This is a genomic window from Sedimentitalea xiamensis (assembly GCF_030164465.1).
GTDB classification, from domain to species: Bacteria; Pseudomonadota; Alphaproteobacteria; order Rhodobacterales; family Rhodobacteraceae; genus Sedimentitalea; species Sedimentitalea xiamensis.
In genome coordinates this window covers 113,697-171,367 of the sequence record NZ_JASNJE010000004.1, presented here as the reverse complement: position 1 = coordinate 171,367, position 57,671 = coordinate 113,697, and the positions used below count along the sequence as shown (strand labels likewise).

At 63.5% G+C, this 57,671-nt stretch carries 50 protein-coding genes and 1 tRNA gene (2 of these 51 cut by a window edge); 24 read left to right on the top strand and 27 right to left on the bottom strand.

All coding sequences use genetic code 11. The annotated features are described in order from the left end of the window. The 3 genes from QO034_RS05155 to cysS form a co-directional block, all read right to left on the bottom strand. Positions 1 to 46, bottom strand: partial view of a squalene/phytoene synthase family protein gene (locus tag QO034_RS05155; RefSeq protein ID WP_284484435.1) — the beginning only. 725 nt of this gene lie to the left of the window's left edge; only the first 46 of its 771 coding nucleotides appear in the window; the start codon lies at positions 44 to 46; its stop codon lies off the left edge, out of view. Further along, positions 30 to 1,646 (bottom strand): citramalate synthase, encoded by a 1,617-nt coding sequence (gene cimA / locus QO034_RS05150; protein ID WP_284484434.1) that lies wholly within the window; start codon positions 1,644 to 1,646, stop codon positions 30 to 32. Before cimA ends, QO034_RS05155 begins: the two co-directional genes overlap by 17 nt. A 148-nt stretch (positions 1,647 to 1,794) precedes the next feature. Then, a complete protein-coding gene (gene cysS, locus QO034_RS05145; RefSeq protein ID WP_284484433.1) occupies positions 1,795 to 3,201 on the bottom strand; it encodes a cysteine--tRNA ligase in 1,407 nt (468 codons plus the stop codon). 264 nt (positions 3,202 to 3,465) lie between these two features. Here cysS and QO034_RS05140 point away from each other — a divergent pair, with 264 nt between their 5' ends. Further along, complete coding sequence (locus QO034_RS05140) at positions 3,466 to 4,635, top strand: pyridoxal phosphate-dependent aminotransferase (protein WP_284484432.1); 1,170 nt, start codon at positions 3,466 to 3,468, stop codon at positions 4,633 to 4,635. Between the two features lie 268 nt (positions 4,636 to 4,903). On the opposite strand, the gene QO034_RS05135 is transcribed toward QO034_RS05140, so the two are convergent. Next, positions 4,904 to 5,422: an outer membrane protein gene (locus QO034_RS05135; protein ID WP_284484431.1), complete on the bottom strand. Its 519-nt coding sequence runs from the start codon at positions 5,420 to 5,422 to the stop codon at positions 4,904 to 4,906. A 428-nt stretch (positions 5,423 to 5,850) separates the two neighbouring features. Between QO034_RS05135 and QO034_RS05130 the strand changes: the two genes are divergently transcribed. Continuing rightward, positions 5,851 to 7,401, top strand: coding sequence for a trimethylamine methyltransferase family protein (locus QO034_RS05130; RefSeq protein ID WP_284484430.1), 1,551 nt, complete (start codon positions 5,851 to 5,853; stop codon positions 7,399 to 7,401). 45 nt (positions 7,402 to 7,446) lie between these two features. Here the strand turns inward: QO034_RS05130 and QO034_RS05125 are convergent, their stop codons facing one another. From QO034_RS05125 to QO034_RS05115, 3 genes are all read right to left on the bottom strand, one after another. Continuing rightward, positions 7,447 to 7,686 (bottom strand): EF-hand domain-containing protein, encoded by a 240-nt coding sequence (locus tag QO034_RS05125; RefSeq protein ID WP_284484429.1) that lies wholly within the window; start codon positions 7,684 to 7,686, stop codon positions 7,447 to 7,449. A gap of 609 nt (positions 7,687 to 8,295) precedes the next feature. Further along, complete coding sequence (locus QO034_RS05120; RefSeq protein WP_284484428.1) at positions 8,296 to 8,847, bottom strand: ImmA/IrrE family metallo-endopeptidase; 552 nt, start codon at positions 8,845 to 8,847, stop codon at positions 8,296 to 8,298. Further along, positions 8,847 to 12,524 carry a vitamin B12-dependent ribonucleotide reductase gene (locus QO034_RS05115; RefSeq protein ID WP_284484427.1) on the bottom strand — a complete coding sequence of 1,226 codons (3,678 nt, stop codon included), beginning with the start codon at positions 12,522 to 12,524 and terminating at the stop codon, positions 8,847 to 8,849. The genes QO034_RS05120 and QO034_RS05115 overlap by 1 nt, the downstream gene beginning before the upstream one ends. A gap of 550 nt (positions 12,525 to 13,074) precedes the next feature. Between QO034_RS05115 and QO034_RS05110 the strand changes: the two genes are divergently transcribed. Further along, a complete protein-coding gene (locus tag QO034_RS05110) occupies positions 13,075 to 13,518 on the top strand; it encodes a hypothetical protein (protein WP_284484426.1) in 444 nt (147 codons plus the stop codon). Positions 13,519 to 13,540: 22 nt separating this feature from the next. On the opposite strand, the gene QO034_RS05105 is transcribed toward QO034_RS05110, so the two are convergent. From QO034_RS05105 to pdxH, 4 genes are all read right to left on the bottom strand, one after another. Beyond that, a tRNA-Pro gene (locus QO034_RS05105) sits at positions 13,541 to 13,617 on the bottom strand. Positions 13,618 to 13,660: 43 nt separating this feature from the next. Continuing rightward, positions 13,661 to 14,122 (bottom strand): DUF192 domain-containing protein, encoded by a 462-nt coding sequence (locus QO034_RS05100; protein ID WP_284484425.1) that lies wholly within the window; start codon positions 14,120 to 14,122, stop codon positions 13,661 to 13,663. A gap of 4 nt (positions 14,123 to 14,126) precedes the next feature. Beyond that, entirely contained in the window at positions 14,127 to 14,663 is a 537-nt protein-coding gene (locus QO034_RS05095) for a cold-shock protein (protein ID WP_284484495.1), read from the bottom strand. A 121-nt stretch (positions 14,664 to 14,784) separates the two neighbouring features. Beyond that, positions 14,785 to 15,390, bottom strand: coding sequence for a pyridoxamine 5'-phosphate oxidase (gene pdxH / locus QO034_RS05090; protein ID WP_284484424.1), 606 nt, complete (start codon positions 15,388 to 15,390; stop codon positions 14,785 to 14,787). 144 nt (positions 15,391 to 15,534) lie between these two features. Between pdxH and fabI the strand changes: the two genes are divergently transcribed. The 6 genes from fabI (at position 15,535) to trpE (ending at position 22,163) form a co-directional block, all read left to right on the top strand. Next, positions 15,535 to 16,341, top strand: coding sequence for an enoyl-ACP reductase FabI (gene fabI / locus QO034_RS05085; RefSeq protein ID WP_284484423.1), 807 nt, complete (start codon positions 15,535 to 15,537; stop codon positions 16,339 to 16,341). A 7-nt stretch (positions 16,342 to 16,348) separates the two neighbouring features. Beyond that, the gene (locus QO034_RS05080) at positions 16,349 to 16,954 is read left to right on the top strand and encodes a LysE family translocator (protein WP_284484422.1); all 606 of its coding nucleotides are present in this window, start codon (positions 16,349 to 16,351) and stop codon (positions 16,952 to 16,954) included. Positions 16,955 to 16,971: 17 nt separating this feature from the next. Continuing rightward, on the top strand, positions 16,972 to 17,475 hold the full coding sequence (gpt, locus tag QO034_RS05075) for a xanthine phosphoribosyltransferase (RefSeq protein WP_284484421.1): 504 nt from the start codon (positions 16,972 to 16,974) through the stop codon (positions 17,473 to 17,475). Positions 17,476 to 17,553: 78 nt separating this feature from the next. Then, positions 17,554 to 18,723, top strand: a complete 1,170-nt coding sequence (locus QO034_RS05070) for an aminotransferase (RefSeq protein WP_284484420.1) — start codon at positions 17,554 to 17,556, stop codon at positions 18,721 to 18,723. Between the two features lie 71 nt (positions 18,724 to 18,794). Continuing rightward, complete coding sequence (locus tag QO034_RS05065) at positions 18,795 to 20,639, top strand: peptidyl-prolyl cis-trans isomerase (protein ID WP_284484419.1); 1,845 nt, start codon at positions 18,795 to 18,797, stop codon at positions 20,637 to 20,639. Positions 20,640 to 20,651: 12 nt separating this feature from the next. Then, a complete protein-coding gene (trpE, locus tag QO034_RS05060; protein WP_284484418.1) occupies positions 20,652 to 22,163 on the top strand; it encodes an anthranilate synthase component I in 1,512 nt (503 codons plus the stop codon). Here the strand turns inward: trpE and QO034_RS05055 are convergent. Then, the gene (locus tag QO034_RS05055; protein ID WP_284484417.1) at positions 22,160 to 22,777 is read right to left on the bottom strand and encodes an NYN domain-containing protein; all 618 of its coding nucleotides are present in this window, start codon (positions 22,775 to 22,777) and stop codon (positions 22,160 to 22,162) included. The genes trpE and QO034_RS05055 overlap by 4 nt on opposite strands. A gap of 102 nt (positions 22,778 to 22,879) precedes the next feature. Then, the gene (locus QO034_RS05050; RefSeq protein ID WP_284484416.1) at positions 22,880 to 24,373 is read right to left on the bottom strand and encodes a divergent polysaccharide deacetylase family protein; all 1,494 of its coding nucleotides are present in this window, start codon (positions 24,371 to 24,373) and stop codon (positions 22,880 to 22,882) included. 177 nt (positions 24,374 to 24,550) lie between these two features. On the opposite strand from QO034_RS05050, the gene QO034_RS05045 reads away from it, so the two are divergent. The 6 genes from QO034_RS05045 to lexA all read left to right on the top strand — a co-directional run bounded on the left by QO034_RS05045 (position 24,551) and on the right by lexA (position 29,381). Further along, positions 24,551 to 25,132 carry an anthranilate synthase component II gene (locus tag QO034_RS05045; protein ID WP_284484415.1) on the top strand — a complete coding sequence of 194 codons (582 nt, stop codon included), beginning with the start codon at positions 24,551 to 24,553 and terminating at the stop codon, positions 25,130 to 25,132. Beyond that, positions 25,129 to 26,148: an anthranilate phosphoribosyltransferase gene (trpD, locus tag QO034_RS05040; RefSeq protein ID WP_284484414.1), complete on the top strand. Its 1,020-nt coding sequence runs from the start codon at positions 25,129 to 25,131 to the stop codon at positions 26,146 to 26,148. The genes QO034_RS05045 and trpD overlap by 4 nt, the downstream gene beginning before the upstream one ends. Continuing rightward, positions 26,145 to 26,960 (top strand): indole-3-glycerol phosphate synthase TrpC, encoded by an 816-nt coding sequence (gene trpC / locus QO034_RS05035; RefSeq protein WP_284484413.1) that lies wholly within the window; start codon positions 26,145 to 26,147, stop codon positions 26,958 to 26,960. Before trpD ends, trpC begins: the two co-directional genes overlap by 4 nt. Next, the gene (gene moaC, locus QO034_RS05030) at positions 26,960 to 27,433 is read left to right on the top strand and encodes a cyclic pyranopterin monophosphate synthase MoaC (protein ID WP_284484412.1); all 474 of its coding nucleotides are present in this window, start codon (positions 26,960 to 26,962) and stop codon (positions 27,431 to 27,433) included. The genes trpC and moaC overlap by 1 nt, the downstream gene beginning before the upstream one ends. Then, complete coding sequence (locus QO034_RS05025) at positions 27,430 to 28,602, top strand: molybdopterin molybdotransferase MoeA (protein WP_284484411.1); 1,173 nt, start codon at positions 27,430 to 27,432, stop codon at positions 28,600 to 28,602. Before moaC ends, QO034_RS05025 begins: the two co-directional genes overlap by 4 nt. 80 nt (positions 28,603 to 28,682) lie before the next feature. Then, positions 28,683 to 29,381, top strand: coding sequence for a transcriptional repressor LexA (gene lexA, locus QO034_RS05020; RefSeq protein WP_284484410.1), 699 nt, complete (start codon positions 28,683 to 28,685; stop codon positions 29,379 to 29,381). On the opposite strand, the gene QO034_RS05015 is transcribed toward lexA, so the two are convergent. After that, a complete protein-coding gene (locus QO034_RS05015; RefSeq protein WP_284484409.1) occupies positions 29,375 to 31,441 on the bottom strand; it encodes a ComEC/Rec2 family competence protein in 2,067 nt (688 codons plus the stop codon). The genes lexA and QO034_RS05015 overlap by 7 nt on opposite strands. Positions 31,442 to 31,521: 80 nt before the next feature. Here QO034_RS05015 and gltX point away from each other — a divergent pair, with 80 nt between their 5' ends. Together gltX and gltA are read left to right on the top strand one after the other, a co-directional pair. Continuing rightward, positions 31,522 to 32,949: a glutamate--tRNA ligase gene (gene gltX, locus QO034_RS05010; protein WP_284484408.1), complete on the top strand. Its 1,428-nt coding sequence runs from the start codon at positions 31,522 to 31,524 to the stop codon at positions 32,947 to 32,949. Positions 32,950 to 33,040: 91 nt separating this feature from the next. Beyond that, on the top strand, positions 33,041 to 34,336 hold the full coding sequence (gltA, locus tag QO034_RS05005; RefSeq protein ID WP_284484407.1) for a citrate synthase: 1,296 nt from the start codon (positions 33,041 to 33,043) through the stop codon (positions 34,334 to 34,336). Between the two features lie 107 nt (positions 34,337 to 34,443). On the opposite strand, the gene QO034_RS05000 is transcribed toward gltA, so the two are convergent. The 10 genes from QO034_RS05000 to QO034_RS04955 form a co-directional block, all read right to left on the bottom strand. Beyond that, positions 34,444 to 35,220 carry an enoyl-CoA hydratase-related protein gene (locus QO034_RS05000; protein ID WP_284484406.1) on the bottom strand — a complete coding sequence of 259 codons (777 nt, stop codon included), beginning with the start codon at positions 35,218 to 35,220 and terminating at the stop codon, positions 34,444 to 34,446. A 68-nt stretch (positions 35,221 to 35,288) separates the two neighbouring features. Further along, a complete protein-coding gene (locus tag QO034_RS04995; protein ID WP_407696724.1) occupies positions 35,289 to 35,765 on the bottom strand; it encodes a cytochrome c-type biogenesis protein in 477 nt (158 codons plus the stop codon). Continuing rightward, positions 35,762 to 37,729 carry a heme lyase CcmF/NrfE family subunit gene (locus QO034_RS04990; RefSeq protein WP_284484405.1) on the bottom strand — a complete coding sequence of 656 codons (1,968 nt, stop codon included), beginning with the start codon at positions 37,727 to 37,729 and terminating at the stop codon, positions 35,762 to 35,764. The genes QO034_RS04995 and QO034_RS04990 overlap by 4 nt, the downstream gene beginning before the upstream one ends. Positions 37,730 to 37,805: 76 nt before the next feature. Beyond that, complete coding sequence (locus tag QO034_RS04985) at positions 37,806 to 38,384, bottom strand: holin family protein (protein ID WP_284484404.1); 579 nt, start codon at positions 38,382 to 38,384, stop codon at positions 37,806 to 37,808. Beyond that, positions 38,375 to 38,986: a holin-associated N-acetylmuramidase gene (locus QO034_RS04980; protein ID WP_284484403.1), complete on the bottom strand. Its 612-nt coding sequence runs from the start codon at positions 38,984 to 38,986 to the stop codon at positions 38,375 to 38,377. The genes QO034_RS04985 and QO034_RS04980 overlap by 10 nt, the downstream gene beginning before the upstream one ends. Positions 38,987 to 39,111: 125 nt before the next feature. Beyond that, positions 39,112 to 39,558 (bottom strand): cytochrome c maturation protein CcmE, encoded by a 447-nt coding sequence (ccmE, locus tag QO034_RS04975; RefSeq protein WP_284484402.1) that lies wholly within the window; start codon positions 39,556 to 39,558, stop codon positions 39,112 to 39,114. 8 nt (positions 39,559 to 39,566) lie between these two features. Beyond that, complete coding sequence (gene argC / locus QO034_RS04970) at positions 39,567 to 40,595, bottom strand: N-acetyl-gamma-glutamyl-phosphate reductase (RefSeq protein ID WP_284484401.1); 1,029 nt, start codon at positions 40,593 to 40,595, stop codon at positions 39,567 to 39,569. A 92-nt stretch (positions 40,596 to 40,687) separates the two neighbouring features. Next, positions 40,688 to 41,497: a glutamate racemase gene (locus QO034_RS04965; RefSeq protein ID WP_284484400.1), complete on the bottom strand. Its 810-nt coding sequence runs from the start codon at positions 41,495 to 41,497 to the stop codon at positions 40,688 to 40,690. 9 nt (positions 41,498 to 41,506) lie between these two features. Beyond that, positions 41,507 to 42,385, bottom strand: coding sequence for a lysophospholipid acyltransferase family protein (locus QO034_RS04960; protein WP_284484399.1), 879 nt, complete (start codon positions 42,383 to 42,385; stop codon positions 41,507 to 41,509). 76 nt (positions 42,386 to 42,461) lie between these two features. Then, positions 42,462 to 45,884, bottom strand: a complete 3,423-nt coding sequence (locus QO034_RS04955; protein WP_284484398.1) for an indolepyruvate ferredoxin oxidoreductase family protein — start codon at positions 45,882 to 45,884, stop codon at positions 42,462 to 42,464. A 169-nt stretch (positions 45,885 to 46,053) separates the two neighbouring features. On the opposite strand from QO034_RS04955, the gene QO034_RS04950 reads away from it, so the two are divergent. From QO034_RS04950 to grxD, 6 genes are all read left to right on the top strand, one after another. Further along, positions 46,054 to 46,950 carry a LysR family transcriptional regulator gene (locus QO034_RS04950; RefSeq protein ID WP_284484397.1) on the top strand — a complete coding sequence of 299 codons (897 nt, stop codon included), beginning with the start codon at positions 46,054 to 46,056 and terminating at the stop codon, positions 46,948 to 46,950. Positions 46,951 to 47,251: 301 nt separating this feature from the next. Continuing rightward, on the top strand, positions 47,252 to 49,525 hold the full coding sequence (locus tag QO034_RS04945) for a mechanosensitive ion channel family protein (protein WP_284484396.1): 2,274 nt from the start codon (positions 47,252 to 47,254) through the stop codon (positions 49,523 to 49,525). 61 nt (positions 49,526 to 49,586) lie between these two features. Continuing rightward, on the top strand, positions 49,587 to 50,732 hold the full coding sequence (locus tag QO034_RS04940) for a BamA/TamA family outer membrane protein (protein ID WP_284484395.1): 1,146 nt from the start codon (positions 49,587 to 49,589) through the stop codon (positions 50,730 to 50,732). Between the two features lie 210 nt (positions 50,733 to 50,942). Further along, positions 50,943 to 53,102 carry a phosphoribosylformylglycinamidine synthase subunit PurL gene (gene purL / locus QO034_RS04935; protein WP_284484394.1) on the top strand — a complete coding sequence of 720 codons (2,160 nt, stop codon included), beginning with the start codon at positions 50,943 to 50,945 and terminating at the stop codon, positions 53,100 to 53,102. Positions 53,103 to 53,227: 125 nt separating this feature from the next. After that, positions 53,228 to 53,470 (top strand): BolA family transcriptional regulator, encoded by a 243-nt coding sequence (locus QO034_RS04930; RefSeq protein ID WP_284484393.1) that lies wholly within the window; start codon positions 53,228 to 53,230, stop codon positions 53,468 to 53,470. A gap of 24 nt (positions 53,471 to 53,494) precedes the next feature. Next, complete coding sequence (grxD, locus tag QO034_RS04925; protein WP_284484392.1) at positions 53,495 to 53,857, top strand: Grx4 family monothiol glutaredoxin; 363 nt, start codon at positions 53,495 to 53,497, stop codon at positions 53,855 to 53,857. A gap of 220 nt (positions 53,858 to 54,077) precedes the next feature. Here grxD and QO034_RS04920 read toward each other — a convergent pair whose 3' ends face one another. Beyond that, positions 54,078 to 54,473, bottom strand: a complete 396-nt coding sequence (locus tag QO034_RS04920) for a cell division protein ZapA (protein ID WP_284484391.1) — start codon at positions 54,471 to 54,473, stop codon at positions 54,078 to 54,080. Beyond that, entirely contained in the window at positions 54,473 to 55,009 is a 537-nt protein-coding gene (locus QO034_RS04915) for a hypothetical protein (RefSeq protein WP_284484390.1), read from the bottom strand. Before QO034_RS04915 ends, QO034_RS04920 begins: the two co-directional genes overlap by 1 nt. Positions 55,010 to 55,290: 281 nt before the next feature. On the opposite strand from QO034_RS04915, the gene tkt reads away from it, so the two are divergent. Further along, positions 55,291 to 57,309 carry a transketolase gene (tkt, locus tag QO034_RS04910; protein ID WP_284484389.1) on the top strand — a complete coding sequence of 673 codons (2,019 nt, stop codon included), beginning with the start codon at positions 55,291 to 55,293 and terminating at the stop codon, positions 57,307 to 57,309. A 185-nt stretch (positions 57,310 to 57,494) separates the two neighbouring features. On the opposite strand, the gene QO034_RS04905 is transcribed toward tkt, so the two are convergent. Continuing rightward, positions 57,495 to 57,671, bottom strand: the end of a protein-coding gene (locus QO034_RS04905; RefSeq protein WP_284484388.1) for an acyl-CoA thioesterase. It continues 624 nt past the right edge of the window; 177 of the gene's 801 nt are visible here — the last part of the coding sequence; its start codon lies off the right edge, out of view; its stop codon occupies positions 57,495 to 57,497.

Sequence of the window (57,671 nt, the reverse complement as noted above, 5' to 3'; positions counted from 1 at the left end):
TTTCCACCAGCGCCGCGCAGGCGGTCAGATCAGGGCTGAACGTCACGGATCAGCTTCCAGCGGATCGCATCGAGCAGCGCTTCGAAACTGGCGTCCACGATGTTGGCGCTGACGCCCACGGTGGACCAGCGCCGCCCCTTGCCGTCCTCGCTGTCGATGATGACGCGGGTCACGGCCTCGGTGCCGCCCTGGGTGATCCGCACCTTGAAATCGACCAGGTGCATGTCGTCGATCACCGCGGAATACTGACCCAGGTCCTTGGCCAGCGCCTTGGCCAGCGCGTTCACCGGGCCGCGGTCGCTGCCGCTCTCGTCCAGCGATTCACTGACCGACAGGCGCTTTTCACCGTCCACCTTCACGACGACCACGGCTTCGGACAGGCTGACCATGCGGTCATACTTGTTCTTGCGCCGCTCGACCGTCACCTTGTAGCGCTTGACCTCGAAAAAGTCCGGCAACTGCCCCAGCGCCTCGCGGGCGAGCAGTTCGAAACTGGCCTGCGCGGTGTCGTAGCTGTAGCCTTCGTCCTCGCGCGCCTTGATCCGTTGGAGGATCAGGCCAAGCGCCGGATCCTTCGGCGCCACGGTCAGACCGGCATCCGCCAGCCGCTTGCGCAGGTTCGACTGTCCCGCCTGGTTGGACATCGGGATGATCCGCGCATTGCCGACCCGTTCCGGTTCGACATGTTCGTAGGTCGACGGGTTCTTCACGATGGCGCTGGCATGCAGCCCGGCCTTGTGGGCGAAGGCCGATGCCCCGACATAGGGCGCCTGCCGCATCGGCACCCGGTTCAGGATATCGTCCAGCATCCGGCTGATCCGGGTCAGCCCGGCGAGCGCCTCGGGCGTGATCCCGGTGTCGAAGCGGCTGGCATAGGGTTCCTTCAGCAGCAGCGTCGGGATCAGCGAGGTCAGGTTGGCATTTCCGCAGCGTTCGCCCAGCCCGTTCAGCGTGCCCTGCACCTGCCGCGCGCCGGCATCCACGGCGGCCAGCGTGTTGGCCACCGCGTTCTCGGTATCGTTATGGGTATGGATGCCCAGACGGTCGCCCGGAATGCCGGCCGCGATCACCTCCGCCACCACGCGCCCCACGTCGGAGGGCAGCGCGCCGCCATTGGTGTCGCAGAGCACGATCCAGCGCGCGCCCGCCTCCAGCGCCGCGCGGCAGGCCGCGAGCGCATAGTCCGGGTTGTCGCGGTAGCCGTCAAAGAAGTGCTCGGCGTCAAAAAGCGCCTCGCGCCCCTGCCCGACGATATGCGCGATCGACGCGCCGATATTGGCAAGGTTCTCTTCCAGCGTGATGCCGAGCGCCTCGGTCACGTGATAGTCATGCGCCTTGCCGACGAGGCAGACGGTCTGAGTGCCCGCGTTCATCACCGCCGCCAGAACGTCGTCGTTGTCGGCAGAGCGGCCGGCCCGCTTGGTCATGCCAAAGGCGGTCAGACGGGCGCGGGTTCGCGGCGCGGCCTCGAAAAACGCGCTGTCGGTCGGATTCGCGCCCGGCCAGCCGCCTTCGATGTAGTCGACGCCGAGCACATCGAGCGCGGTGGCGATCTTCACCTTCTCGGCGGTGGAGAACTGCACCCCCTGCGTCTGCTGCCCGTCGCGCAGGGTGGTGTCGTAGAGATAGAGGCGGGTGCGGGTCATCGGGCGGTCGCCTCGCGCGATAAGGGCAGCCCCCGGCCGCGGGTGGGGGTGAAGCCCCCGCCCGGGGGGGCGGTCGGGGGCTGCCCGTGGTTCCCACGGGCGTTGGTGCATTCTATCAGCACGGCTCGCCAAAAGTGAGACGTTACTGTCATTGCAAAGCCTCCAACTCTTCGATCGAGACTTTCTTGTTGAATTTTGCCTGCGCCGCCTGCTGGCCGCCTTCTTTGGTAACCTTCAACTCCACACCCAATTCAGAAGCCGCCGTCTTTAGTCGGTCGGCAGCAGCGAAATCCTTCGCGACTCGAAGCGCCATCCAACGCCGAGCAAGGTCAATTGCCGCGCGATGCTCCTCGTCTGAAAAAGGTCCCCAACCCAGCGAGCTAATACTTGGTGCAAAGTTGAAATGTCCCAACAGCTTCATCGACGCGAATAGCATTCGCGGATCCCCTGAACCCGATTTTATTTCCGAAACCATTTCATGAATCTCGGCAATGGCCTGCGGGGTATTCAAATCGTCGGCCAGTGCGTCCATAACCCCAACAGATGGCTCCGTCGCAACGGTTTCCGATACCAGTGACCAAATTTCCATCAACGTGGCTTTTGCCTGCTCTGCCTTCTCCGCCGTCCAATCCATCGGCTTGCGGTAATGCGTCGACAGGAACACGAAGCGGATCACCTCGCCCGGTATGCCCTGATCCAGCAGGTCGCGCACGGTGAAGAAGTTGCCCAAGGATTTGGACATCTTCCGCCCCTCGACCTGAAGCATCTCGTTATGCATCCAGACCCGCGCGAAATCGCCTTCGGGATGGGCGCAGCAGCTCTGGGCGATCTCGTTCTCGTGGTGCGGGAACATCAGGTCGTTGCCGCCGCCGTGGATGTCGAAGCTCTCGCCCAGCAATTCGTAGGCCATGGCCGAGCATTCGATATGCCAGCCTGGACGCCCGCGCCCCCAGGGGCTCTCCCAGCCCGGCAGGTCGGGCGTGGAGGGCTTCCACAGCACGAAATCCATCGGGTTCTTCTTGTAGGGCGCGACCTCGACGCGGGCGCCGGCGATCATGTCATCGACCGACCGGCCCGACAGCGCTCCGTAGTGTTCGCGCCATGAATCCACCGCGAACAGCACATGCCCTTCGGCCGCATAGGCGTGACCCCTGGCGATCAGATCTTCGATCATCGCCACCATCTGCGGAATATACTGCGTGGCGCGCGGCATATGCGTGGGTTCCAGCGCCCCGAGCGCGGCCATGTCGTCGAGGAACCATTGCGTGGTTTCCGCCGTGATCTCGCCGATCGTCCGCCCGCTTTCGGCGGCGCGGGCGTTGATCTTGTCATCCACATCGGTGAAGTTGCGCACATAGGTGACGTGACCCTCCCCGTAGACATGCCGCAGCAGCCGGAACAGCACGTCGAACACCACCACCGGCCGCGCGTTGCCCAGATGCGCCCGGTCATAGACCGTGGGGCCGCAGACATACATCCGCACGTTGCCGGGATCGATCGGCGTGAACACCTCTTTCTTGCGGGTCTTGGTGTTGTGCAGCTTGATCGTCGTCATGTCGAAATCCTCACGCAGGCAGCGCGGGCTTAGCAACTTGTTTCAGGGATGAAAACGTCAGAAACCGGCCCGCTGGAAAGTTCAGCAGGGAATGCAGCCGATAATGATGCAGATGCGGTCCATGGCAGGTGCGATACCACAGCCCGACGGACCCGCCAAGCCCTGAACGGCGCGGCTCAACGACCGGCGTGAGCCGCCGCGCAACCGATTGACATTCCGGCCCGCGTCTGACCCTTTCGCGGCGTTTCAATCCCGGAGATCCCCATGCACCTGTCCAATCGCATCACCCATCTGACCGGCGGTTCCGACGGGTGGGATCTGTTCAACAAGGCCCGCAGGATGATTGCCGAGGGCGTTCAGGTCACGGAACTGACCATCGGCGAACATGATATCCGCACCCATCCCGCGATTCTTGCGGCGATGAACCAATCCGCGCGCGGGGGCCATACAGGCTATGCTTCGGTTCCCGGAACCGCGGTCTTGCGCAGGACCGTCGCGGAGAGGGTGCAGGCGCGGACCGGCGTGCCGACCACGATGGAAAACGTGATGATCACGCCGGGCGGCCAGGCGGCCCTGTTCGCGGCCCATTCCGCAGTCTGCGATGAAGGCGACGTGGCGCTGTATCTCGATCCCTACTACGCGACCTACCCCGGAACCCTGCGCGGCGTCGGCGCTGTCCCGCGCGTGGTGCGGACGCGGCCCGAGGACGGGTTTCAACCGCAGGCCGCCGATCTCGACACGGCGGCCACCGGGGCCACCTCGCTGCTGGTCAATTCGCCGAACAATCCGACCGGCGTGATCTACAACCGCGACACGCTGGGCGGCATTGCCGATGTCTGCACGCGCCATGATCTCTGGCTGATCTCGGATGAAGTCTATGACACCCAGGTCTGGGAGGGCGAACATGTGTCTCCGCGCGCCCTGCCCGGCATGGCGGAACGCACGCTGGTCGTCGGTTCAATGTCGAAGTCCCACGCGATGACCGGATCGCGCTGCGGCTGGATCGTCGGGCCGGCGGACGCCATTTCGCACCTGATCGACCTGGCCACCCATACCACCTACGGTGTTCCCGGCTTCATCCAGGACGCGGCGGTCTTTGCCCTGAACCAGGGGGCGCCGCTGGAAGCGGAGATCGCCGAGCCGTTCCGCCGCCGCCGCGCCCTCGCCCAGACGATCCTGGCCGGTCAGAACGCAGTCGTTCCGGTTCCGTCGCAAGGTGCAATGTATCTGATGCTGGATATCCGCGCCACCGGCATGACCGGCGAGGAATTCGCCGACGCCCTGCTTGAAACCCATCGTATCGCGGTAATGCCGGGCGAAAGTTTCGGCACCGCGGCGAGCGGCCACGTCCGGGTCGCAATGACCATCGAAGACGGCGCCTTCGCCGATGCGCTGACGACCCTGTGCGGCTTTGCCGCCGGCCGCGCCGGATGACCGCCTGTCCGGTCGCCGTCAGCCGTCAGCCGGATCGCCGGAATGTCAAGGGATTGCAGTGCGCCTGCGGGAACACCGCGGGATTCAGGCGGCCACGCGACTTTCACCGGCGCGACGGCTCGGGCGGCTGGATACTTTCACGATCTCATGCTTCCGAAACGCTTGCGCCCGCAGTGATCTGCGGGCGCAATGCCGGATTTTTCAAAGGCCGATACCGGACCGGCGGAAAGGGTCACGCCGACGCGCGCTCCCTGTCCCGCCCAACCTGTCAGAAGCGGAATGACGCCCGCAGGTTGACGGTTTCCGCGTCGACATCCACGCCGGTGCTGTTGAAGTCGCTATACTCGTGGCGCAGCACTTCGGCGCTGAGCATCCACTGCGGCGTGAAGGCATAGGCGGCGCCAATACCATAGAGATAACCGGTGTCGTCACCGGCGCCGGACGTATACGCCCTGGTGCTGCCCGCGATCAGATAGCTGAGCGCCGGACCGAAATCATAGCCGACCTTGAACTTGAGACGCGCAACATTGTCGAGCTTGACGGCGCCATTGTCGATGTCGAAGTCCATCCAGTCGTATTCGAACTCGCCGCCGACGACCCAGTCGCCGAAGTCGTAGTCGTAGCCGGCGTGGATTCCATAGGTGTAGTCCTCACCGCCGGGAATGCCTCCGGTCACGTTCACGTCACCATAGCCAAGTCCAAGACCCACATATCCGCCTGTCCAATCACCGGCGAAGGCTGAGGTTGCCATGACTGCGATGGCCCCGGCTGACAAAAGTGTTCTCATTCGTTTCACTCCGCGTATTGCGTCAAAGCCAAGCATCCGATCCTACCACCGGATCGCTGTCCGCCACTCTGACAGGAACACATTCTACTATAGCGTTCAAATGCACCATTGTTAACCGGTTTCAAGAGAATACGTGCAGATCCGCCGCCGCGCCGCCAAGCTTTCGACTGTTTCATCGAACCTGTGTTCAAAAAAACGCAACTTTTCAAGGCAGAGCCAAAAAAAGACGCAAATCCAGTCGCAAACGGAACAGAACCGGCCTGGCCGTCGGGCAGACTTGGTTCAGTTCAGGAGACGCCATGCAGGGTGATTTCAGCAAGATCCGGCTCGTGGCGCGCACCATCGGCGCCGAAAGAGGCAGAGCCGCGCGGGGGCGTCCGCAGGCCGTCTGACGCAGCCTCATTTTTTGCCCTCAAGAGATCACCGACATGAACGACCAAGCACGACATTCTTCGCCCAACCGCAGCGGCGGCCGCGCCGCGCGCCGCGCCGCGCGCTCCGCCCCGCTGGCGGATCACCTGCGCCCGGTGCGCCCCGGCCTGTCCGGAGGCACCTATGCGCCCCTGACGCAGGCCGGGATGGAACGGATCCACCAGGCGGCACTGGACGCGCTGGAACAGATCGGACTTGCCGACGCGCCCGCATGCGGCATCGCCCACATGACCGGCGCCGGCGCGGTGCTGGGCGACGACGGCCGGATCCGCTTTCCCCGCGCGCTGATCGAAGACACGATTGCCCGCGCCAACCGCAAGGTCACGCTTCTGGGGCGCGATCCGCGCCACGACATGGACCTCAGCGGAACGCGGGTCCACTACGGCACCGCCGGGGCAGCGGTTCATCTGGTCGATGCAAGCGGCCGCGTCTACCGGGAATCGACGGTCCAGGATCTGCACGATGCCGCGCGGATCGCCGACCGGCTGGACAATATCCATTTCGTCCAGCGCCCGATGGTCTGCCGCGACATTCCCGACAACCTGGAAATGGACCTGAACACGATCTACGCCTGCTGTTCGGGCACGACGAAACATGTCGGCGTCTCCTTTACCGAACCGTCCTTCGTGCAGCAGGGGCTCGCGCTTCTGCACATGATCGCGGGCGGCGAGGACAAGTGGCGGGCGCGGCCTTTCGTGTCCAATTCCAATTGTTTCGTCGTTCCGCCGATGAAATTCGCCACCGAAAGCTGCCAGGTGATGGAGCTTCTGATCGAAGGCGGCATGCCCATCCTTCTCTTGTCCGCCGGTCAGGCCGGGGCGACCGCCCCTGCCCCGATCGCCGGCGCCATCGTCCAGGCGGTCGCGGAATGCCTTGCCGGGCTCGTCTATGTCAACGCGGTGAAACCGGGTCATCCGGCGGTGTTCGGCACATGGCCTTTCGTGTCGGACCTGCGCACCGGGGCGATGTCGGGCGGATCGGGCGAACAGGCGCTGCTGACCGCCGGCTGCGCCCAGATGCACCGGTTCTACGATCTTCCCGGCGGCGCGGCCGCCGGCATCGCCGATGCGAAACTGCCGGACATGCAGGCCGGATGGGAACAGGCGATGTCCAATGTGATGGCGGGCCTCTCCGGCCTGAACATGATCTACGAAGCCGCCGGGATGCATGCCTCGCTTCTGGGGTTCTGCCTTGAATCGCTGATCCTGGGCGATGACCTGATCGGACAGGCGCTGCGCTGCGTGCGCGGGATCGAGGTCGATGAGGATTCCGTTTCGCTCGAAACCATACGCGCCACCTGCATCGGCGGGCCGGGTCACTTCCTGGGGTCGGATCAGACCCTCGGGCGCATGCAGACCGACTATATCTATCCGGTATTGGCCGACCGCACCTCGCCCAAGGAATGGGACGAACGCGGCAAACCGGACCTGTTGGAAAACGCCCGTCTGCGAAAGGAAGAGATCCTGTCGCAGCGATCCGCCGCCCGGTTCGACCCGATCACGGATGCGCAGATCCGGGCTCGGTTCAACATCCACCTGCCCGCATAGCGCGGACAGGCGGCCACGCCCGCAGGCGCTTTTCGTTTGTCCCGATCAGCCTTTGGGCAGCAGCCCGGCGTCCTGCGCCATGCCGACTTCTTCGACGTCCAGCGCGCCATCGGAATTTGCGTCCATCGCAGTAAAGCTTTCGGCCGTGGTGTCGGGAAGAACCACCTGGACCTCGTCGAGGGTCAGCAGACCGTCGCCGTTGGTGTCCAACTCGGTCGCCGCCATTGCGAGTGCCGGCAACGCCAGGCCGATCGAACTCAGAAAGGTCAGGGTCTTGGGTAGCATCTGTATGTCTCCTGTTTGACATTGTGGTTGTCCACTTGCGCGGACAGGGACAACAAATGCATTGTCGTCCCCCCTGTCACCCTGTCGGACGAACCGGATGGATCCGCGCGCCGGAACCCGCCGGAAACGCCGCGTGGATCGGCGGTCCGTCGCAGAAACAAGTGCGCGGAAATCGGCTCGGCAGGTTGCATCCGACGAAGGCATCTCCGACCGGCGGCAAGCCGCCCAGCATACCGGGTTTCGCGAGTCAGCGGGAACCTGCCGGGCGCCACCGGCGGGCAGGAAAGAGGCCGAAATAAAGAACGGAGAGCCGAAGCTCTCCGTTGAAGTTTCGCCGTTCAGGCTCATCTAGTTTACCGCCCGGTGTTTTTTGCCTGCGGCCTGAACGTCGTCCGGAGCGAGCGCACCCGCCCCTTGTACCTTGCAAAATCTGCGATTTTGCGAGGAGTGAGACAGAGCGGAAACCGAAGGTTTCTGCGGAGTCTCACCCCTTTGCCGTTTTGGGGCGGGCCGCCCATCGGCCCATCCCGTCTCGTTTCGTCGGGGTCCGGTCACCGGTTGGCAGCCCTGCGACCCCTACGCGCCCGGTTGGGGGCGCAATCCTTTCAACTACAGCCCTCGTCTATTGAGCACAATTTCAAGCGTTTTTTCAGACACACCAAAGTGTCTTGCCAGCCTGCCCAAATTTCTCTGATAAAACACGACAGCAGCCTCCAAGGCGTTCTGATCAAAGACGATGGCTTCTACCCACTCATTTGCTTCTCGCTCTTCCAAAATTTCGTCTGGTGTAGAGTAGAAGTGGGCAGATCCTCTGATGTCCGCGCGATAAGCGTCTTGAGCCAACACGTCTGAGAAGCGTGGATGCAGATAGTAGTGTGCAATTTCATGCAATACAGTCCACCTTCTCCGCGTCACCGAGTTGCGCTCATTCACGACGATCTGAAAACCCTTATCCGCGAACGGCTCGGTTTCGAGATATCCTGCGATACCGTTTGGCAACTTCTTCGAGTGAACGAAAAAACCAAGTTTTTCCGCAAGCTCCTTAACCGACGGTGGTTGCCCATCGTTCATGAAGTTGAAACTGCGAAGTGCATGAACATCTGAACCTGACGGAACGAATTTCAGCGCACTTCCAATGTTAGGGAATCTCCTGCGTTTCATCAGCTACACCCGCTCGTTCCGCCGCAGGTGTTGCATTTCATGCAGGTGCCGTTGCGCACCAGCGTGTAGTTGCCGCATTCGCCGCAGGCTTCGCCTTCGTAGCCCTGCATCTTTGCCTTGGTCCGCGCATCCAGCGACACGCTGCCGGAGGCCACGGCGGTGGTGGTCGTCGCCGAGAACGTCGCGGTCGTCCTCTCCGGAACCAGCGTCTGCAGAGCCGCCGACGGATCGGCGACACCGGCCAGCGCCGTCGCGGCAGAGGAATGTCCGCCCTGGAACACGACCAGTTCCTGCGGCAGGCGCTTGCGCAGATAGCCGGTCGAACTGATCTGCTTCAGAACCTCCAGCGACCGGCTGGCGGCGCTTTCGGACATCTCCCTGATGTTGCTGACACCTTCCTCTTCGCCGCGCCCCAAGTCATCGAAGGTCGCGCCTTCGGGTTTCACATGCGCCAGATCGGTGCGGTCGAGATAGCTGACCGCCAGTTCGCGGAACACGTAGTCGAGGATCGAAGTCGCGTTCTTGATGCTGTCATTGCCCTGCACCATTCCGGCGGGTTCGAACTTGGTGAAGGTGAAGGCGTCGACGAATTCCTCCAGCGGCACGCCGTATTGCAGCCCGACGCTGACGGCGATGGCGAAGTTGTTCATCATCGCCCGGAAGCCGGCGCCTTCCTTGTGCATGTCGATGAAAATCTCGCCGAGGTTGCCGTCCTCGTATTCGCCGGTGCGCAGATAGACCTTGTGGCCGCCGACGATGGCCTTTTGCGTGTAGCCCTTGCGCCGCTGGGGCATCTTTTCCCGGTGGCTCTTGACGATTTCCTTGACGATGATCTTTTCGACGATCTTTTCGGCCAGGACGGTCGCCTTTTCCTGCGCGCTGCCGCTTTCCAGCACCTCCGCCGCCTCGTCATCGTCCTCCACCAGCGCGGCCGCCAGCGGCTGGCTCAGCTTGGAACCGTCGCGATAGAGCGCGTTGGCCTTCACCCCCAGCGACCAGGACAGTTCATAAGCCTTCTGACAATCCTCGATCGTGGCGTCGTTGGGCATGTTGATCGTCTTGGAGATCGCGCCGGAAATGAAGCTTTGCGCCGCGGCCATCATCGTGATGTGGCTGTTCACGTCCAGATACCGCTTGCCCTTCTTGCCGCAGGGGTTCGCGCAATCGAAGATCGGATAATGTTCCGGCTTCAGGAACGGCGCGCCTTCCAGCGTCATGGTTCCGCAGACGTGATCGTTCGCCGCCTCGATATCCTTGCGCGAGTAACCCAGCGATTTCAGCAGATCGAAGGTCGGATCATTCAGTTTTTCCGCCGGGATGCCCAGCACCTCGGTGCAGAACTCCTCGCCCAGCGTCCACTGGTTGAATACGAACCGGATATCGAAGGCGCTTTCCAGCGCCGCGTCCACCTTGGCCAGTTCGTTGGGTCCGAACCCGTGGCCCGCCAGCGAGGTGTGGTTGATGGCCGGCGCGTTGCCGATGGACCCATGGCCCACGGCATAGGACACGATCTCTTCGATCTGGGCCGAGGGGTAGCCGAGTTTCTCGAGCGCCGCCGGAACCGAATGGTTGATGATCTTGAAATAGCCGCCGCCCGCGAGCTTCTTGAACTTCACCAGCGCGAAGTCCGGTTCGATCCCGGTCGTGTCGCAGTCCATCACCAGCCCGATGGTGCCGGTCGGCGCGATCACGGTGGCCTGCGCGTTGCGGTAGCCGTGCCTTTCGCCCAGCGCCAGCGCCTCGTCCCAGGCCGACATCGCCAGATCGACAAGCTGCGCATCCGGGCAATTGGCGTGATCCAGCGGCACCGGCTTGACGGCCAGTTGCTCATAACCATCGGTCGCGCCATAGGCCGCGTTGCGGTGGTTGCGGATGACCCGCAGCATGTGGTCGCGGTTGCGCCGGTATCCGGAGAACGCGCCCAGTTCGCCCGCCATCTCGGCGCTGGTGGCATAGGCGACGCCGGTCATGATCGCGGTCAGCGCCCCGCAGAGCGCGCGGCCCTCGTCGCTGTCATAGCCGTAGCCCATGTTCATCAGGAGCCCGCCGATATTGGCATAGCCCAGCCCCAGCGTGCGGAAGTCATAAGACAGCTGCGCGATCTCCTTGGACGGAAATTGCGCCATCATCACGCTGATTTCCAGCGTCACGGTCCAGAGACGGGAGGCGTGCATGTAGTCCTCGGCCTGGAACTTGCCATCCTCGTAGAAGGTCAGCAGGTTCATCGACGCCAGGTTGCAGGCGGTGTCGTCGAGGAACATGTATTCGCTGCACGGGTTGGAACCGCGGATCGCGCCGTCCTCCGGGCAGGTGTGCCATTCGTTGACCGTGTCGTGATACTGGATGCCCGGATCGGCGCAGGCCCAGGCGGCGTGGCCCACCTGCTCCCACAGGTCGCGCGCCTTCACGACCTTGGCGACAGAACCGTCGGTGCGGTTGATCAGTTCCCAGTCGGCGTCCTTTTCCACCGCCGTCAGGAAGGCATTGGTGACGCGGATCGAGTTGTTGGAATTCTGGCCCGAGACGCTGTTGTAGGCTTCGGAATCCCAGTCGGTGTCATAGGTCGGGAACTCGATGCTGGTATGGCCCTGCCGCGCATAGTCCAGAACCCGCTTGATATAGGTCTCGGGGATCAAGTTGCGCTTGGCATCGCGGATCGCCGCCTTCAGCCCGTCGTTCCTTGCCGGGTCGAAAGCGTCTTCCTGGCCCCCATCCCAGTTGCGGATCGCCTCGAACAGCCCGTTCAGCTTCTTCTCGTGCATCTTGGAGCCGGCGACGATACTGGCGACTTTCTGTTCTTCCAGCACCTTCCAGTTGATGAAGTCCTCGATATCCGGGTGATCGGCGTCCACGATCACCATCTTCGCTGCTCGACGGGTCGTGCCGCCCGATTTTATCGCTCCCGCCGCGCGGTCGCCGATCTTCAGGAACCCCATGAGTCCCGATGACTTGCCGCCGCCCGACAGTTTTTCGCCTTCGCCCCGCAGGTGGCTGAAATTGGTGCCGGTGCCGGAGCCGTATTTGAACAGGCGCGCCTCGCGCACCCAAAGATCCATGATGCCGCCCTCGTTCACAAGGTCGTCCTGCACGCCCTGGATGAAGCAGGCGTGCGGCTGCGGGTGCTCGTAGCTGCTGGTCGACTTGGTCAGCTTGCCGGTCTTGTGATCGACATAGTGATGCCCCTGCGCCGGGCCGTCGATGCCATAGGCCCAGTGCAGGCCGGTGTTGAACCACTGCGGGCTGTTGGGCGCGGCGCGCTGGGTCGCCAGCATGTAGCGCATCTCGTCGAAATAGGCCCGCGCATCTTCCTCGGTGGTGAAATAGCCGCCCTTCCAGCCCCAATAGGCCCAGGCGCCCGCCAGCCGGTCGAACACCTGCTTGGAGGACGTTTCGCCGCCCATGTCCACGTCATCCCCATCGGGAACCGACCGCCACAGGAATTCGGGGACATCCTTTTCCTTGACCCGCTTGAGCTTTGCGGGAACGCCGGCCTTGCGGAAATACTTCTGCGCGATCACGTCGCTCGCAACCTGGCTCCAGCCTGACGGAATCTCGACGTTCTCCAGCCGGAACACGACCTTGCCGTCCGGGTTGCGGATTTCCGAGGTTGCCGGCACGAAATCCAGCTCTGCGTATGCGTCCTGCCCTGCTTTCGTGAATTTGCGTTCAATTTTCATTTTCGCTGCCTCTGTGTTCCAGCATTTCCAACTTCCCCGATCGGGGCCTACGCCGGAAACACCGACGCCCAAAGATGCCCTGGAGCGGAAGACGACCCCGCTGTTCCCTTCGAAACGAAGGGTAGACCCGACGTGCGCGGCGGACCGTTCAGCGATTTCTGTCTTTTCCGTCCCTGTCGCCGTCCCTGGCTTTTTCTACCAGATTTAGTGGCTCTGCGACCGGCTCATACAATTTGACGTATGGCGACCTATCGGGTCAACGCAATTTTTGCCGGTTTTGAAACTCTTTTCTATTGACCTTTTGCGCCGTCCTTTCGCGACTCAACCCAAGGGCGATTCATCCACAGAAGGTTAACGTATCGTCTGCATTTTAAGACATTTTTAACCCCTCGGGATTTGTCCCTGTCTCATTGGGGTTTGTCGTGCAATATTGCGGAGCGGGAGCGCAGGTTGCTGCGTTGCAGCGCCCCATTTGGGGCGACTCGCGGCCATGAAGATGGGGATAACTACGGATCGAACAGGTGTCACAATTTTGTCAGGATTTCGGGTCTTGAGCCCGCGCGCGGCGCTGATTCTCGGCCTGCTGTGCATCGCAACCTCCGCATGCACCACACAAGATATGGTCACTTCGACCGGCAAGGCCCGGTTTGCAGACTACCCCGACTCGCTTGTCGCGGCCTTGCAGCGGGCATGCGACAGCCCGTCCCAGACGTTCTTGCGACCGACGCCCAGTTCCGTGGAATGCCGTGAGTTCCTGCCGCCGGAACCGACGGCGGCGATCATACTGACCTATGACGGAACGCCCGAAAACCTGCCTGAACTGGTAATCCACTTCGAGACCCGCGCCGACGGGTCGGACTTCATCGTCGAAAACGAGGTCTTCCTGCATGTGCCGCAGAAAAAGGGGCCGGCCCTGAAGGTGCGCCAGTCGGACGTGGGGCTGAACCGGATGCTGGATGCGCTTTACACCCGCGCGGGCGGTGTTCCGGAATGATCCGGATTGGGTTGGATGAAACTGGTCGGGACGGTAAGATTCGAACTTACGACCCCCTGTACCCAAAACAGGTGCGCTACCAGACTGCGCCACGCCCCGGACCGTGCGCCTCTCTAGCGGGGCGGATGCGGTTTGAAAAGCCCTAACAGGGCCATGCGGCGGGACCGCCGGAAAAAACCGGGTGCTGCAGCACCGTGCCCGCGGCAATGCCATAGGATCGCGCAAGACCGCCATTGATTTCCAGCACCGCGTAAACGCCATTGCCGCCGTCGATGCCGGTCAGATCTCCGGGTATTGCGTCGTGATGCACATGCGTGACCGCGCCGCCCCTGTCGATGAAGACCATGTCCAGCGCGATGAGGGTGTTCTTCATCCAGAACCGGGCTTGCTGGGGCGCGTCATAGACGAACAGCATCCCCGCTCCGCGCGGCATGCTTTCCCGGAACATGAGCCCGCGCGACCGTTCCTGCGGCGTGTCCGCCAGTTCGACGGTGAACAGGGTCTCGCCCCAATCGCCACGCAGGCGCACCTGATCGGCGCGGCATTCGGCCAGCGCGGCGTTCGCGCCGGTCAGAAGCGCGGCCAAAACCAGGACGATCCGCATAAGATCACGCCTCGTCAGTGCGCAATGCCAGTTCCCATGCAACGACTTCGGTCGCCATCCGTCCGCGCTTGCCGTCGATGACCCGCATCGCAATCGCTTCGCCGGGTTGCAGATCGGACAGGCCGGACTGGCGCAGGACTTCGATGTGCAGGAAAACATCTTCCGGCCGTCCGAACACGTTCGCGAACCCGAAGCCCTTTCCCTTGTCGAACCACTTCACCCGCGCCGGTTCCAGTGGCGCACTGCGCAAAAGGTCTTCGTCAAGCTCTGCGAAATCGGTCAGGATGGGCGAACTGTCGCGTCCGGGGGGCGTAACGCTCAGGATCTGCACCGCCTGCACCCCCCGCTCCGTCCGGTGCGTGACAATCTCGATCCCCGCCCCATCCGCGATCGAACTTTGGCCGAAATTACGCAGGACGTTCACATGCAGCAGGATGTCCGGACCGCCGTCATCGGACACGACGAAACCGAACCCCTTGACAGGATCAAACCACTTCACCTGACCGCGCACCTGATACATACTGTTGAGATCGTCTGCCAAAAATACCACCACGGTGAAACTTACATTTAGGTTACACGAAGTTGTGACTTAAATTAAGCACCAAATTCAAGCGAATAATAACCCCCGATTTCAGCGCATTGCCTGTCGCGAAACGTGAAGGTCAGGGGCTGAGTCGCTCTATCCGCCAGCCGTCTTCGCCGGTCCCGCGCGACCAGGCGAACCGATCGTGCAACCGGAACGCGCCGTCCGCCCAGAACTCGATATGTGTCGGCGCGATACGATACCCCCCCCAGAACGGCGGGCGCGGCGGGTTGGGCCCGTGGCGGGCCGTGACCTTCGCGACCTCCGCCAGCAAGGCGGCCCGGCTGGCCAGCGGTTGCGACTGCTGCGATGCCCAGGCGCCCAACCTGCTTTTCAGGGACCGGGACGCGTAATAGGCGTCCGCCTGCGGCCCGTCTTCCCGGCTGATCGTGCCTCTGACCCGTATCTGGCGGCGCAGCGATTTCCAGTGCATCACGAACGCCGCCATGCCGGCTCCGTCAAGCTCCTGCGCCTTCTGGCTCTTGTAGTTCGTGTAAAAGACGAAGGCCGCGGGCTCGATTTCCTTCAGCAGGACCATGCGCGCATTCGGCAATCCATCCGCATCCACCGTGCTCAGCGCGATCGCGTTCGGATCGTTGATTTCCGTCTTCTCGGCCTCGGCCAGCCACCGGCGCGCGATCTCGAATGGATCATCGCCCGCAAAAAGTCCGTCCCGGTCGCTCATGCCGCCTCCCAATGCCCGACAAGTCAGACTAGGCCGCGACACGGGCCACGGCAAGTCCGTCCCGAGCGCCCGCACCGCACTTGTGGCGGTCGTGCCAATCGCCTAAAGGAAATGATCAAAACGCGACGAGGGGCGATGAACACGATGTCTAATCAGCTTATGGCCGGGAAGCGCGGCCTGATCATGGGTCTGGCCAACGACAAATCCATCGCCTGGGGCATCGCCAGGGCGCTAGCGGATGCCGGGGCGGAACTGGCCTTTTCCTATCAGGGCGACGCCCTGAAGAAACGCGTCGATCCGTTGGCATCGCAACTGGGGAGCAACATCGTCCTGCCCTGCGATGTCGGCGACGAAGGCTCCATCGACGCGCTGTTCGACGGGTTGAAGCAGCATTGGGACACACTGGATTTCGTGGTCCACGCCATCGGGTTCTCGGACAAGAACGAACTGCGCGGGCGCTATGTGGACACCAGCCGCGCCAATTTCGCCCTGTCCATGGACATATCGGTCTATTCCTTCACCGCCGTGGTGCAGCGGGCGGAAAAGATGATGACCCGCGGCGGCTCCTGTCTCACCCTCAGCTATTACGGCGCGGAACGGGTCATGCCGCATTACAACGTGATGGGCGTCGCCAAGGCGGCGCTGGAAGCGTCGGTGCGCTACCTGGCCGAAGATCTCGGCAAGGACGGTATCCGCGTCAACGCGATTTCCGCCGGGCCGATCAAGACGCTGGCCGCCAGCGGCATCGGCGACTTCCGCTACATCATGAAGTGGAACGAATACAATTCCCCGCTCCGGCGCAACGTGACCATCGACGACGTCGGCGGATCGGCGCTCTACCTGTTGTCCGACCTGGGCGCGGGAACCACCGGCGAAGTGCTCCATGTGGACGCGGGATACCACGTCGTCGGCATGAAAGCCGTGGACGCGCCGGACATGAGCAAGGGCTGACGCCCCGATGGAGCCGGCACATCTCATCGCCTTCAACATCGCCCTGTTGGCGGCCATCGCCAGCCCCGGCCCATCGCTCCTGTTCCTGACCCGCAGTTCAATGGCATTCGGCCGGCGTGCGGGGGTCGCGGCCGCCGCCGGGCTTGCCGTCATGGCCGCACTCTGGACCCTGATGGCCCTGCTCGGCCTGCAAGGTCTGTTCACGGTCTTTCCCTGGGCCTATGTCCTGCTCAAGACATTGGGCGCCGCCTATCTGCTGTACATCGCCTGGACCATGTGGCGAGGCGCCGACAGGGCGCTGGCGGACAGTCACGCGCCTTCCGGCCGCAGGATGTTCCTTCAGGGCCTGCTGATCAATCTCGGCAATCCGAAATCGGTGATCTTCGCCGCCGCCGTGCTTCTGGTCATCTTTCCGCCGCAGCTGAGCGCCGGTGACAAGGCGGTGATCTTCCTGAACCACCTGGCGGTCGAACTTGCCGTGCAGCCGCTCCTGGCGGTGCTGCTGTCCACCGGCCCGGTGCGCCGCCGCTATCTCGCCGCGAAACCCGTTCTCGACCGCATCGCCGCCGCCGTTCTGGGTGCGCTCGGCCTGCGGCTCCTGCTTCAGCGTTGATCCGAAAGGGACAAGCCATGACCGACCGCCTTCCCCACGAAAAGGGCTTTCACATCAGCTGGGACCAGATCCACCGCGACAGCCGGGCGCTCGCCTGGCGGCTGGACGGTCAGGGACCGGACAACGGGGCGTGGCGCGCGGTGGTCGCAATCACACGCGGCGGCATGGCCCCGGCAATGATCGTCAGCCGCGAACTCGACATCCGGACCGTTGATACGATCAGCATCAAGTCCTATGACCACCAGGCCCAGTCCGAAGCCAAGGTGCTGAAATCGCCGGACACGGCGCTGATGGGCGACGGCACCGGCATATTGATCGTCGATGATCTTGTGGACAGCGGCAAGACCCTGGAAGTGGTGCGCGCCATGTTCCCCAAGGCGCATTTCGCGACGGTCTACGCGAAGCCCAAGGGCCGCCCGCAGGTCGATACCTTCATCACCGAAGTGAGCCAGGACACCTGGATCTTTTTCCCTTGGGACATGGCGCTGCAATATGTCGAACCCTACCGCGGCACGGACTGACGGTTTCCCGCCCGGCCGCGCCGTCCCCACCCAAAAGCCCCAGAACGCCCCCCCTTTCAACGGTTTCCGGAAACCAGCATGACCCGCACCCGATCGACCTTCCAATCACCGATCACCGAAACCTTCGGCTGGCTCGAGGGCGTGACGCACCCGGCGAACCGACCGCTGATCCTGGTGTCCCAGGCCGCGCCCGTCGCGCCGCCGCCGCCTGCCCTGCGCGAAGCGCTGGCCGATCTGATCCTGACGAACGATTCCGCGCATTTCTATGGGCCGGTCCTGGGCCTTCCGGCCCTGCGCGAGGAACTGGCGGCCGGGTGCAGCAGGCGCTATGGCGGGTCCGTATCCCGCACCCAGGTCTGCATTACCTCGGGCTGCAACCAGGCCTTTGCCGCAGCCCTGGCCAGCCTGACCGACCAGGGCGACGAGGTCATTCTCCCGACGCCGTGGTATTTCAATCACAAGATGTGGCTGGACATGACCGGCGTGCGCGCCGTCCCGCTTCCGGTGCAGACCGACATGCTGCCCGACCCGGATCAGGCCGCGGCCCTGATCACCGATCGCACCCGCGCCATCGTTCTTGTCAGCCCCAACAACCCGACGGGCGCGGAATATCCGGCCGGTCTGCTGCGCGCCTTCTTCGATCTGGCCCGGTCACGTGGCCTCAAGCTGCTGGTCGATGAAACCTACCGCGATTTTGACAGCCGCGATGGCGCGCCCCACGACCTGTTCACCGATCCCGACTGGGACGACACGCTGGTGCATCTCTATTCCTTTTCCAAGGCCTACCGGCTGACCGGCCACCGGGTCGGGGCGCTGGTGGCCGCGCCGGACCTGCTGGAAGAAGCCGAGAAGTTCCTCGACACCGTGACCATCTGCCCCGCCCAGATCGGACAGCACGCCGCTCTCTGGGGGCTGCGCAACCTCGGCGACTGGCTCGCCGGCGAACGCGACGAGATCCTGGCGCGGCGCGGCGCGATCCGGGATGGCTTCCCTGCGCTGGCGGCGCGGGGCTGGTCGCTGAAAGGGCTCGGCGCCTATTTCGCCTATGTGCAGCATCCGTTCGACATCCCGTCCGACCAGCTCGCGAAATCGCTGGTGCGCAATGCCGGCATCCTCGCCCTGCCGGCCACGATGTTCGCCCCCGCCGGCGATGCCGCCGGCCAGCGGCACCTGCGGATCGCCTTCGCCAATCTCGACCGTCCGGGGATCGGGACCCTTTTTGACCGATTGGCGGATGTCACCGCCTGAACCCGTCTTGCCCCCTCCGACCCCGCGTCGTAGACAAGGCCGCAATCGCGCACCGCCAACAAGGGGGCATCATGGCCTTAGGCTTCAAGAACTTGTCCAAGACCGCCGTCTGGATCATTCTGGCACTGCTGATCGTCGGTCTGGCCGGGTTCGGCGCCACCAATCTCAGCGGCACGATCCGCACGGTCGGACATGTCGGGGATCAGGCGATTTCCGTCGATGCCTATGCCCGTGAACTGCAACGCGAAATCCGCGGCATCGAAGCCCAGACCGGCCAGCCCATGCCCATGTCCCGGGTTCAGACGCTGGGGCTGGATCAGGCCGTGCTGTCCCGGCTCGTGGCGCTGGCGGCGCTCGACAACGAGGTGGCCAATCTCGGCGTCTCGATCGGGGACGAGAACCTGCAACGCGAGATCCTTGAAATACCCGCCTTTCGCGGATTGAACGGCCAGTTCGACCGCGAAAGCTATGGCTTCGCGCTCAATCAGGCCGGGATGAGCGAAGCCGAGTTCGAATCCCAGTTGCGTGCCGAAACCGCCCGCACGCTGGTGCAGGGCGCGATTGTCTCGGGCACGAAGATGCCGGCGGTCCTGACCGACACGCTGTCCGACTATATCGGCGCGCGGCGCAATTTCACCTGGGCGCGGATGACCGCCGAGGATTTGCAGGCGCCGGTCCCGGCACCGACCCCCGCCGACCTGAAGGCGTATTACGATGCCAATCCGGACGATTTCACCCTGCCGGAGACGAAGCAGATCACCTATGTCCTGCTGACGCCGGAGATGGTCCTGGACGAGGTCGAGGTAGACGAGGCCGCGCTTCGCGACCGCTACCAGGAACGCAGCGCCGAATACAACCTGCCGGAACGCCGCCTAGTCGAACGGCTGGTGTTCAACGACATCGCCGCCGCATCCAGCGCCAAGGCGCAACTGGACGTCAATGGCACCACCTTCGAAACGCTGGTCGATCAGCGCGGCCTGTCCCTGACCGATATCGATCTGGGCGATGTCACCCGCGAGGACCTGGGCGATGCCGCCGAGGGCGTGTTCGCCGCCGAGGTCGGCGATGTGGTCGGCCCGCTGCCGTCCCCGGTGGGTCCGGCGCTCTTTCGGGTCAATGGCAAGCTGGCCGAAAGGGTGACGCCGTTTGAGGACGCGGAACCGGAACTGCGCGCCGAACTGGCAACGGACCGGGCGCGCCGCCTGATCGAAACCCGCGCGGGCAACCTGGACGACCTGCTGGCCGGTGGCGCCACGCTCGAAGAACTGGCGAGCGAAAGCGGTCTTGAACTGGGCAAGATCGACTGGACGGCCGACTCGCTGGAAGGCGTCGTCGCCTACGAGGAGTTCCGCAGCGCAGCCGCGGATGTCACGACCGAAGATTTTCCCGCCGTCGCTTTTGCCGAGGATGGCAGCCTCTTCGCACTGCGGCTGGATTCCGTGCTGCCGCCGCGACCCGAACCCTTTGAACAGGCGCGGGACGCGGTTGCCGAGGCCTGGACACTCGATCAGACCGAAACCGCGCTGAAGGCACAGGCCGAAACGGTGATCGCCGGTCTCGGCGCCGATGGCGACTTCACCGAGACCGGGTTGGGCTTCCGCGTCGAGAATGGCCTGACCCGCACCGCCTTCGTGGACGGAACCCCGCCGGGATTCATGTCCGAGGTTTTCGAGATGGACAAGGGCGAGTTGCGCGTCGTTGCGGCGGATGGCGCCGTCACGATCGTCCGGCTGGACGATATCCTGCCGCCCGCGCAGACACCGGACCTGACCGCGATGCAGGAAGCCATCGGCGCGCAGCTCGACCAGGCCCTCGCGGAAGCACTTTTCCAGGCGTTCGGCCGCGATGCCCAGATCCGGGCCAACCCGCAGATCGACCAGCGCGCGCTGAACGCCGTCCTGTCCAGTTTCCAGTAAAGGCGGCGCGTCATGGCCCTGACCCCGGATTTCGACAGCTTCGCCCGCGCCTATGACGCCGGCGAAAACCAGGTGGTCTATACGCGGCTTGCGGCCGATCTGGACACTCCGGTGTCGCTGATGCTGAAACTGACCGGGGCGCAGAAGGATGCCTTCATCCTGGAATCCGTGACCGGCGGCGAAGTGCGCGGGCGCTATTCTATCATCGGCATGAAACCCGACCTGATCTGGCGCTGCCGGGGGGATGGCTCCGAACTCAACCGCTCTGCCCGGTTCGACCCCGACGCGTTCACGCCGCAACCGGGCAATCCGCTGGACAACCTGCGATCCCTGATCGCCGAAAGCCGTGTCGGTCTTCCCGCCGATCTGCCGCAGGCCGCCGCCGGGCTTTTCGGCTATCTCGGCTATGACATGGTGCGGCTGGTGGAACATCTGCCTGACGTTCCGCCGGACCCGCTCGGTCTTCCGGATGCGGTCATGCTGCGGCCTTCGGTCGTCGCCGTGCTGGATGGCGTAAAGGGCGACGTGACCGTCGTGTCCACCGCTTGGGTCAGCGACGGACAGACCGCACGCGCCGCCTATGCGCAGGCGGCCGAACGGGTGATGGACGCGGTCCGCGATCTCGACCGCGCCATGCCCGCCGACACGCGGGAAATGGGCGAGGCCGCGGAAATCGCGCCACCCGTCAGCAATTTCACACCCGACGCCTATCGCGCCGCGGTGGAAACCGCCAAGGATTACATCCGCGCCGGCGACATCTTCCAGGTGGTTCCGTCGCAACGCTGGTCGCAGGACTTTCCCCTGCCCCCCTTCGCGCTTTACCGCAGCCTGCGCCGCACCAATCCGTCGCCGTTCATGTTCTATTTCAACTTCGGCGGCTTTCAGGTCATCGGCGCGAGCCCGGAAATCCTCGTCCGGGTCTTCGGCAAAGAGGTCACGATCCGCCCGATCGCCGGCACGCGTCCGCGCGGCGCCACCCCTGAAGAAGACAGGGCCTTCGAAGCCGACCTTCTTGCGGACAAGAAGGAACTGGCCGAGCACCTGATGCTGCTGGACCTGGGGCGGAACGACACCGGGCGCGTCAGCAAGATCGGCACGGTGCGCCCGACAGAGAAATTCATCATCGAACGCTACAGCCATGTCATGCACATCGTGTCCAACGTCGTCGGCGAACTGGCCGAGGACAAGGACGCGCTGGATGCATTCTTTGCCGGGATGCCCGCGGGCACGGTGTCAGGCGCCCCCAAGGTGCGCGCCATGGAAATCATCGACGAACTCGAGCCCGAGAAACGCGGTGTCTATGGCGGCGGCGTCGGCTATTTTTCCGCCGGCGGCGACATGGACATGTGCATTGCCCTGCGCACTGCGGTGGTGAAGGACAGGACGCTCTACATCCAGGCCGGCGGCGGCGTGGTTTATGACAGCGACCCCGAAGCCGAGTATCAGGAAACCGTGCACAAATCCAATGCCATACGCCGCGCCGCCGCCGACGCCGCCCGCTTCTCCGGCGACGGCAACCGCTAGCGTTTCGCGCGCCGCGCCGGTCCCGTTTCCACGGCGCGTTCCCCGCCCCGGTCCAGCCAGAGCCTGCCCGACCGGTAGCCGCCACGGATCAGATGCCCGGGCCTGCGGATTTCCGGATGATCCCCGGCCCAGTCCCGGAACCGGTCGTTGGTCACGATCCGCGCGCCCAGCTTTCGGGCGGCCGCGAGAATATAGGGATCCGCCGGGGTGCCCTTTGGCACGACCATCACATTGTCTTCCGGCAATCCCAGCAAGGTGGCGAAGGCCCGATCATGCGTATACCGGTCAAACAGCAGATATCCGGCATTCGCATCGAACATGACTCCGACCTCCAGATCCGGCCCGGACAACGCCAGCAACACCTCCCGCACGGTTTCGATCCGGGGTGTGCCGTCTTTCCAGTACATGACGTTGGACCCGTCCAGAACGATCCACTGTCCGGGTTCCGATCGGGGCCGTTGCCCGCGTCGCCGCACCCCGGCGCGGATCAGCAGCACCAGACCGGCTGCCGCACATGGCCCCGCCAGCAGAATCAAGTCGCCCCATGCCGGATTGGCAAGTGCCGCCACGAGGCCGAGCAAGGAGATCAGGAACAGCAGAATGGCAAAGATCAAGCGTTTTCCACCCCGCGAAACCGGCAAACCCTGGCCGGCATTTCAACCGGATGTATGTCAAGAAATCATGAACACATGCAAAACCTGCGGGCGGCGCGCGGATCAGTCGCCGCGCAGCGACTGCTTCATCACCGCGGACACCGGGGCCACGGCCACCCGGCCGGGGCGGGTCTGACCGGCCCAGAGCAGCAGGGCCTTCACCGTATCCGGCCGCAACCGGGCCATGACGACGATGCCCCCCTCCTGCACGGCCCGGAAGGCCGCCTGATCGAGCCCCCGCCGCATGCTGTCCGGCGACGGGCCGTCCCTGTCCAGATCGCGCCAGACCAGGGCGGAGGGAACTCCGTCGCGCAGCGCCTGCTTGTGCGCGGCATTCAACCCCGCGCTCTGCGTGACCAGCCCCCGACCGGTGCCGCGCGCGAAATCAGAGACCTGTCCGGACAAGGCGCGGTTGCCCTGAAGCCCCGTGCCGGGGCCTTCGATCACCGCCACCGCTTCGGACAGAACGTCGAAACCGGCGGCCAGAACCACTTCTGCGTCCCGCGCGGTCGCGGCCGGCGGCAGGTCGACGAGGGCCAGCACCTCGGACCCCGCGGCCCGGTGCCGCGTCATCTTGCCGGCAGCGTCCGGCGCGGCCGGATCTATGGCAAAACCGAGCGGATAAGGAAAATCGTCCAGTGCCTCGATGTCAGCCGCATCCGCATCGTCGACCAGAACGATGGCCAGAAGCGGCAGGTCATCCGGGTTGTCAAAGGCCGCCGCGAACTGGTCCAGCGGCCGCTGATCCGGCTTTGACGCGTCGGCGGGCAGATCCGGATTCTTCGCACGCTCCGTCAATGGCACCACTGGCGTTCCGAATCCCGGCGTGATCTGGGAGGCATTGGGCGCGGGAGTCTGATCCGGCGAACCGTTTCGCAGGTCAGCGTCCGGGTTGGAATCGACCGCAGCGACCTGATCCGGCGCGGGATCCACCGTTGGCGGCGCCGCGCCAGGCTGGACGCCGGGAGACGAATCCGCCCCCGGCAGGGTCAGGGACGGCGTTTCGCTTCGCGCCGCGGGTTCGATTTCCGGTTCCGGGTACCGGACGCTCCGAAGGGTCGATCCGTCCTTCGCGACGACCGGTTCGATGTTCCCCGCCAACGCCGGAACCGCCGGCACGCCGGTCACGACGATGATGCCCTTGTCCTTTTCCGGGGCGCGGGGCGGCGCGGCGGTGCCGGTCAGAGCCGCGGACTCCACGCCCGCCGGGACTGCCGGACTTTGCGCCGCGCCCTTTGGCGCGTCGAGCGGAGCGGGCGAAACCCCGACCTGCGGCAGATCCCGGTCGGGAATGGCCTGCGTTTGCGCAACGACCGGATCATCCGTTTCCAGAGGTGCCGCGACTGCCGCGGGCCGGGCGGTTTCCACCACCTCCGGATCGGTCGGTGCGCCGTTCAGCGTCAGGCGGGTTCCAGGCGCGGCGTCGCCCGCCGATTGTTCGGGCACATCGGGCGCAACCGTCGGCGGCGGACCGGCTGGCGACAGCACCGAAAGGGCCGCGACACCGATTGCCGCCAGCGCAAGACCCGATACGATGCCGCCCAGAAATCCCCGCATGACAATTTCGCCTCTCTTTTCCTTTCCGGTCTTGCACTGGCCGTCTTGGCGGCGTTTCCTGCAATCCCGCACCGGGTTTGCGCCCTTGACGCTGACCGGCAAGCCTGAACATGTATGGTGCGACCCTTGTAATGCCGCGGAGGCTCCGGCCTCTAGCCCATATCGAACGAATGCCCGATGCTGCTGCTGATAGACAACTATGACTCATTTACCTACAACCTTGTACACTATTTAGGCGAGTTGGGCGCGGATGTGGTGATCCGGCGCAACGATGCGCTGACTGTGCAGGATGCGATGGCCATGAACCCGGCCGGAATCCTGCTGTCTCCCGGCCCCTGCGATCCCGACCAGGCCGGCATTTGCCTGGCGCTGACGCTGGCCGCCGCCGAAACCCGCACACCGCTGATGGGGGTCTGCCTTGGCCATCAGACCATCGGTCAGGCCTTCGGCGGCCGCGTCGTGCGCTGCCACGAGATCGTGCACGGCAAGATGGGACAGGTGCGGCACGCCGGCAAGGGTCTGTTCGACGGCGTGCCCAGCCCGTTCCTGGCGACCCGCTACCATTCGCTTGTCGTGGACCGGGATACCCTGCCCGACTGCCTGACCGTCACGGCAGACCTGGAAGACGGCACGATCATGGGCCTTCAGCATCGCGACCTGCCGATACACGGGGTCCAGTTCCACCCGGAATCCATCGCGTCGGAACATGGCCACGCCCTGCTGGAAAATTTCCTGGCAGAGTTGAAGGTTCCGGCATGAGCGAGGCACTCAAACCGCTGATCGGGGCCGCCGCCGAACGCCCGCTCACCCGCGACGAGGCGCAGACCGCCTTCACCATCCTGTTCGAGGGCGAAGCGACGCCAAGCCAGATCGGCGGGCTGCTGATGGCCTTGCGCACCCGCGGGGAAACCGTCGACGAATTCGCCGCCGCGGCGGCGGTGATGCGCGCCAAGTGTCACGCGGTCAAGGCCCCGCCCGGCGCCATCGACATTGTCGGCACCGGCGGCGACGGCAAGGGAACGCTGAACATCTCGACCGCGACCGCCTTCGTCGTGGCCGGGGCGGGCGTGCCTGTCGCCAAGCACGGCAACCGCAACCTGTCGTCCAAATCCGGCGCGGCGGATGCGCTGACCCAGATGGGGATCAACGTGATGGTCGGCCCGAAGACCGTGGAAAAGGCGCTGGCCGATGTCGGGATCGCCTTTCTCATGGCGCCGATGCATCATCCGGCGATGGCGCATGTGGGCCCCAGCCGGACCGAGCTGGGAACCCGGACGATCTTCAACATACTCGGCCCGCTGACCAACCCGGCCGGCGTCACGCGCCAGCTGACCGGGGCGTTCACCCGGGATCTGATCCGTCCGATGGCGGAAACCCTCGGAGCGCTGGGGTCCGACCGCGCCTGGCTCGTGCATGGCAGCGACGGGACCGACGAATTGACGATCGCCGGGATAAGCTGGATCGCGGCGCTGGAGGATGGCGTCGTAAAGGAGGTGGAACTGCATCCGGAAGACGCCGGACTGCCGGTGCACCCGTTCGAAGACATCCTTGGCGGCACGCCCGACTACAACGCCGCAGCTTTTCGCGCTCTGCTCGACGGGTCGCGGTCGGCCTATCGCGACGCGGTGCTGCTGAACGCCGCCGCTGCGCTCGTGGTGGCCGGCTCGGTTGACGATCTGCGCGACGGCGTCGCAATGGCGGCGGCCAGCATCGACAGCGGCGCAGCCAAGGACAAGATCGACAAGCTGGCGCGGATCACGCAGGAAACCCAATGACAGAGACCATTCTCGACCGGATCAGAACCTACAAGCTGGAAGAAATCGCCGCGGACAAGGCGGCGCGCCCCCTGGAACAGATCGAGGACGCGGCCCGCAACGCCTCTGCCGTCCGCCCCTTTGCCGAGGCGCTGATCCGCGCCAGCCGCGAAGACTACGGCCTGATCGCCGAGATCAAGAAGGCCAGCCCCTCCAAGGGTCTCATCCGCCCGGATTTCGACCCGCCCGGCCTGGCGAAGGCATATCAGGATGGTGGCGCAACCTGTCTGTCTGTGCTGACGGATACACCCAGTTTCCAGGGGGCCAAGGAATTCCTGACCGCTGCCCGCGACGCGTGCGATCTGCCGGTGCTGCGCAAGGATTTCATGTATGATCCCTATCAGGTCATCGAAGCCCGAAGCCTGGGCGCGGACTGCATCCTGATCATCATGGCCTCGGTCAGCGACGCGCAGGCCGCCGAACTGGAATCGGTCGCGGCCGAGTGGGAGATGGACGCCCTGATCGAAGTTCACGACGAAGCGGAACTGGAACGCGCGAATGCGTTGAAAAGCCGCCTGATCGGGATCAACAACCGCGATCTCAAGACCTTCGAAACCTCGCTCGACGTGACCCGCAGGCTGAGCAAGCTGGTGCCGGCGGACCGGCTGATCATCAGCGAAAGCGGCCTGAACACGCCCGAGGACCTGGCGGAGATGGCCCGCTATGGCGTGCGCGACTTCCTGATCGGGGAAAGCCTGATGCGCCAGGACGACGTTGCCGCCGCGACCCGCGCGCTTCTGGACAACCCGCTGCGGCCCGCCGGGGGCATGTGATGGCGCTGACCCATTTCGACAGCAAGGGCGACGCGCATATGGTGGACGTGTCCGACAAGGCGGCGACGTCCCGTGTCGCCGTCGCCCGCGGCCACATCAGCATGGCGCCGGAAACCTTTGACATCATTTCCGAAGGCCGCGCGAAGAAGGGCGATGTCCTGGGGGTCGCGCGGCTTGCCGGGATCATGGGGGCCAAGAAAACGCCAGACCTGATCCCGCTCTGCCATCCGCTGCCGGTGACGAAGGTCACGGTCGACCTGACACTGGACCCCGACCTGCCCGGCGTGCAGATCGCGGCGACCGTCAAGACCACCGGTCAAACCGGTGTCGAGATGGAAGCCCTGACCGCCGTGTCCACCGCCGCCCTCACCGTCTATGACATGGCGAAAGCCGTGGACAAGGCGATGCAGATCGGGGGCATCCGGGTCGTGCTGAAAGATGGCGGCAAATCGGGGCGTTACGAAGCCAAATGATCACCGTTGCCGAGGCCCGCGCCGCCCTGTTCGATCTTGTCGCTCCGCTGCCGGTGGAGAGCGTGCCCCTGATCGACGCCGCCGGCCGGGTTCTGGCCCGCCCCGTGCAGGCGCAGCGCGACCAGCCCCCGTTCGCCGCATCCTCGATGGATGGTTACGCGGTGAAAGCGGCAGAGGTCGAACGAGACGCGATGTTCAAGGTGATCGGCGAAGCCGCCGCCGGACATGCGTTCACCGGTAAGGTCGGCGCCGGACAGGCCGTCCGCATCTTTACCGGCGCGCCGGTGCCTGCGGGGGCCGATTTCGTCATCATCCAGGAAGACGTGGGGCGCGCGGGCGATCTGATCACCATCGTCGAAGATCCCGGCCCCAAGGACAACATCCGCCCCGCCGGCTGCGATTTCGCGGCGGGCACCGAAATCTCCGCCCCGCGGGTGCTGACCCCGCAGGACGTGGCGCTTCTCGCTTCCATGAACATCGACCGGGTGCCCGTCACCCGCAAACCCGTCGTGGCCATTCTGGCCAATGGCGACGAGTTGGTGATGCCGGGCGAAAGGCCGGGACCGGACCAGATCATCGCCTCCAACAGCTTCGGGCTGAAGGCGATGCTGGAGCAGCTGGGCGCGACCGCCCGCCTGTTGCCGATCGCCCGCGATACGCTGTCCTCGCTGCGGATGGCGTTTGAACTGGCCGAAGGCGCCGACCTGATCGTCAGCATCGGGGGTGCATCCGTGGGCGACCATGATCTGGTCGGCCAGGCCGCCGCCGACCTGGGCATGGCGCGGTCTTTCTACAAGGTGGCGATGCGTCCGGGCAAACCCCTTATGGCGGGACGGCTGAACGGCGCCGCCATGGTCGGGCTGCCCGGCAACCCGGTGTCGGCCATGGTGTGCGGCCACATCTTTCTGGCGCCGATGGTGCGGGCGATGCTGGGACTGGGCAAGGAGTTGCCCGACCTGCGGTCGGTCCGGCTGAACGGCGATCTCGGCGCGAACGGGCCACGCGAACACTACATGCGCGCCGTCGTCGATGGAGACAAGCTGCGCGCCTTCGACAATCAGGACAGTTCGCTCCTGACCGTGCTCTCGCAGGCCAACGCCCTTCTGGTGCGCGCGCCCAACGACCCTCCGATCCGTTCCGGCGCGATGGTCAACTATCTTCCCTTGTGACGGTCCCTTGGCAAACCCGTTGACACAAAACGGGAACATGCCTAGAACAAAGTCAGACACAGCGACAAGAGGTTCGGGCCATGTTGACCAAGAAGCAGTTGGACTTGCTGGAATTTATCCACAAACGGGTGCAACGCGACGGTGTTCCGCCCAGTTTCGATGAAATGAAGATCGCGCTGGATCTGCGCAGCAAATCGGGCATTCACCGGCTGATCACCGCGCTCGAGGAGCGCGGGTTCATCCGCAGACTGGCCCATCGCGCCCGCGCCATCGAAATCGTGCGCCTGCCCGAAAGCCTCGGCGGCAAGGCCACAGCCGCCTTTACGCCGCGCGTGATACAGGGCGACAAGCCCGACGCGCCCCGGCCCGCCAATTCCGAGCCGATCACCATCGGCGCCGTCGAAGTGCCGATGATGGGCCGCATCGCCGCCGGCGTTCCGATCGAAGCGATCAGCGAAGTGTCCCATCAGGTCGCCGTGCCGCAACAGATGCTGTCGTCGACCGGCGAACACTATGCGCTCGAGGTCAAGGGAGACTCGATGATCGACGCGGGCATCAACGACGGCGATGTCGTGATCATCCGCGAAACGTCGACGGCCGACAACGGCGATATCGTCGTTGCCCTGGTCGAAGACCATGAGGCGACCTTGAAACGGTTCATGCGCCGCGGCACCTCCATCGCGCTGGAAGCCGCCAACCCGGCCTATGAAACCCGTGTGCTGCCGTCGGACAAGGTCAAGGTTCAGGGCGTTCTGGTCGGGCTGATCCGCACCTACTGACGCTGCGCCAGGCGCACAGCTTTGTGACCGGGCGGCGTGTTCCAGATGCGCCGCCCGGATCGTTCCTGCGCAGTGACGATCATGCCACCGCTGATTGCCAGGCTTCCGGTATCCAGAAGCCGCTTTGAATCATAGACTTCGCACGGTCCTTTCAGGCGTAGCGGCACCGATGCGACGACGATCTGGCCCGCAGCGCAGCTGTCCATTCTTGCCGCGCCGGTCTTGCCGATCACATGCACGATTTCGATGGGTCCGGCGGAGAATGTCCGAACCTTGTCCTCGGCACCCGGCCAGCGTCCGGCGGCGGTGGGCTGATCGCTTCCGTCGCCGTCGTTTTCCAGCCAGTTGCCGGCAATGAACCCCGCCCCGCGCGCCTTGCTGAGGGCACGACCCTCCGCCGTCATCACACCGACCAGCCCGCCGGTATCCGCCACCAGCACCGCCGGCCGTTCGGTCTGCGCCCAGAGCAGAAACGCCAGGACCACGGGCGCAAGCCCGGCAAGGCGCGCCCGGCCCTGCCAGAGCATCACCCACAGGCAGCCAAGAGAGAGCATCGGCAACACCCAATGTCCGGGGCCCGGAACATATCCCTGCGCGCCGTCGAGATCGGTGACGAAATGCGCGACACCGAGAATCCATCGCAGCCCCATCCCCATCGGGTAGAGACCGACCATCTCAAGCCCGAACGGCGCAAGCAGCAGCGCCAGAACCGCCGCCGGAATGACCAGAATTCCCATCAGCGGCACCGACAGCAGATTGGCGATCAGGCCATAATGCGACATGGTGTTGAAATGCGCGGCCCCAACCGGCGCGGTGGCGAGTCCCGCGATGGCGGAGGACAGGACGACGCCCAGGACCGGCTTCACGAAGTTCGGCGCTCTGGGCAGGTCCGCGTCGCGGAGCCAACCGAAGAACGCCACCAGCGCAGTCGTGGCGGCAAAGGACATCTGGAACCCCGGCCCCAGCAGGGCCTCGGGGCGCAGAACGAGAACGATCAGCGCGGCCATCGCCACGGCCCGAAGGGAAAACGCCCGCCGATCCACCAGCACCGCGATCAGCACCACGGCCACCATGATGAAGGCGCGTTCGGTCGCAACGTTGCCTCCGGACAGGGCGAGATATCCGGCTGCGGCCCCCAGAGCGCCGAGCGCCGCGACTTTCTTGACCGGAAACCGCAGGGCGAACGCCGGAACCAGCGACAGCCCCACCCTCAACGCGGCGAAAACGAACCCGGCCAGAAGCCCCATGTGCAAGCCGGAAATCGCCAGCAGATGGGCCAGGTTGCTGGCCCGCAACGCATCGAGCGCATCCTGCCCGACGCCGCTGCGATCCCCGGTCGTCACCGCCGCCGCGAAACCGCCGACATCGCCGGGAAGAAGCTCGCGCACCCGGTTGGACGCCGCCATCCGGATTGCCAGAACCTTGACGCCGGCCCGGCCTTCGATCGCCGGAGCCGCGAGCAGAACCGGGGTCCGGGTGTAACCGACGGCCCCCAGCCCCTGGAACCACGCGTGCCGGCGGAAATCGAAACCGCCCGGCTCCACCGGCCCCTGCGGCGGCGACAGATGCCCGGTCGTCATGATCCGTTGGCCCGGCCGGATGTCCGCGGCCGGGCCATGCAGGGAAATCCGCACCCGGTCCGGCCTGCGGTCGGGTCCGACCCGTTCCAGCCGGACCCGATCCAATGTCACCCGCACCGCGTCGGAGGCAGACCGGTCGAGCCCGACGACGCGGCCTTCGATCGGGCCGTAATATCGCCACCCCAGCACCGGCCCGCCGACCTGATGCGCCCGGTTTCCCGCGAGGCAGAACCCGAACGCGACCAGAGCCAGCGCCCAGCCGATAGCCGACAGGCCGCTGGGCCACCGGATCGCCGCAGCAACAGCCGTCAATCCGATCAGGGCGACGCAGCCATAGACCGCCAGGACCGGCTCCATGCGCAGCGAAAAGTACCAGCCAATGCCAATGGCCAGAAAGACCGGTGCCCAGGGGAACAGATGTCCGCGCTGGTTCAACAGCACCAGATCGGCGCGGGCCAGAACCCGCCTGAAAATGCCCATGCTTGCTCCCTGCCGCCCGGCTCGCTAGACAGGCGCTGACCCTATCCTTTCCATGGTTACCAAGAGGTAAATCCGACCATATGTCCAAACCTGTCGTCACGCGTTTCGCGCCTTCGCCCACCGGATATCTGCACATCGGCGGCGCGCGGACCGCGCTGTTCAACTGGCTCTATGCGCGGGGCCGCAGCGGCAAGTTCCTGCTGCGCATCGAAGACACGGATCGCGCACGCTCCACCCCCGAAGCCACGGCCGCCATTCTCAAAGGCCTGTCCTGGCTCGGGCTGGATCACGACGGCGAGGTGGTCAGCCAGTTCGACGGGGCCGACCGCCATGCCGAGGTGGCGCACCAGTTGCTGGCCGCAGGCAAGGCCTACAAATGTTTCGCCACCCAGGACGAGATCGCGGCGTTCCGGGATACGGCGCGCGCCGAAGGCAAATCGACCCTGTTCCGCAGCCCCTGGCGCGACTCCGATCCCGCCAGCCATCCGGACGCGCCATATGTCATCCGCATCAAGGCGCCGCAGGACGGAGCGACGGTGATCCGCGACCAGGTGCAGGGCGACGTCACGATCCGCAACGACCAGTTGGATGACATGGTGCTGCTGCGCGGGGACGGCACGCCGGTCTACATGCTGGCCGTCGTGGTCGACGATCACGACATGGGCGTCACCCATGTCATTCGCGGCGACGATCACCTGAACAATGCCGCCCGGCAGATGATGATCTACGATGCGATGGGATGGGACGTTCCGGTCTGGGCCCATATCCCGCTGATCCATGGTCCCGACGGCAAGAAACTGTCCAAGCGGCACGGCGCGCTCGGCGCGCAGGAATACCAGGCCATGGGCTATCCGGCGGCCGGCATGCGCAACTATCTCGCCCGGCTCGGCTGGAGCCATGGCGACGACGAATTCTTCACCGATCGGCAGGCGCTGGAGTGGTTCGATCTGGATGGAATCGGCAAGAGCCCGGCCCGGTTCGACCTGAAGAAGCTGGAGAACCTGAGCGGGCAGCACATCGCGGTGATGGCGAATGCTGCGCTGCGGCAAGAAATCGTGGCCTATCTGGCCGCGGCGGGCCTGCCCGCGCTGACCTTGACGCAGGAAACCGATCTGGAGCGTGCGATGTATTGCCTCAAGGACCGCGCCCGAACCTTCCCTGAACTGCTTGAAAAGGCGCATTTTGTCCTGACATCCCGCCCAATTTTGCCGGACGAGAAGGCCGCGAAGGCGCTGGGGTCGGTATCCGATGGTATACTGTCAGAATTGACGCCGCAGTTGCAAAATGCTAGCTGGACCCGAGAGGTTCTGGAGGATACTCTGAACGACTTTGCCGAATCCCGGGGGACAAAGTTCGGCAAACTGGCGGGTCCGCTTCGGGCGGCGCTGGCGGGTCGGGCGGTGACGCCTTCGGTTTTTGACATGATGCTGATTCTGGGCCGTCAGGAAACCCTGGATCGGCTAGACGATGCGTCCGGTCGATCCGGGGGATTCCCCGCGGAGACATGACGTCGATACCATCGGGCCGGCGCTTCGGCGAACCGTCCATACCCGCACAGGTCAGGCAACCCGGCCCGTGGATGCAAGAGGAAGACATATAATGACTGACACGAAAAAATCCGCGACACTAACGATCGGCGAAGACAGCTATGAGCTGCCGATTTTTTCCCCCACGGCCGGTCCCGATGTCGTCGATATCCGGAAGCTCTATGGCACTGCGGGCGTCTTTACCTATGATCCGGGTTTCACATCGACCGCCAGCTGCGACAGCACGATCACCTTCATCGACGGCGACGCGGGCATTCTCTTGCACCGGGGCTACCCGATCGACCAGCTCGCCGAGAAATCGCACTATCTGGAAGTCTGCTACCTGTTGATGAACGGCGAACTGCCGAGCGCGGCAGAGTTGGAAGACTTCGAAACCCGAATTACCCGCCACACGATGGTGCACGAGCAGATGCACAATTTCTTTCGCGGGTTCCGCCGCGACGCTCATCCGATGGCGACAATGGTCGGCGTCGTCGGGGCCATGTCCGCCTTCTACCATGACAGCACCGACATCAATGACGAATGGCAACGCGAAGTCGCCGCCATGCGCCTGATCGCCAAGGTCCCGACGATCGCTGCGATGGCCTACAAGTATTCCATCGGCCAGCCCTTCGTTTATCCGCGCAACGACCTGGATTACGCGTCCAATTTCCTGCACATGTGTTTTTCGGTCCCGGCCGAGGAATACCATGTGGACCCGATCCTGGCGCGGGCGATGGACCGGATCTTCACCCTGCATGCCGACCACGAGCAGAACGCGTCCACATCGACCGTGCGCCTGGCCTCTTCGTCCGGCGCCAACCCGTTCGCCTGCATCGCGGCCGGGATCGCCTGTCTTTGGGGTCCGGCCCATGGCGGCGCAAACCAGGCCTGCCTCGAGATGCTGGGAGAGATCGGGTCGGTGGACCGGATCCCCGAATTCATCGCGCGCGCCAAGGACAAGAACGACCCGTTCCGCCTGATGGGCTTTGGCCACCGGGTCTACAAGAACTTCGATCCGCGCGCGACAGTGATGAAGAAATCCGCCGACGAGGTTCTGGATCTGCTTGGCATCGAGAACAATCCCAAGCTCCAGGTGGCCAAGGAACTGGAGCACCAGGCGCTGAACGATCCCTATTTCGCCGAGAAGAAGCTTTTCCCGAACGTGGATTTCTATTCCGGCATCATCCTCGAGGCGATGGGGTTCCCGACATCCATGTTCACCCCGATCTTCGCGCTGTCGCGCACCGTCGGATGGGTGAGCCAGTGGAAGGAAATGATCGCCGATCCGCAGAACAAGATCGGCCGTCCGCGCCAACTCTATCTGGGCGAGACGCTGCGCGACTACGTCGACATCGAAAAACGCTGACACGACGCCTGAACCGGTCATGGAAAGCGCCCCGGGCAATGGCCGGGGCGCTTTGCTGTCAAACCTGGGCTCGTCGTCGCCAGACGGTCTGCGCGGTGCGGATTCGGTCAGCGACCTTCGAACCGGGCCGGGCGTTTCTCCATGAACGCCAGGACGCCCTCGCGGAAATCGCGGGATCTGCCGCATTCGCCTTGCAGATGCGCCTCTGTCGAAAGCTGATCGTCGAGGGACTTGTCAAAGGATCCGCGGATCGCCGTCTTGACCGCCGCATAGGCAGCCGTCGGCCCGGCGGCCAGTTGCGCCGCGCGACCGCGCCAATGGGCATCGAACGCCTCGTCCTCGACCGCTTCCCAGATCATCCCCCATTCGTCGGCCTGGCGGGCAGTGATCTTGTCCGCGAACAGGGCCGCGCCCATTGCCTTGGCCAGTCCCATCTGGCGCGGCATGAACCAGGTGCCGCCGGCATCCGGAATCAGCCCGATCCGCGTGAAGGCTTGCAGGAAATATGCGCTTTCCGTGGCGATGACCACATCGGCGCCGAGCGCGAGATTGGCCCCTGCCCCCGCCGCCGGGCCGTTGACCGCAGCAATGGTCGGCACAGGACAGTCGTAGATCGCCTGGAGCATCGGGACATATTCGTCGCGCAAGGTGCGTTCGAGGTCGATATGCGCGGCGTCGCTTCGGTCGCCCAGATCCTGCCCTGTGCAGAACGCCCTGCCGGCCCCGGTCAATACGATCACGCGGGCCGTCTTGGCCATGTCGCGCATCGCGAAGGCGATTTCGGCCCGCATCTGCGTGGTCAGCGCGTTCATCTTGTCGGGCCGGTTCAGGGTCAGAAGGCCCAGTCCGTCGGTGATTTCCACGGTGATTGTCTCGTAGTTCATGGCGACCTCATGCGTTTTTCGCGCTCAGCGTGACGCAGCGGGAAGACCGTGAAAAGCGGAACCGCACGTCACTCGTCGAGAATCTGGCGCAACCGTTCCTGTTCGGCGTCGGAAAGCGCGGATTCCTGTGTCTGCGGCGCAGCGGCGCGGCCGCGCAGGTAGCCGATTCCGACCCCGCCCGCCAGGAGCAGCATCAGCGGACCCGCCGCCCAGAGAATCCAGTTCGCGCCCCCCGTCGTCGGTCGCAGCAGCACATATTCGCCGTAGCGATCAACGATAAACGCGATCGCCGCCTCGTCGCTGTCCCCGGCCACCAGCCGTTCCCGCAGCAGAATGCGCAGGTCTCGGGCAAGATCGGCATTGCTTTCATCAATGCTTTCATTCCGGCAGACGAGGCAGCGCAACTCTTGGCTCAGGTCGCGCGCCCGCTGCTCCAGCACCGGATCGTCGAGCACTTCATCGGGCTGAACCGCCCAGACGGGCGATGCCAGTACAGCGACGGCCAGGACGGACGAACGGATCGCAGCGGTCCAGTTCCTGATCATTCGGCCGGAACCTCCCGGCCACTTGCGCGGCGGGCACCCGCCGCGACGCGGAACCGCCGGTCGAACAGGCTGAACGCACCGCCAAGCGCCATCATCAGACAGCCCGCCCATATCCAGTTCGTCAGCGGTTTGACATAGGTTCTCACGGTCCAGCCGCCATCCACCTGCTGGTCTCCGATCACCACATAGACATCCCGCAGGAACCTGTAGTCAATCGCGGCTTCCGTGGTGGGCATCCGCGCCACCGGGTATTGGCGTTTCTCGGGGCGCAGTTCCGCAAGATCGCGCCCGTTCCGTTGCAGTCTGACGATACCTGTCGTGGCAAAAAAATTCGGCCCCTCTTCCTGAACGACATCTTCAAGCGTCAGGGTAAAGGCCCCGACCTCGAAGGGTTCGGTCAGTTGAACGACACGGATATCTTCCTGCTCCCATGCGGTCAGACCGGCGATGGCGAACATGGTCACGCCCAGCCCGGCGTGCGCGGTCGCCTTGCCCCAATCCGCCCCCGGCAGGCGGAACAGCCGCCCGATCCGGTCACCGCCGCGCCCCGTGCGCGACCACAGATCGACGATCGCGCCGAAGACCATCCACGACCCCAGCATCAGCCCGACCGGACCAAGGGCACTGCGCCCGGTCTGCATGGCCCATGCCAGAACGCCAAGCGCCAATGCCAGCACAAATGCGTAGCGGAGCGGCCACATCGCCCGCCCGAGACGGCCCCGCTTCCAGGGCAGCATCGCCCCGACCGGCAGGATCAGCCCCAACAGCACCATGAACGGGGTGAAAGCCATGTTGAAGAACGGCGGCCCGACGCTCAGCTTGCGGTCAAAGAACATCTCGGCGATCACAGGCCAAAGGGTTCCGACGAAAACGACGAAACAGGCGACCGCCAGGATGATGTTGTTGGTCAGCACCGCGCTTTCGCGGCTGACGACGCCGAAAACGCCCTTGGCCTCCATCGCCCCGGCGCGGGCCGCGAAGAGTGTCAGCGCTCCGCCGGTAAAGATCGCCAGGATGATCAGGATGAAGATACCCCGCTCCGGGTCATTGGCAAAGGCGTGCACGCTGGTCAGAAGACCGGAGCGCACGATAAACGTGCCGATCAGCGAAAAGCCAAAGGCCAGGATCGCCAGCAGGATCGTCCAGCTTTTCAGAGCCTCGCGCTTTTCCACGACGATTGCCGAATGCAGCAGCGCGGCAGCCAGAAGCCAGGGCATGAACGATGCGTTCTCGACAGGATCCCAGAACCAGAAGCCGCCCCAGCCGAGCTCGTAATAGGCCCACCAGGACCCCAGAGCGATACCGATGGTCAGAAAGACCCAGGCCGCAAGCGTCCAGGGCCGCACCCAGCGCCCCCAGGCCGCATCGACCCGGCCATCGATCAGGGCGGCGACGGCGAAGGAGAAGGCCATGCTCAGTCCGACATAACCCAGGTAGAGGAACGGCGGATGAAACGCCAGCCCCGGATCCTGCAACAGCGGGTTCAGGTCCTGCCCGTCAAACGGCGGCGTTGCCAGCCGCAGGAACGGATTGCTGGTGAACAGGATGAAAGCGAAAAACGCGACCGCGATCGCTGCCTGAACGCTCAGAACCCGCGCGCGCAGGCTGGGTGGCAGCCCGCCGCCGAACCAGGCCGCCATGGCCCCGAACAGCGTAACGATCAGCACCCAGAGCAGCATGGAGCCTTCGTGGTTGCCCCAGGTTCCGCTGATCTTGTAGAGCATCGGCTTGGCCGAATGGCTGTTCAGCACGACCAGCTTCAATGAAAAATCCGAGGTGACAAAGGCCCAGGTCAACGCGCCAAAGGCAAAGGCCGTCAGAAGGAACTGCACCGATGCCGCGGGTTCGGCGACCGCCATCCACGCAGACCATCTTTTCTGGGCCCCGACCAAAGGCACCACCATCTGCACGATGGCCACCAGAAACGCGAGAATGAGGCAGTAGTGACCGAGCTCTGTAATCATGCCCGGATGTATAGTCTCCCGCCGCGGTGCGGCCAATGCTTTTCGACGCGGGAGACCGTTCACATTGTCGCAAGGCCTATGCTTGGCGGGCCTCTTTCCAGTCACGCAGCGCCGGGTTCTCTTCGGGACTCAGCACGGCAATGTTCAGCGATGCATCCGGTCCTGGATCGGCGACACCCGGACTGTCGGCGCGCAGCTTTTGCAATGCGCCGATGTTCTGCACGACCTGCGGAACGCGCGCCATGGTGGTGGCGATATCGCGCTGAAACGTCTGCGTTTTCAACTGATGCCGTGCGCCAAAATAGAAAGACACGATCACGCCCAGCAACCACCAGAGCGGTTCCGGAACAAGTGCGACACCCTGCATTCGCGCCGCGAACCAGATCGGATCAACCATGGCCGCAACGAAAAGACCGAGCGTTCCAAGGGCCATCGCAGGGCGCGGCAAGCGGTTCACGCCATCCATAACCCGATCGAACACTCCCTGCCGGGGCACCGCGAATTCAGCACCGAATTGCTGCATCGCCTGTCCTTGCACGTCGTGGGCGCGCTGTGCCCCGGCTTCGGCGTTCTCGGTAAAGACTTCGACAGTCTCGCGCACGAAATTGCGCCCGTTGCCGAACATCATGGTCAGAAATCCCTGGATCAGCCCCATGCTGCCACCCTCTGTTGAAATTCTGCGTCGGTCATGTGGTATCGGGGCGACAGGAACTCTTCGGCGCGCTTGATCCAGCCGCCTTTGCCGCCCGCCCGTGTCCGCGCGTATTTCCGGCTCGCCACGCGGCCGTCGCCGATACGGAAGTAATAATTCCGGCGCGCCACCCCGTAGGCATCGCGCAGCGCCAGACCGTCGGGCCGTGCCGCATCGCGTGTCGCTTCAAGTGTCTGCGGTCCGATCGCACCGTCCACCGAGACGGCGTAGCCCATGTCTCGCAGCATCCGCTGGAGGATCTTGACCGCGTTGCCCCCGGCATTGACATACATGTCAAACAGGCTGGCCTGCAAAGCCGACGGCATCTCGGCGATCCTCGGCCGAACGAAATAGTGGGACACAAAGATATCTACCGCCTGTTCTCGGGTCAGGGCACGGACATCGGCCACGCCAATGACTCCGTCTCCGGTCAGGTCGAGTCCGAGGCGGCGCATCGTGTGTATGGTCACACCGTAGTTGGTCGCTCCGCCGGGATCATCCGGATCGTTCACGTACCCGCCTTCGCGGGCAACTATCTCTTCGGCAATATCGCGCACAGTCTGCATTGCAGTCTCCCAAGATCACGATGGGAAATCTGCTCTGAAATGGTTAATGGCCTGACACCCGACCGGACGCTGCACCGTTTCCAGACCTGGATCTTGTCACCGGGAAGCCGTTTTCACGGGACCGGTCAACTGCCGTTCGGATCCTTGTAGACACCCTGTTCCTTCAAGGCGTCGACCACTTCCGTCGGCATGTATGTTTCGTCATGTTTCGCCAATATTTCAGTGGCTTCAAAGACACCGTTCACGTAACTTCCGGTGCCGACCATGCCCTGGTTCTCGGCGAACAGATCCGGCAGAACTCCCGAAAATGTCACCGGTATCGACGCACCGCCATCGGTGACTGAAAACTGGATGGTTTCGCCCTGCCCGCGAATGATGCTGCCCTCTTCAACCAATCCGCCGATCCGGAACACTTCGTTCGGCGCCGGGGGTTCTGCGACGATCTGGCTGGGCGCGCGAAAGAAATTGATTCCATCGCGCATCGCATACCCGATCAGCCCGCTGGACACCACCAGCGCGACCACCGCGAGAACGATGACCTGGACACGACGCTTTTTCTTCAGGTTCTTCATCGGTTACCTCACGGAAACAGCGGGGCCATCATCAGCCCTGTGGTTTCTTCTTCACCTAACATCAGATTCGCGTTCTGCAATGCCTGGCCACTGCTACCTTTTGTCAGGTTATCCAGGGCCGCGATCACGATTGCGCGGCCTTCGATCCGGTCGGCAGTCACGCCGATATGCACAAAATTCGACCCGCGCACGTTGTGCGTGCTTGGCGTGTCGCCAAAGGCCAGAACCTCGATGAACGGCTCGTCCGCATAGGCGGCGCTGAACGTGTCGAAAATGGCCAGCGCATCGCCTTTGACATAGACCGTGGCAAGAATCCCGCGGTTCGCGGGGATCAGATGCGGCGTGAACTGCACCTTGACGGGGCGTCCGGCCAGGGCGCTGAACTCTTGATCGAATTCGCCCAGATGCCGATGGGTGCCGCCAACCGCGTAGGCGTTGTAGCCTTCGCTCAACTCGGCGTGCAGAAGGTTCTCCTTGAGGCTTCGTCCGGCTCCGGACACGGCGCATTTCAAGTCCATGATGATTTCATCCAGATCGATCACACCAGCGGAAATCAGCGGCCGCAGGGCGAATTGCCCGGTTGCGGCGTTGCAGCCCGTGCCCGCCACCAGCCGCGCCCCGCGGATATCATCGCGGTAGAATTCCGTCAGGCCATAGACGGCTTCGCGCTGCTGATCCAACGCGGCATGAGGATTGCCGTACCATTTCTGATAGGCGTCCGGGTCCCGCAACCGGAAATCCGCGCTCAGATCGACGACCTTCAACGACGCGGGCAATTCGCGCACCACTTCCTGGCTGGTCTTGTGCGGCAAGGCGCAGAAACACAGGCCCACATCCGAGAAATCGATCTCGTCGATCCGGCACAGGTCGGGCAGTTGCATGTGGCGCAGGTGCGGGAACACGTCGGCCATGCGCATGCCGGCCTTCCGCTCTCCCGACAGGGCGACAATGTCCATGTTGGGATGACCAGAGATGAGCCGCACCAGTTCCGCGCCGGTATAGCCGCTGGCTCCGAGGATTGCGATCTTATGGGTCATGTCGGACCTCTTGCATTGGTGTGTTCGGGTTCCCCTGCCGTCTATGCGACAACGGGACTACAGGACAAGCGTCGTGGCGGCCTTGACAAAAATCAGGCCGCCTGAAACCGGATCTCTCGTCGCAGGAACTGCGTCGCGCGGTCGCTGACCCGTCTGGCATCGCCGGTGGTGAGATAGCCTGCCGCACCCGTTCCCATCATATTGGGATGACGTTCGAGGTAATCGGCAAGGCTTTCCGCGACAAGGTCGGCCTGGCTGAAGACCGTCACATCCGGTCCAAGCGCATCTTGAAAGGTCTGCTGCATCAACGGGTAATGCGTGCACCCCAGAACCGCAGCTTGCGGGTTGGGCATCTTGCGCTTCAGGGCATCGACATGGGACCGTACCAGCGCCTCCGCCAGAATCATGTCCCCATCCTCGATCGCATCGACGACGCCGCCGCAGGCCTGCGCTTCCACATCGACCCCTATGGCGCGGAACGCCAGTTCGCGCTGGAAGGCACGGCTGGCGACCGTCGCAGGCGTTGCGAACAGCGCCACATGCTTCACCGCCACTTCCCGCGGCGGGCTGTTGTCGCCCCATTGCCGTTCCGTCAGGGCTTCGATCAGCGGAACGAATACGCCCAGCACACGCTTGCCTTTCGGCAGACCGCCTTCCTGCATCCGCCGCAAGGCCGCCGCGCTGGCGGTGTTGCAGGCCAGGATCACCAGGTCGCATCCCCCATCCCACAGCCGCTGAACCGATGCGACCGTCAGGTTGAACACGTCATCGGCATCCCGCACCCCGTAGGGCGCGTGGGCGCTGTCGCCCAGATACAGGAAGTCCACTTCTGGCAGACGCCGCTGCGCCGCCTCCAGAACCGTCAGCCCGCCGAGGCCGGAATCAAAAATGCCAACTGCCATGTCCGTGCCTCAGGCGCGATGCCGTTCCTCGAATTCATAGCCGCGCTCGAAGGATCCGAGCGGCGTCGGAGACAACTCATAGGTGGCTTTGCGCAGGAAATCCATCATCTGTTTGGCGTCGCCCGCCAACGGGTCCAGTATGTCGCGGCCGATGGGTGCGCCGATGACGACCCGCACCGGGGTATCAACCCTCCGGCGGAACTCCTTGATCAAAAGCCCCATCCGCAACGTGGCATGCAAATGGCTCGCAATCTGGAACAGCCGGCTCGTGTGACCGTCAAAGAATACCGGAACCACGACCGCGCGAGACTTGGCAATCATCCTCGCCGTGAACCCGCGCCAGTTGGGATCCATCGGATGCGAAAACGGTTTCGCACCAGTGCTGACCGTGCCGCCCGGAAAAATCCCGATGGCTCCGCCCGCGCCAAGGTAGTCCAGCGCCGTCTTTCGCGTCCTCAGGTTCAGCTGCACGGCATCCCTGGTGTCGTCAAAGGAAATCGGCAGGACGACGCGGTCGATATCTTCGGCCTTCTGAAAGACACGATGGGCCAGAATGCGGAAATCGCCTCGGGATCGGGCCAGGATATGCCCCATCATCAGCCCGTCGAGAATTCCGTAGGGGTGGTTCGCGATCAGGATCAGCGGCCCTTCCGACGGGATGTTTGACAGCGCGCCTCCCGCCACGTCCAAGGTAAGCCCGTAGCGCTCGACCATGACCGTCCAGAAATCCCGTCCCGACGCGAGGTCTTTTTCATAGCCCTGCGCACGCCGGATCAGCCCCAGCCGTCCAGTGCTGTTTTCCATCAGCCTGATGATCGCACGTCCGCCACGCGTGGCGGCGGAATGCGCATAGGAAATGTCCCTGGCGATATGATGGCGCGACGCCAATTCCGTCTCCTGTTCGATGCCGCGCGGCCTGCGCAGAATCCGGATTTGCACGAAAACGGTAACAATGCTGTAACGACTACTCCGCCGCCTTCGCCAGATCGGGTCCTCCCTTACGGAACGCCGCCAGCAATTCCTCTCGCCGCTTCGCCGCCTTTGCTTCGTTTGCGGCCTTCACGGGGCCAAAGCCGCGAATATCAAGCGGCAGTGCAGCCAGCGCCACGGCAATGTCAGCGGTCTCTGGCGTGACCTTTGGCAACACTGCGTTCATGTCTGCCTCGAACTGCTTGATCAGCGCCCGCTCCATGCGCCGCTCGGCGCCGTAGCCGAACAGATCGAATGGGCTGCCCCGCAGCGACTTCAACGCCGCAAGCACCTTCAGTGGCGTGCGCATCCAGGGGCCGAACGCGCGTTTTTTCGGCCGGCCGTCCGGTCCGGTTCCGCCCAGGATCGGGGGCGCCAGATGATAGGTCATCCGGAACTCTCCATCGAATTCCGCCGCCGCCTTCTCCTGACTGGTCAGAAGCAGCCTCGCCACCTCGTATTCGTCCTTGTAGGCCAACAGCTTGTGATAGCCCCTGGCCACCGCATCCTTCAGCCGCGCATCCTCTATGCCGTCCACCAGCTTGCGATACCGCTTCGCAAGCCGCTTGCCCTGGTAGGCCACAAGATGATCGGCGCGATAGGCGATCTTCTCGTCCAGCGTCCGGGGAAGCTGCACGACATTGGGCGTCAGGATCGCCGCTGCCTCGGCGGGGAAAAGAACCGCCCAGCGTCCGATTTCGAATGCCCGCTTGTTTCGATCGACCGCCGCGCCGTTCAGTTCGAGCGCCTGATGGATGCTGTCCAGGCTGAGCGGAATCAAGCCGCGCTGCCAGGCGCCGCCGAACACCATCATGTTGGAAAAGATCGAATCGCCCAAAGTGGCCCGTGCCAGCTCCGAGGCATCGAACAGGTCCAGCCGGTCCTTGATGCGCGCCTGCAACGCCAGTTCCAGCCGATCCGCAGGCAAGGCGAATTCCGTGTTGCGGGTGAAATCCCCGGTGATGATCTCGTGGCTGTTGACCACCGCTCCGGTCTGTCCCGTCCGGGTCAGGCCCAGCGTCTTGGCCGCCGCCGACACGACAAGGTCACCCCCGATCAATGCGTGCGCCTCGCCGGTCGCGACACGGATTGCGTTGATGTCCTCGGGCCGGTTGGCGATCCGGCAGTGGATATGCACCGCACCGCCTTTTTGCGCCAGGCCCGCCATCTCCATCATGCCCGCGCCCTTGCCATCCAGTTGCGCCGCCTGGGCCATGACGGCCCCGATGGTCACGACGCCGGTGCCCCCGACGCCGGTGATGACCACGTTATGCGTGCCGTCGATGGCGGGCAGGTCCGGCATCGGCAGGTCGGGCAGATCCAGGGCAGTCGTCGCCTCCTTGCGCACGGTCGCGCCTTCGAGCGTGACGAAAGACGGGCAAAACCCCTTGAGGCAGGAATAGTCCTTGTTGCAGGATGACTGGTCGATCGCCCGCTTGCGCCCGAGTTCGGTGTCCTTCGGCACGATGGACACGCAGTTGGACTGGATGCCGCAATCGCCGCAGCCTTCGCAAATGTCGGTATTGATGAACACCCGCTTGTCCGGGTCCGGAAAACCGCCCCGCTTGCGCCGCCGGCGCTTTTCCGCGGCGCAGGTCTGGATATAAAGGATGGCCGAAACGCCCTCGATCTCGCGGAACTTCTTCTGCACCGCGTCCATTTCGGCGCGTTCGTGCCATTCCAGCCCCTTGGGAAACGGATCGCGCGCCGGCTCTTCCTTTTCATCGTAGACAACCGCAATGTGCTTGATGCCCATGGCGCTGAGTTCGGCTGCGATGCGCGGCGCATCCAGGTCGCCCTCGTTGTGCTGGCCCCCGGTCATGGCAACCGCGTCGTTGTAGAGGATCTTGTAGGTGATGTTGGTCTTGGCCGCCACGGCCGCCCGGATCGCCTGGATGCCGGAGTGGTTATAGGTGCCATCGCCCAGGTTCTGGAACACATGCGGCGTTTTCGAGAACGGCGCCTCGCCGATCCAGTTCGCGCCCTCGCCGCCCATATGGGTGAAACCCTGGGTCGACCGATCCATCCACTGCGCCATGTAGTGACAACCGATCCCCGCGTAGGCACGGCTGCCTTCGGGCACCCTGGTTGACGTGTTGTGCGGACAGCCGGAACAGAAATAGGGAAGCCGCGCGGCAATATCTTCGGCATTGTCATTGCGCCGCGCATCGTCCAGCGCCGCCATGCCGGCGCGGATACCGTCGGTTTCGCGCCCTTCCTCGATGAGGATCTTGCCCAGCCTTTCCGCAATCAGGATCGGGTCAAGCGCCCCTTGTGTCGGGAAAAGTTCCGGCCCGTGCATAGACCCCGCGCCACCGCCCTTGTGCCAGCCCCACACCCTGCGTCCCCGCCGGTCGTCGAAAATCGCTTCCTTGATCTGGATCTCGATCAGCTTGCGTTTTTCCTCGACCACCACGATCAGGTCCAGACCTTCGGCCCAGTCGTGAAATCCCTTCATGTCCAGCGGGAACACCTGGCCGATCTTGTAGGTCGTGATGCCCAGCCGCTCGGCCTCGGCCTCGTCGATGTTCAGAAGGCTCATCGCGTGCACCAGGTCAAGCCAGTTCTTGCCTGCCGCGACAAAGCCGATCTTGGCCCCCGGCTTGCCCCACATGCGCTTGTCCATGCGGTTGGCGTGGCTGAAGGCTTCGGCGGCGAAACGCTTGTAGTCGATGACCCGCGGCTCCTGCAGATGGGGCGTGTCCACCAGCCGGATGTTCAGCCCGCCCTGTGGCATGTCGAACTCGGGCGTGACCAGTTGGACGCGGTTCGGGTCGCCATCGACAACCGATGTTACCTCGATCGTGTCCTTCATCACCTTGAGACCGACCCACAGCCCGGAAAATCGCGCCAGCGCAAAGGCATAGAGGCCGTAGTCAAGGATTTCCTGCACCCCGGCCGGACTCACGATCGGCATATAGGCATCCATCAGCGCCCATTCGCTCTGATGCAGTGTGGTGCTGCTTTCGCCTGTATGGTCGTCACCCATCGCCATGACGACACCGCCCAAGGCGCTCGTGCCGGCCATGTTCGCATGCCGAATGACGTCGCCGGACCGGTCCACCCCCGGCCCCTTGCCGTACCAGAGCCCGAAGACCCCGTCGAACTTGCCTTCGCCCCGCAATTCGGATTGCTGCGAGCCCCAGAGCGCGGTCGCGGCCAGGTCCTCGTTCAATCCCAGCTGGAACACCACGTCATGCTCGACAAGCGGTTTGGCGGCGCGCTGCATCTGCATGTCCACCGCCCCAAGTGGCGAACCGCGATACCCCGTCACCAGTCCGGCGGTGTTGTGTCCGGCGGCGCGGTCACGGGCTTTCTGCATCAGCATCAACCGTACCAGTGCCTGTGTACCGTTCAGCAGCACCGGGCTCTTCGTCAGATCGAACCGGTCGTTCAAGGAAATCTTCTGCGTGCTCATCTCTCGCCTCCCAACGTCGGATTGAAGTGCATGCGACAGGCTCCATAATAGGTCATAATTTATGACCTGCATAGAAAAATAAATTGGTTTTCCTAGCGTAACGGCTGTTGCATGCCGAGTGTTACATCACATCATATAGGGTAGCGCGCACAGATCGAAAGTTGCTTCTATGGATTGGGACAAGCTCAGGATATTTCACGCCGTGGCGGATGCGGGCAGTCTGACTCATGCCGGCGACCGGCTGAATCTGTCGCAATCGGCGGTCAGCCGTCAGATCCGCGCGCTGGAAGAAAGCCTTGGCGCGACCCTGTTTCACCGCCATGCCCGCGGGCTGATTCTGACCGAACAGGGCGAGCTTCTGTTTGACGCGACGAGCGCCATGTCCAAGCGGCTGGAGACCGCCTCTGCGCGGATCAAGGACAGCGAAGAAGAAGTCTTTGGCGAATTGCGTGTCACCACGACCTTCGGGTTCGGACTGCTTTGGCTGGCGCCGCGCTTGCCGAAACTTTACGACAAATATCCGGATCTGAAGGTCGACCTGATGCTCGAAGAACGCGTCCTAGACCTGCCGATGCGGGAAGCAGACGTCGCAATTCGCATGAAAGAGCCCAGCCAAGCCGACCTGATCCGCAAACGCCTGATGACGGTGCAGATGCTGCTTTACGCGTCGCGCGAGTATCTCGACCGCAACGGGACGCCCTCCAGCATCGAGGACATCACCGACCACCGCCTGATTTGCCAGAACACGGATTCCGCGCAAGTCAGCGCCGGGGCGAGACTGGTGCAGCACCTGCTGACCTGCAATCCGCATTCCCTGTTGACGGTGAACAACTATTTCGGCGTTCTCCAGGGCGTTCTGAACAATCTCGGCATTGGCGTTCTGCCCGATTATGTCACGCAAGATTTCCCCGACCTCGTGCGTATCCTGCCAGAGATCGAGTCCGCCGATGTTCCGGTCTTTCTCGCCTATCCCGAAGAACTTCGGCAATCCCAGCGCATCGCCGCCTTTCGGGACTTCGTGCAAGAGGAGATCATCACCTACCGCAAGTCCTTGAAACAAGGCTGACAAAAAACAGCCATGCGCCCAACGCATGACAGGATTGCTGCCTCTGCGACCTTATTTCCCTTGATCGTGCACAGAGTGATGCCTAATTGAGCTTATGAAGCGATTGACGCGTAATTGCTCATCACTTCATACCTCCCTGTTGGACTTCGGCCGAGCTTAGCGCTCGGCCTTTTTTTTCGTCCACACTGGAACCGCGTTGCAACGCAGTCCGGAAAAAATGATTTCCCAATGGATTTATCGCGCGATAACGCATACGCCATAGCTGCATTATTTTCGTCAGATTTCTGCCCGGAGCGTCCCTTTGGCCCACATCGTCCGCGTCGCAATCCTTGCAATCTTTTGCCTTCTCAGCACGTTGGTCCCCGTTTCCGCTCAGGTGGGACAAGCCAGCGGATCAGACGGCGGCGATACCACGTCCGACATCACCCTGCCCGACCCCCTGACGCCTGACGCGGTGCGCGAAATGGTGGCGCGCATGTCCGACGATCAGGTGCGCAATATGTTACTGGACCGGCTCGACGCCGTGGCGGAACCCGAACCAACGGCCGCCGACCTGGAAGCGACCCTGTTTGCAAAGCTGCATCGGTGGTGGACAGCGTTCTACAGCAATCCGCTGGATGCGATCGTGAAACTGCCGAACCTCGTCGCCGAAGAAAGCAAGATCATCGCGAAGTTCTCTGACTCGTCCGGCGGGTTCATCGGTGTTTTGAAGCTCTTGGGCCTGATCGCCCTCACCGTCGGGGTTGCATACGGGATCGAACAGATCGCCGAGCGCGTGACCAAATCGTGGAGAAAACGCGCTGATCCGACAGACACCGCTACGTTGCGCGATTCCCTTACCTTCCTGTTCCGAAGGTTCATGCGCGAGATCTTCGGGCTGATCATCTTCTATTTTTCCGCCCGCATTCTAGGCCGAATGATAATGACCCCGGAGCAGCTGGCCTTTGCGGGACCTCTGATGACCTATCTCATCTGGTGGCCGCGTCTGGGCGCTGCCGTGTCGCGGTTCATTCTGGCCCCCAAGCAATCGGCCATGCGTCTGGTCAATGTCGACGATAGGTCGGCCGCTTTCCTGATGCGCCATCTGGTCGGCCTCATTTTCCTGGCCGGGCTGACAATCTTCGTGGTCGATTTCAACTTGAAGCAAGGCGCTTCGCTGGCGGAGACCCGTCTCGGCTTCTGGCTGGATTCGTTCGTCTACGTCTACATAGCATTCATCGCCTGGACGGCTCGCGACGCCTTGTCGGACATGATGCGCGGAATCGACCCGGATCGCACGGAATACGATGAATGGATCGCGAATTTTTACCCCTTTTTCATGATCGGGGTCGCTGTCGGCATGTGGGCCATCGTGACGACAATGACCGGATTGGGAAACACCCGTCAGCTTCTGCAGGGCGCCCACTATTCGACGATGTTCTGGCTGCTGGTCGCCCCGGCGCTGGACACGGCCATTCGCGGACTGGTCCGCCACCTTGTCCCCCCCATGGTCGGCGAAGGCCCCGTGGCGGAACGGGCCTATGTGAGCACAAAGCGCAGCTATATCCGCATCGGACGTGTGCTGATGGCTGGTCTCGTTCTCATATTGATTGCGCGCAGTTGGAACATCTCGCTCGCGGACTTCACATCTGGACGGCAAGGCTTTGGCACCAACCTGGTCGAATTCCTCATGATGCTGGCCGTCGGCTACGTTGTCTACGAGGTGGTCTCGCTCTGGATCAACCGCCAACTTGCCAAGGAACAGACCAGCGCCGCGCCGCTCGACCAAGAAAGCGCGGGCGATGGCGGCGGGGCGGGCGGATCGCGCCTTGCCACCGTGTTGCCGCTGTTGCGGGTGACGGCACAGGTCGCCATCGTGGTTATCTTCAGCCTTCTCGCCGTTGGCACGCTTGGCATCGACATCACGCCGCTTCTGGCCGGCGCGGGGATCCTCGGCCTCGCCATCGGCTTTGGCGCGCAAAAGCTGGTGGCCGATGTCGTCTCGGGCATCTTCTTCCTTATCGACGACGCCTTCCGCGTCGGTGAATATGTCGAGGTCGGAGGCACCATGGGTACGGTTGAAAAGATCTCCATCAGGTCGATGCAACTGCGCCACCACCTGGGCCTTGTGCACACGCTGCCCTACGGCGCGATCCCCAAAATCACGAATTTCAGCCGCGACTGGGTGATCATGAAGCTGAAATTCACCGTCCCCTTCGACGTGGACCCGGAAAAGGTGCGCAAGATATTCAAGAACATCGGACAGGAACTCTTGGCCGACCCCCGGTTCGAAGGCGACTTTCTCGAACCGTTCAAGAGCCAGGGCGTCTCCGCAATCGACGATGTCGGCATCACCATCCGTGGCAAGTTCATGGCCAAACCCGGCACCCAGTTCATGATCCGCAAGGAAATCTACAACCGGGTTCAGGATGCATTCGAAAAGAACGGCATCGAGTTCGCCCGCCGCGAAGTGCGGGTGGCGATCCCCGGCCTGGACCACGCCGAAGACCTGACCGATGAGCAAAAATCGGCTATAGGCGCCGCTGCCACCGGTGTCGTGCAGGCAGAGCTCGAAAAGGAAAAAGGAAAGCCTTGAAGCCTATGGCCTTCATCGCTTTGCTTCGAGAAATGACATCACAACCAAGCGGGCTCGCATTGTGAAACTCTGCCGGGCACTGTTCAATCGTATGTCGGCCCATGCCCGGTGTTTCGGCCTGGCGGTCGGCCTGTCCGCATCGGTTGGCGCGGTCTGGGCCGACCCGACCCAAGTCGAACAACAGGTCAAGAGCGCCGGCAATGCCCAGAAAGACAGCGATTTCGGATTTCGCAGCGGGTCCTTCGTCGCAACGCCGATTCCGTTTTCCAACCCGACCATCGGCTCCGGTCTTGTGCTCGGCCTCGGCTATCTCTTCAATATCGATCGCGGCTCCAAGCCCTCGGTCATCGGCATTGCCGGGCTGAGATCCGATAACGGCACCATGGGCTACGGCGGTTCCATCAACCTGTACTCCCACGACAACCGCTGGCAACTGGAGACCCTGTTCGCCGAAGCGGACATCCGGTATGATCTGTTCACCACCATCGGCACCCTGCCGATCCGGCAGGAGGGTTATCTGGGTCGGGTCAGCCTGTCTTACGGGGTCACGCCGGACCTGTCCTTTGGCGGCAGCATGCGTTACCTGAAAACCGATGTCAGCCTGGACGCGCCGGATCTTCCGTCGATACCGGCGCCGTTCAATGACTTCCTCAATACCGAGATCCTGAGCCTGGGCGTGGTCGCTGACTGGGACACGCGGGACGATACGCTGTATCCGACCTCAGGTAACCACCTGCAATTCGAGGCCTCACGCGGTATCTTCCTTGGGGGCATTCTGCCGGACTACAGCAGGGCGTTCCTGAATTTCTCGCACTATGTCGCGGTCGGAAAAAACGGGGTTCTGGCGGCCATGGCGTCGACCTGCGCCGCTTCTTCGGACACGCCGTTCTTTGACCAGTGCGCCCTGGGCGGAACCGACTCCTTCAGGGGGTTTTCGTTCACGCAGTATCTCGACGACCGCTCCGCATCGGTGCAGGTCGAATACCGGCAAACCCTGACACCGCGTTTCGGAGGCGTGGTCTTCGGCGGTGCAGGTCTCGTGGGTCCGACCTATGGCCAACTCGCCGAAGGCGGAACCCACGGCGCCGTCGGGATCGGCTTGCGGTATCGGGTTTCAAAGAAGTTTCCGGTCGACCTGTCCGTCGACGTTACCCGAAACACGATCGACGAAAACCAGCTTTACATCTACGTCGGCCAGCGGTTCTGACCCTCGGGACCAGCAAACCCGGCAAACTTCTCCAGATCGCGCAGGCCGGACCGTCCAACCGGCACCGTTCCATTGTATCCACCGCATGGCCGCGACCGTCCCGATTTCAGGCGCAACGGCGGGGTCCAGATGCGCACGGATTATGCTTCCCCCTGCCCTTGGCTTGGCCTAAAAGGCGGCCAAACAGCCGCCACCGGGGAAGACGTCACCATGCAAGACCCAGCCATCACGCCAGATCTGATCGCCGCACACGGGCTGAAGTCGGACGAGTATGAACGCATCCTCGACATCATCGGGCGCGAACCGACGTTCACCGAGCTGGGCATATTCTCGGCGATGTGGAACGAACACTGTTCCTACAAATCTTCCAAGAAATGGCTGCGCACCCTTCCCACGACCGGGCCACAGGTCATCTGCGGCCCCGGCGAGAACGCCGGCATCGTTGACATCGGCGACGGGCAATGCGTCGTCTTCAAGATGGAAAGCCACAACCACCCGTCCTACATCGAACCCTACCAGGGCGCTGCGACCGGCGTCGGCGGCATCCTGCGGGACGTGTTCACCATGGGCGCACGCCCCATCGCCGCCATGAACGCCCTGTCCTTCGGAATGCCCGACCATCCCAAGACCCGCAGGCTGGTCAGCGGCGTCGTCGAAGGCATCGGCGGCTACGGCAATTGCTTCGGCGTGCCGACGGTGGGCGGCGAGGTCCGGTTTCACCCGGCCTACAACGGCAACTGTCTCGTGAACGCCTTTGCGGCCGGCCTGGCCGACACCGACAAGATCTTCTACTCCGCCGCGTCGGGCGTCGGGATGCCTGTCGTCTACCTTGGCGCCAAGACTGGTCGCGACGGCGTCGGCGGCGCGACGATGGCCAGCGCGGAATTCGACGACACGATCGAAGAAAAACGCCCGACCGTGCAGGTCGGCGACCCGTTCACCGAAAAACGCCTGATGGAAGCCACGCTCGAACTGATGGCGACCGGCGCGGTGATCTCGATCCAGGACATGGGAGCGGCCGGCCTGACCTGTTCCGCGGTGGAAATGGGCGACAAGGGGGGGCTTGGCGTGCGGCTCAACCTCGATGCGGTCCCTCAGCGCGAACCGGACATGACCGCCTATGAAATGATGCTGTCCGAAAGCCAGGAACGGATGCTGATGGTTCTCAAGCCGGACCTGGAATCCGAAGCCCGCGCCGTGTTCGAGAAGTGGGACCTCGATTTCGCCATCGTCGGCGAAACCATCGCCGAGGACCGTTTCATCGTGGAACATGACGGCAAGGTCATGGCCGATCTGCCACTGGCGACCCTCTCGGGTTCGGCACCGGAATACGACCGTCCCTGGGTTCCGACTCCGCCGGCACAACCCTTGGGCGACATTGCCCAGATCGATCCTCTCGATGGGCTGCGGGCCCTGCTGGCCTCGCCGAACTATGCGGCGAAACAGTGGGTCTATGAACAATATGACACGATGGTCATGGCCGATACCGCCCGCGCGCCGGGGTTCGGATCGGGCATCGTGCGCGTGCATGGCACCGACAAGGCGCTGGCGTTCACGTCGGACGTTACGCCGCGCTATGTGCGCGCCAATCCGGAGGAAGGCGGCAAACAGGCGGTGGCCGAAGCCTACCGCAACCTGACCGCCGTCGGTGCGACCCCACTGGCGGCCACCGACAACCTGAATTTTGGCAATCCCGAAAAGCCCGAAATCATGGGGCAGTTCGTCGGCGCGATCAAAGGCATTGGCGCCGCCTGCGCGGCGCTGGACATGCCGATCGTGTCCGGCAACGTCTCGCTCTACAATGAAACCGATGGCGCGGGCATCCTGCCGACACCGACCATCGGCGCTGTCGGCCTGCTCGCGAATGTGAACGACATCATCGGCAACGAAGTCCGCGACGGCCATGTCGCGCTGGTCGTCGGCGCAACTTCCGGCCATCTCGGCCAATCCGCGCTTCTTGCAGAAGTGTTCAACCGCGAAGACGGCGACGCACCGGCGGTCGATCTTGAGTCAGAAAAACGCAATGGCGACTTCATTCGCGCCAACCGCGCGCTGATCCGGGCCTGCACCGACCTGTCTGATGGCGGCCTCGCGCTGGCCGCCTTCGAATTGGCCGAGGCGGCGGGCGTCGGCGTTCAACTGGACGACGCGACAACCGAACAGCTCTTTGGAGAGGACCAGGCCCGCTATCTCGTGGCCTGCAATTTCGACCAGGCCGAGGCGCTCATGATCGCCGCCGGTCGCGCCGGTGTTCCGATCGCAACGGTCGGGCGTTTCACCGGTCACCTCGTACAGATTGGTACGCGTTCGGCTCCATTGACGGAACTTTCGCAACTCTATCGCACCGCCTTCCAGGGTGCGGTCGCCTGACGAAAACGCACCGGCGTCCCCCGCGCCCTTGGATCGCCGCAGGCACGGAATGCTCCGACCGCTCTCTTGCGTCGCCTGCCGCTCCGCCCTACATCTGGGCCAATACAACAGGAGAGATTCAGCACATGGCCATGCAAGCCCATGACATCGAAGAGTTGATCCGCGCCAGCTTTCCGGCCGCGAAGATCACGATCACCGATCTGGCCGGTGACGGAAACCATTATGCCGCCGAAGTCATCGATGAAAGTTTTCGCGGCCAGAACCGGGTGCAGCAGCAGCGCGCGGTCTATGCCGCGCTCAAGGGCAAGATGGATGGCTCGGCCGGTGAATTGCATGCACTGGCCCTGACCACCAAGGCGCCGGACTGAGACAGGACAACAAAGGAACGCGACATGACCGATACGGCCACACAGATCAAGGACACGATCTCCTCCAACGACGTGGTGCTCTACATGAAAGGCACCAAGGAAATGCCCCAGTGCGGCTTTTCAAGCCGCGTTGCGGGGGTGCTGAACTACATGGGCGTGGATTTCGCCGATGTAAACGTGCTTGCGGACGAAGCCATCCGCCAGGGAATCAAGGATTTCTCCGACTGGCCCACCGTGCCGCAACTTTACGTCAAGGGCGAATTCGTCGGCGGCTGCGACATCATCACCGAAATGACTCTGTCGGGCGAGTTGGACACTCTGTTCGAGCAAAAAGGCGTATCCTTTGACAAGGACGCCGCCAACAAGATCCGCGAAGCCAACGGCTGACCGCAAAAAAGCGCAAGGGTACGTCGCCGATGTGCCCTTGCCCGATCGCCCGGATCTTGCGCGCGGGAAAACTGCGCCTTTCCGTTTCAGCCCCGGGGTCCGGACAGCTTGGCCGAAATCTTCCGGACGCGTCAGAACCGGCCCCGTCGTCCGTACCGGAATGCAAAAGACCCCCTGACACCGCAGGTGGATCCCCTCCGCGAACCTCCTTTCGCGGACTTCAGGCCCCGGCTTTCTCCTCGATCTCGGCGGCAAGCGCCTCGGCACGGGCGGCCAGTTCGGCAAGCGTATCTGTCACGACCTGCGGAACCACCGGCACTTCGATCCGCTCGGGCGCAGGCCCCGGCGCATTCCGCAACTGCGCCAGTTCGGCATCGCGTTCGGCCAGCGTCTTTTCCATCTCCCTGATCCGGTCCTCGACGGCGGCGGTCTTGTCTGCCAGCATCAGACCCGCCATCAACAGCATCCGGGCCTCGGGCATCCGTCCGATCTGGTCGGTCAGAACCTGCGCTTCCTCGTCCAGCATTCGCGCCGCAGAGTGCAGGTAGCTTTCTTCGCCGTCCTGGCAGGACACTTCGAACCCGCGACCGCCGATCATGATCGTCACTTCGGGCATCAGGCATCCTCCCCGTCGGTCAAGCCTGCGGCCGAGGCCAGCAGGGGTTCAAGTTTCGCCAGCACCGCACTGACCTCGGCCGCGTCGGTCGCCCTGATCGCCCGAAGGCTTTCCAGTTCCGCCAGCATCGCCTTGTTGATCAAGTGGGGTTCCCCGACCCCGCTTTCATTGGCCTTGCGCAGGGCGGCGTTGCTCTGGCGCAATTGCTCATTGGCCAGACGCAGGCGCTGCACGTCCATGTCGAGCCGCCCCATCGCATCGTTTTGCGCCGCAAGGTCGGCTTTCAGCTTGTCCAGTTCATCGGAGACGTCGAGTGCGGCCCGCAGAGCGGCAAGTTCGTCGCCGTGCCGCTCCTTGATCGCCCGCAGACGTTCTTCCAGTTGCGAGTTGGCAAGTCTTTCGTCTTCCAGAGCCTGGACGAGGTCGGGGTCGGGAATCGCGGCAGCGGCTTCCCGCTCGGCGAGCATCATGACGCCGGCTCCGATCCGTTCCATGGCCGCGGTGATGCGGCTGTTAAGTTCGTCGATCTGGCTCATGCCTGTCGCCTTTCCCTGCGCTTGTTCCGTCTTAATATTCTGTTCATCAATGCGTGCCGGCCAGATCGGCTTGGACGCGGCGAATCGGGTCTCCGGGGCAATTGGTAGCAGTCTAGCCAAGGACTGTGCAAATTTCCTCCCCTTTGGTTTCAATGCCTTGTGCGGTTGATCTGAAGTGGCAGGTTCACGCCGGCCCGGTCCTGCTTGATCTTTGAGGTGCGGCTGGTATTGAGCAGGCCAATCTTTGCACTTCACCCGAGACAATCCAAAGGAACAGCCCCGTGGACCTGACCGCCCTGCGCACCGCCAACCCCGATCATTGGGCCAAGGCCTCTGCCATCCGCGCCCTGACGCTGGATGCTGTCGCCGCCGCGAATTCCGGCCATTCGGGCATGCCGATGGGCATGGCCGACGTGGCCACGGTCCTGTTCGAAAAGCATCTGAAATTCGACGCCTCCGCCCCGAACTGGCCGGATCGCGACCGTTTCATCCTGTCTGCCGGGCACGGTTCGATGCTGCTCTATTCGCTGTTGCACCTGACCGGATACGCCGACATGACACTGGAGGAGATCCGGAATTTCCGCCAGTGGGGCGCGCGCACGGCCGGGCATCCGGAATACGGCCACGCCAGCGGCATCGAAACCACCACCGGCCCCCTCGGTCAGGGCATTTCCAACGCGGTCGGTTTCGCCATGGCGGAAGAAATCCAGCGCGCCCGCTACGGCCGCAATATCGTCGATCATTTCACCTATGTGATCGCCGGCGACGGATGTCTCATGGAAGGCGTCAGCCAGGAAGCGATCGGTCTGGCCGGGCGGCACCAGCTCGGCAAACTCATCGTGCTCTGGGACAACAACAACATCACCATCGACGGCACCGTGGACCTGTCCGATCGCACCAACCAGGTGATGCGGTTCAAGGCGTCGGGCTGGCATGTGATCGAAATCGACGGCCACGACCCGCAGGCGATCGACGAGGCGCTGACAGCGGCCAGGAAGACCAGAAAACCGTCCATGATCGCCTGCAAGACGCATATTGCCCTCGGGCATGCTGCTCAGGACACCAGCAAGGGCCACGGAGCGTTGACCGACCCCGACCAGTTGCGCGCCGCCAAGGAAGCCTATGGCTGGACGACAGGCCCCTTCGTGGTACCGGACGAAGTCAAGAAAAGCTGGGAAGACATCGGCGCGCGTGGCGCGGCCGCACGCGCCGAATGGGAAGACCGGCTGTCCGCCCTGTCCGAACGCCGCCGGTCGGAATTCAACCGTGCCTACGCGCTGGAGGTTCCAAAACGCCTCGCCGCGACCATTCGCGCCCTCAAGAAGCAGGCCAGCGAAGCCGCCCACAACGTGGCCACCCGCAAATCCAGCGAAATGGTGCTGGAAATCGTCAACCCGGTGATGACCGAAACCGTCGGCGGATCCGCCGATCTGACCGGATCGAACAACACGAAGACCGGTGACATGGGCGTGTTTGATCCGGAAAACCGCAAGGGCCGCTATATCTACTGGGGCATCCGCGAACACGGCATGGCGGCGGCCATGAACGGCATGGTCCTGCACGGCGGTATCCGGGCCTATGGCGGCACTTTCATGTGCTTCACCGATTATGCCCGCCCGTCCATGCGGCTCGCCGCATTGATGAAGATCCCGACCGTGTTCGTCATGACCCACGACAGTATCGGTCTTGGCGAAGACGGCCCGACGCACCAGCCAGTCGAGCATCTGGCGATATCCCGCGCGACTCCCAACACAATGGTTTTCCGTCCCGCGGACACGGTTGAAACGGCGGAAGCCTGGGAACTGGCGCTTACCAGCACGGAAACCCCGTCGGTGCTGTCGCTGACCCGCCAGGGGCTGCCGACGGTGCGCCTGGAACACAAGCAAAGGAACCTGACGGCCCAAGGCGCCTATGTTCTTGCCGAAGCCGATGCGAAACGGCAGGTGATCCTGATCGCCACCGGTTCCGAAGTGTCCGTGGCGCTCGCAGCACGGGACATTCTCGAAGGGCAAGGCATCGGCACTCGTGTTGTGTCGATGCCCTGCATGGAACTGTTCGCGCAACAGGACGAAACATACCGCAAGCGCATTCTTCCCGTCGGGCCGGTCCGCGTCGGGATCGAGGCCGGTGTCCGTCAGGGCTGGGATCGCTGGCTTCTGGGCGAACGGGGCCGCGAACACAAAGCCGGATTCATCGGCATGGACAGTTTCGGAGCCTCTGCTCCCGCGGAAGAACTGTTCGAAAAATTCGGCATCACCGCCGAGGCGACCGTGGCAAAAGTCAGGTCCCTGCTCGGCTGACATGCGCCTGACGGGCACCCGCGCCATAGGTTCGGGTGCCGTTCTTCTCCGGCCGGGTCCTGCTTCGCAAAGCGGCCCCTCTGATCAAGTCCTTGTCCGCCCAATGCAATCGGCAGAACCTTCGCGCGGTCAGAAAATGCGCACTGAGCGCCCGGTCCGGGAACGAAATCCGCTTTCCGGCAGAATCAAACGAAGATCACCACCGACTGCATGCCATCGACCACCAATTCGCCGTCGGTGTTCCATCCCCGCATCACCTGGGAACTGAAGCCGTCCCGCGCCGAGGTCAGATCGGTTTCCAGCATCCACCAGCCGTCGCGGGTCCTCGGGGCACCGGACAGCAGATTGCAGATCCAGGTCAT

What these genes read in the sequence shown, in the direction of transcription:
- argC (WP_284484401.1), bottom strand. Translation starts at nt 40,595, where the DNA reads ATGACCCATAAGATCGCAATCCTCGGAGCCAGCGGCTATACCGGCGCG.
- QO034_RS05045 (WP_284484415.1), top strand. Translation starts at nt 24,551, where the DNA reads ATGCTGCTGCTGATAGACAACTATGACTCATTTACCTACAACCTTGTA.
- QO034_RS05025 (WP_284484411.1), top strand. Translation starts at nt 27,430, where the DNA reads ATGATCACCGTTGCCGAGGCCCGCGCCGCCCTGTTCGATCTTGTCGCT.
- trpC (WP_284484413.1), top strand. Translation starts at nt 26,145, where the DNA reads ATGACAGAGACCATTCTCGACCGGATCAGAACCTACAAGCTGGAAGAA.
- QO034_RS05140 (WP_284484432.1), top strand. Translation starts at nt 3,466, where the DNA reads ATGCACCTGTCCAATCGCATCACCCATCTGACCGGCGGTTCCGACGGG.
- QO034_RS04915 (WP_284484390.1), bottom strand. Translation starts at nt 55,009, where the DNA reads ATGAGCCAGATCGACGAACTTAACAGCCGCATCACCGCGGCCATGGAA.
- QO034_RS04985 (WP_284484404.1), bottom strand. Translation starts at nt 38,384, where the DNA reads ATGGGGCTGATCCAGGGATTTCTGACCATGATGTTCGGCAACGGGCGC.
- fabI (WP_284484423.1), top strand. Translation starts at nt 15,535, where the DNA reads ATGTCTAATCAGCTTATGGCCGGGAAGCGCGGCCTGATCATGGGTCTG.
- QO034_RS04990 (WP_284484405.1), bottom strand. Translation starts at nt 37,729, where the DNA reads ATGATTACAGAGCTCGGTCACTACTGCCTCATTCTCGCGTTTCTGGTG.
- gltA (WP_284484407.1), top strand. Translation starts at nt 33,041, where the DNA reads ATGACTGACACGAAAAAATCCGCGACACTAACGATCGGCGAAGACAGC.
- QO034_RS05050 (WP_284484416.1), bottom strand. Translation starts at nt 24,373, where the DNA reads ATGCGGGGATTTCTGGGCGGCATCGTATCGGGTCTTGCGCTGGCGGCA.
- QO034_RS05120 (WP_284484428.1), bottom strand. Translation starts at nt 8,847, where the DNA reads ATGAAACGCAGGAGATTCCCTAACATTGGAAGTGCGCTGAAATTCGTT.
- gpt (WP_284484421.1), top strand. Translation starts at nt 16,972, where the DNA reads ATGACCGACCGCCTTCCCCACGAAAAGGGCTTTCACATCAGCTGGGAC.
- QO034_RS05065 (WP_284484419.1), top strand. Translation starts at nt 18,795, where the DNA reads ATGGCCTTAGGCTTCAAGAACTTGTCCAAGACCGCCGTCTGGATCATT.
- QO034_RS05125 (WP_284484429.1), bottom strand. Translation starts at nt 7,686, where the DNA reads ATGCTACCCAAGACCCTGACCTTTCTGAGTTCGATCGGCCTGGCGTTG.
- QO034_RS05115 (WP_284484427.1), bottom strand. Translation starts at nt 12,524, where the DNA reads ATGAAAATTGAACGCAAATTCACGAAAGCAGGGCAGGACGCATACGCA.
- QO034_RS04980 (WP_284484403.1), bottom strand. Translation starts at nt 38,986, where the DNA reads ATGCAGACTGTGCGCGATATTGCCGAAGAGATAGTTGCCCGCGAAGGC.
- cimA (WP_284484434.1), bottom strand. Translation starts at nt 1,646, where the DNA reads ATGACCCGCACCCGCCTCTATCTCTACGACACCACCCTGCGCGACGGG.
- QO034_RS04995 (WP_407696724.1), bottom strand. Translation starts at nt 35,765, where the DNA reads ATGATCAGGAACTGGACCGCTGCGATCCGTTCGTCCGTCCTGGCCGTC.
- QO034_RS05080 (WP_284484422.1), top strand. Translation starts at nt 16,349, where the DNA reads ATGGAGCCGGCACATCTCATCGCCTTCAACATCGCCCTGTTGGCGGCC.
- ccmE (WP_284484402.1), bottom strand. Translation starts at nt 39,558, where the DNA reads ATGAAGAACCTGAAGAAAAAGCGTCGTGTCCAGGTCATCGTTCTCGCG.
- QO034_RS05000 (WP_284484406.1), bottom strand. Translation starts at nt 35,220, where the DNA reads ATGAACTACGAGACAATCACCGTGGAAATCACCGACGGACTGGGCCTT.
- QO034_RS04965 (WP_284484400.1), bottom strand. Translation starts at nt 41,497, where the DNA reads ATGGCAGTTGGCATTTTTGATTCCGGCCTCGGCGGGCTGACGGTTCTG.
- cysS (WP_284484433.1), bottom strand. Translation starts at nt 3,201, where the DNA reads ATGACGACGATCAAGCTGCACAACACCAAGACCCGCAAGAAAGAGGTG.
- grxD (WP_284484392.1), top strand. Translation starts at nt 53,495, where the DNA reads ATGACCGATACGGCCACACAGATCAAGGACACGATCTCCTCCAACGAC.
- pdxH (WP_284484424.1), bottom strand. Translation starts at nt 15,390, where the DNA reads ATGAGCGACCGGGACGGACTTTTTGCGGGCGATGATCCATTCGAGATC.
- QO034_RS04920 (WP_284484391.1), bottom strand. Translation starts at nt 54,473, where the DNA reads ATGCCCGAAGTGACGATCATGATCGGCGGTCGCGGGTTCGAAGTGTCC.
- QO034_RS04950 (WP_284484397.1), top strand. Translation starts at nt 46,054, where the DNA reads ATGGATTGGGACAAGCTCAGGATATTTCACGCCGTGGCGGATGCGGGC.
- lexA (WP_284484410.1), top strand. Translation starts at nt 28,683, where the DNA reads ATGTTGACCAAGAAGCAGTTGGACTTGCTGGAATTTATCCACAAACGG.
- QO034_RS05135 (WP_284484431.1), bottom strand. Translation starts at nt 5,422, where the DNA reads ATGAGAACACTTTTGTCAGCCGGGGCCATCGCAGTCATGGCAACCTCA.
- gltX (WP_284484408.1), top strand. Translation starts at nt 31,522, where the DNA reads ATGTCCAAACCTGTCGTCACGCGTTTCGCGCCTTCGCCCACCGGATAT.
- QO034_RS05130 (WP_284484430.1), top strand. Translation starts at nt 5,851, where the DNA reads ATGAACGACCAAGCACGACATTCTTCGCCCAACCGCAGCGGCGGCCGC.
- purL (WP_284484394.1), top strand. Translation starts at nt 50,943, where the DNA reads ATGCAAGACCCAGCCATCACGCCAGATCTGATCGCCGCACACGGGCTG.
- QO034_RS05070 (WP_284484420.1), top strand. Translation starts at nt 17,554, where the DNA reads ATGACCCGCACCCGATCGACCTTCCAATCACCGATCACCGAAACCTTC.
- QO034_RS04955 (WP_284484398.1), bottom strand. Translation starts at nt 45,884, where the DNA reads ATGAGCACGCAGAAGATTTCCTTGAACGACCGGTTCGATCTGACGAAG.
- QO034_RS05100 (WP_284484425.1), bottom strand. Translation starts at nt 14,122, where the DNA reads ATGCGGATCGTCCTGGTTTTGGCCGCGCTTCTGACCGGCGCGAACGCC.
- QO034_RS04930 (WP_284484393.1), top strand. Translation starts at nt 53,228, where the DNA reads ATGGCCATGCAAGCCCATGACATCGAAGAGTTGATCCGCGCCAGCTTT.
- QO034_RS05015 (WP_284484409.1), bottom strand. Translation starts at nt 31,441, where the DNA reads ATGGGCATTTTCAGGCGGGTTCTGGCCCGCGCCGATCTGGTGCTGTTG.
- trpD (WP_284484414.1), top strand. Translation starts at nt 25,129, where the DNA reads ATGAGCGAGGCACTCAAACCGCTGATCGGGGCCGCCGCCGAACGCCCG.
- trpE (WP_284484418.1), top strand. Translation starts at nt 20,652, where the DNA reads ATGGCCCTGACCCCGGATTTCGACAGCTTCGCCCGCGCCTATGACGCC.
- moaC (WP_284484412.1), top strand. Translation starts at nt 26,960, where the DNA reads ATGGCGCTGACCCATTTCGACAGCAAGGGCGACGCGCATATGGTGGAC.